This window comes from Vibrio sp. J2-4 (assembly GCF_021728155.1).
Taxonomy (GTDB): Bacteria; Pseudomonadota; Gammaproteobacteria; order Enterobacterales; family Vibrionaceae; genus Vibrio; species Vibrio diabolicus.
In genome coordinates this window covers 922744-979536 of the sequence record NZ_JAKKCN010000002.1, presented here as the reverse complement: position 1 = coordinate 979536, position 56793 = coordinate 922744, and the positions used below count along the sequence as shown (strand labels likewise).

General features: G+C 43.3%; 65 protein-coding genes (2 of these 65 cut by a window edge). 21 read left to right on the top strand and 44 right to left on the bottom strand.

The features are described 5' to 3' along the window. The 6 genes from L3V32_RS09935 to L3V32_RS09910 all read right to left on the bottom strand — a co-directional run. Positions 1 to 1365 carry the 5' portion of a putative pyruvate/2-oxoglutarate dehydrogenase complex, dihydrolipoamide acyltransferase gene (locus tag L3V32_RS09935; RefSeq protein ID WP_021454674.1) on the bottom strand. Its footprint begins 429 nt before the window's first position, so 1365 of the gene's 1794 nt are visible here — the first part of the coding sequence; the start codon lies at positions 1363 to 1365; its stop codon lies off the left edge, out of view. Beyond that, positions 1355 to 2272, bottom strand: a complete 918-nt coding sequence (locus L3V32_RS09930) for a hypothetical protein (RefSeq protein WP_237284200.1) — start codon at positions 2270 to 2272, stop codon at positions 1355 to 1357. The genes L3V32_RS09935 and L3V32_RS09930 overlap by 11 nt, the downstream gene beginning before the upstream one ends. Before the next feature lie 38 nt (positions 2273 to 2310). Beyond that, a complete protein-coding gene (locus L3V32_RS09925; protein WP_237284199.1) occupies positions 2311 to 2745 on the bottom strand; it encodes a hypothetical protein in 435 nt (144 codons plus the stop codon). Positions 2746 to 2975: 230 nt separating this feature from the next. Continuing rightward, the gene (locus tag L3V32_RS09920) at positions 2976 to 3557 is read right to left on the bottom strand and encodes a hypothetical protein (protein WP_237284198.1); all 582 of its coding nucleotides are present in this window, start codon (positions 3555 to 3557) and stop codon (positions 2976 to 2978) included. Between the two features lie 182 nt (positions 3558 to 3739). Continuing rightward, positions 3740 to 4075 carry a type II toxin-antitoxin system RelE/ParE family toxin gene (locus L3V32_RS09915; RefSeq protein WP_020840901.1) on the bottom strand — a complete coding sequence of 112 codons (336 nt, stop codon included), beginning with the start codon at positions 4073 to 4075 and terminating at the stop codon, positions 3740 to 3742. 12 nt (positions 4076 to 4087) lie between these two features. After that, on the bottom strand, positions 4088 to 4330 hold the full coding sequence (locus tag L3V32_RS09910; protein ID WP_020840902.1) for a type II toxin-antitoxin system Phd/YefM family antitoxin: 243 nt from the start codon (positions 4328 to 4330) through the stop codon (positions 4088 to 4090). Positions 4331 to 4810: 480 nt separating this feature from the next. Between L3V32_RS09910 and L3V32_RS09905 the strand changes: the two genes are divergently transcribed. The 6 genes from L3V32_RS09905 to L3V32_RS09880 all read left to right on the top strand — a co-directional run bounded on the left by L3V32_RS09905 (position 4811) and on the right by L3V32_RS09880 (position 10124). Further along, positions 4811 to 5347, top strand: a complete 537-nt coding sequence (locus L3V32_RS09905; RefSeq protein ID WP_237284197.1) for a hypothetical protein — start codon at positions 4811 to 4813, stop codon at positions 5345 to 5347. A 672-nt stretch (positions 5348 to 6019) separates the two neighbouring features. Then, positions 6020 to 6424, top strand: a complete 405-nt coding sequence (locus tag L3V32_RS09900) for a hypothetical protein (RefSeq protein ID WP_237284196.1) — start codon at positions 6020 to 6022, stop codon at positions 6422 to 6424. Positions 6425 to 6580: 156 nt separating this feature from the next. Then, positions 6581 to 7279, top strand: a complete 699-nt coding sequence (locus L3V32_RS09895) for a hypothetical protein (RefSeq protein ID WP_237284195.1) — start codon at positions 6581 to 6583, stop codon at positions 7277 to 7279. Between the two features lie 141 nt (positions 7280 to 7420). Beyond that, positions 7421 to 8098 carry a hypothetical protein gene (locus L3V32_RS09890; protein ID WP_029810779.1) on the top strand — a complete coding sequence of 226 codons (678 nt, stop codon included), beginning with the start codon at positions 7421 to 7423 and terminating at the stop codon, positions 8096 to 8098. 148 nt (positions 8099 to 8246) lie between these two features. Then, positions 8247 to 9485: a hypothetical protein gene (locus L3V32_RS09885; protein WP_237284194.1), complete on the top strand. Its 1239-nt coding sequence runs from the start codon at positions 8247 to 8249 to the stop codon at positions 9483 to 9485. Between the two features lie 105 nt (positions 9486 to 9590). After that, the gene (locus L3V32_RS09880) at positions 9591 to 10124 is read left to right on the top strand and encodes a hypothetical protein (protein WP_206972390.1); all 534 of its coding nucleotides are present in this window, start codon (positions 9591 to 9593) and stop codon (positions 10122 to 10124) included. 311 nt (positions 10125 to 10435) lie between these two features. On the opposite strand, the gene L3V32_RS09875 is transcribed toward L3V32_RS09880, so the two are convergent. The 17 genes from L3V32_RS09875 to L3V32_RS09795 all read right to left on the bottom strand — a co-directional run bounded on the left by L3V32_RS09875 (position 10436) and on the right by L3V32_RS09795 (position 17899). After that, complete coding sequence (locus tag L3V32_RS09875; RefSeq protein ID WP_020840915.1) at positions 10436 to 10645, bottom strand: hypothetical protein; 210 nt, start codon at positions 10643 to 10645, stop codon at positions 10436 to 10438. Between the two features lie 4 nt (positions 10646 to 10649). Continuing rightward, entirely contained in the window at positions 10650 to 10934 is a 285-nt protein-coding gene (locus L3V32_RS09870) for a hypothetical protein (RefSeq protein ID WP_021453067.1), read from the bottom strand. Continuing rightward, positions 10915 to 11421 carry a hypothetical protein gene (locus L3V32_RS09865; protein ID WP_237284193.1) on the bottom strand — a complete coding sequence of 169 codons (507 nt, stop codon included), beginning with the start codon at positions 11419 to 11421 and terminating at the stop codon, positions 10915 to 10917. Before L3V32_RS09865 ends, L3V32_RS09870 begins: the two co-directional genes overlap by 20 nt. A gap of 10 nt (positions 11422 to 11431) precedes the next feature. Further along, a complete protein-coding gene (locus L3V32_RS09860) occupies positions 11432 to 11824 on the bottom strand; it encodes a hypothetical protein (protein WP_020840918.1) in 393 nt (130 codons plus the stop codon). 104 nt (positions 11825 to 11928) lie between these two features. Continuing rightward, positions 11929 to 12561: a hypothetical protein gene (locus L3V32_RS09855; protein WP_237284192.1), complete on the bottom strand. Its 633-nt coding sequence runs from the start codon at positions 12559 to 12561 to the stop codon at positions 11929 to 11931. A 39-nt stretch (positions 12562 to 12600) separates the two neighbouring features. After that, a complete protein-coding gene (locus tag L3V32_RS09850) occupies positions 12601 to 12897 on the bottom strand; it encodes a hypothetical protein (protein WP_237284191.1) in 297 nt (98 codons plus the stop codon). A 69-nt stretch (positions 12898 to 12966) separates the two neighbouring features. Further along, positions 12967 to 13425 (bottom strand): Ref family recombination enhancement nuclease, encoded by a 459-nt coding sequence (locus L3V32_RS09845; RefSeq protein ID WP_020840922.1) that lies wholly within the window; start codon positions 13423 to 13425, stop codon positions 12967 to 12969. A gap of 77 nt (positions 13426 to 13502) precedes the next feature. After that, on the bottom strand, positions 13503 to 13775 hold the full coding sequence (locus L3V32_RS09840; protein WP_237284190.1) for a hypothetical protein: 273 nt from the start codon (positions 13773 to 13775) through the stop codon (positions 13503 to 13505). Between the two features lie 13 nt (positions 13776 to 13788). Further along, the gene (locus L3V32_RS09835; protein WP_020840924.1) at positions 13789 to 14598 is read right to left on the bottom strand and encodes a BRO family protein; all 810 of its coding nucleotides are present in this window, start codon (positions 14596 to 14598) and stop codon (positions 13789 to 13791) included. 43 nt (positions 14599 to 14641) lie between these two features. Continuing rightward, on the bottom strand, positions 14642 to 14833 hold the full coding sequence (locus L3V32_RS09830; RefSeq protein WP_020840925.1) for a hypothetical protein: 192 nt from the start codon (positions 14831 to 14833) through the stop codon (positions 14642 to 14644). Between the two features lie 2 nt (positions 14834 to 14835). Continuing rightward, positions 14836 to 14985, bottom strand: coding sequence for a hypothetical protein (locus tag L3V32_RS09825; RefSeq protein ID WP_021454738.1), 150 nt, complete (start codon positions 14983 to 14985; stop codon positions 14836 to 14838). A 7-nt stretch (positions 14986 to 14992) separates the two neighbouring features. Next, positions 14993 to 15298, bottom strand: a complete 306-nt coding sequence (locus L3V32_RS09820) for a DUF4406 domain-containing protein (protein ID WP_020840927.1) — start codon at positions 15296 to 15298, stop codon at positions 14993 to 14995. After that, entirely contained in the window at positions 15295 to 15696 is a 402-nt protein-coding gene (locus tag L3V32_RS09815; protein ID WP_043854130.1) for a hypothetical protein, read from the bottom strand. Before L3V32_RS09815 ends, L3V32_RS09820 begins: the two co-directional genes overlap by 4 nt. 62 nt (positions 15697 to 15758) lie before the next feature. Further along, positions 15759 to 16124, bottom strand: a complete 366-nt coding sequence (locus L3V32_RS09810) for a hypothetical protein (protein ID WP_021454725.1) — start codon at positions 16122 to 16124, stop codon at positions 15759 to 15761. Beyond that, a complete protein-coding gene (locus L3V32_RS09805) occupies positions 16121 to 16468 on the bottom strand; it encodes a hypothetical protein (RefSeq protein ID WP_021454726.1) in 348 nt (115 codons plus the stop codon). Before L3V32_RS09805 ends, L3V32_RS09810 begins: the two co-directional genes overlap by 4 nt. 82 nt (positions 16469 to 16550) lie before the next feature. Then, on the bottom strand, positions 16551 to 17510 hold the full coding sequence (locus L3V32_RS09800; RefSeq protein WP_031856842.1) for a hypothetical protein: 960 nt from the start codon (positions 17508 to 17510) through the stop codon (positions 16551 to 16553). A 74-nt stretch (positions 17511 to 17584) separates the two neighbouring features. Further along, entirely contained in the window at positions 17585 to 17899 is a 315-nt protein-coding gene (locus L3V32_RS09795; protein WP_020840932.1) for a hypothetical protein, read from the bottom strand. Positions 17900 to 18190: 291 nt separating this feature from the next. Between L3V32_RS09795 and L3V32_RS09790 the strand changes: the two genes are divergently transcribed. From L3V32_RS09790 to L3V32_RS09765, 6 genes are all read left to right on the top strand, one after another. Continuing rightward, complete coding sequence (locus L3V32_RS09790; protein WP_033908283.1) at positions 18191 to 18826, top strand: helix-turn-helix domain-containing protein; 636 nt, start codon at positions 18191 to 18193, stop codon at positions 18824 to 18826. 322 nt (positions 18827 to 19148) lie between these two features. Next, positions 19149 to 19577 (top strand): hypothetical protein, encoded by a 429-nt coding sequence (locus L3V32_RS09785; protein WP_226420879.1) that lies wholly within the window; start codon positions 19149 to 19151, stop codon positions 19575 to 19577. 13 nt (positions 19578 to 19590) lie between these two features. Further along, positions 19591 to 20415, top strand: coding sequence for a DUF2303 family protein (locus tag L3V32_RS09780; protein ID WP_083146436.1), 825 nt, complete (start codon positions 19591 to 19593; stop codon positions 20413 to 20415). Between the two features lie 65 nt (positions 20416 to 20480). After that, on the top strand, positions 20481 to 21605 hold the full coding sequence (locus L3V32_RS09775) for a hypothetical protein (RefSeq protein ID WP_029809449.1): 1125 nt from the start codon (positions 20481 to 20483) through the stop codon (positions 21603 to 21605). Beyond that, the gene (locus L3V32_RS09770; RefSeq protein WP_050550019.1) at positions 21602 to 22228 is read left to right on the top strand and encodes an MT-A70 family methyltransferase; all 627 of its coding nucleotides are present in this window, start codon (positions 21602 to 21604) and stop codon (positions 22226 to 22228) included. Before L3V32_RS09775 ends, L3V32_RS09770 begins: the two co-directional genes overlap by 4 nt. Then, positions 22213 to 22422 carry a hypothetical protein gene (locus L3V32_RS09765; protein ID WP_025630572.1) on the top strand — a complete coding sequence of 70 codons (210 nt, stop codon included), beginning with the start codon at positions 22213 to 22215 and terminating at the stop codon, positions 22420 to 22422. The genes L3V32_RS09770 and L3V32_RS09765 overlap by 16 nt, the downstream gene beginning before the upstream one ends. A gap of 424 nt (positions 22423 to 22846) precedes the next feature. Here L3V32_RS09765 and L3V32_RS09760 read toward each other — a convergent pair whose 3' ends face one another. Next, complete coding sequence (locus L3V32_RS09760; RefSeq protein WP_021822123.1) at positions 22847 to 23059, bottom strand: cold-shock protein; 213 nt, start codon at positions 23057 to 23059, stop codon at positions 22847 to 22849. A gap of 394 nt (positions 23060 to 23453) precedes the next feature. After that, complete coding sequence (locus L3V32_RS09755; RefSeq protein WP_033908285.1) at positions 23454 to 24614, bottom strand: site-specific integrase; 1161 nt, start codon at positions 24612 to 24614, stop codon at positions 23454 to 23456. Between the two features lie 489 nt (positions 24615 to 25103). Here L3V32_RS09755 and L3V32_RS09750 point away from each other — a divergent pair, with 489 nt between their 5' ends. Together L3V32_RS09750 and asnS are read left to right on the top strand one after the other, a co-directional pair. Next, a complete protein-coding gene (locus L3V32_RS09750) occupies positions 25104 to 26729 on the top strand; it encodes a methyl-accepting chemotaxis protein (protein WP_237284189.1) in 1626 nt (541 codons plus the stop codon). A 188-nt stretch (positions 26730 to 26917) separates the two neighbouring features. Then, complete coding sequence (asnS, locus tag L3V32_RS09745) at positions 26918 to 28318, top strand: asparagine--tRNA ligase (RefSeq protein WP_046876186.1); 1401 nt, start codon at positions 26918 to 26920, stop codon at positions 28316 to 28318. 101 nt (positions 28319 to 28419) lie between these two features. On the opposite strand, the gene L3V32_RS09740 is transcribed toward asnS, so the two are convergent. After that, positions 28420 to 28638, bottom strand: coding sequence for a hypothetical protein (locus tag L3V32_RS09740; protein ID WP_012841649.1), 219 nt, complete (start codon positions 28636 to 28638; stop codon positions 28420 to 28422). Positions 28639 to 28744: 106 nt separating this feature from the next. Continuing rightward, the gene (locus L3V32_RS09735; RefSeq protein WP_047009964.1) at positions 28745 to 30166 is read right to left on the bottom strand and encodes a PLP-dependent aminotransferase family protein; all 1422 of its coding nucleotides are present in this window, start codon (positions 30164 to 30166) and stop codon (positions 28745 to 28747) included. Between the two features lie 259 nt (positions 30167 to 30425). Between L3V32_RS09735 and L3V32_RS09730 the strand changes: the two genes are divergently transcribed. The 3 genes from L3V32_RS09730 (at position 30426) to L3V32_RS09720 (ending at position 32723) form a co-directional block, all read left to right on the top strand. Then, on the top strand, positions 30426 to 30656 hold the full coding sequence (locus L3V32_RS09730; RefSeq protein ID WP_005396877.1) for a hypothetical protein: 231 nt from the start codon (positions 30426 to 30428) through the stop codon (positions 30654 to 30656). Positions 30657 to 30901: 245 nt separating this feature from the next. Beyond that, positions 30902 to 31201 (top strand): hypothetical protein, encoded by a 300-nt coding sequence (locus tag L3V32_RS09725; protein WP_005396873.1) that lies wholly within the window; start codon positions 30902 to 30904, stop codon positions 31199 to 31201. 331 nt (positions 31202 to 31532) lie between these two features. Continuing rightward, complete coding sequence (locus tag L3V32_RS09720; RefSeq protein WP_150919038.1) at positions 31533 to 32723, top strand: amino acid aminotransferase; 1191 nt, start codon at positions 31533 to 31535, stop codon at positions 32721 to 32723. An 82-nt stretch (positions 32724 to 32805) separates the two neighbouring features. Here L3V32_RS09720 and L3V32_RS09715 read toward each other — a convergent pair whose 3' ends face one another. Beyond that, a complete protein-coding gene (locus tag L3V32_RS09715; protein WP_046876189.1) occupies positions 32806 to 33447 on the bottom strand; it encodes an outer membrane beta-barrel protein in 642 nt (213 codons plus the stop codon). Positions 33448 to 33765: 318 nt separating this feature from the next. On the opposite strand from L3V32_RS09715, the gene L3V32_RS09710 reads away from it, so the two are divergent. After that, complete coding sequence (locus L3V32_RS09710) at positions 33766 to 35655, top strand: DUF294 nucleotidyltransferase-like domain-containing protein (RefSeq protein ID WP_237284188.1); 1890 nt, start codon at positions 33766 to 33768, stop codon at positions 35653 to 35655. Positions 35656 to 35663: 8 nt separating this feature from the next. Next, a complete protein-coding gene (locus tag L3V32_RS09705; RefSeq protein ID WP_237284187.1) occupies positions 35664 to 36383 on the top strand; it encodes a 3'-5' exonuclease in 720 nt (239 codons plus the stop codon). A gap of 70 nt (positions 36384 to 36453) precedes the next feature. On the opposite strand, the gene L3V32_RS09700 is transcribed toward L3V32_RS09705, so the two are convergent. Both L3V32_RS09700 and L3V32_RS09695 read right to left on the bottom strand, forming a co-directional pair. Beyond that, entirely contained in the window at positions 36454 to 38337 is a 1884-nt protein-coding gene (locus L3V32_RS09700; RefSeq protein ID WP_114323220.1) for a methyl-accepting chemotaxis protein, read from the bottom strand. 230 nt (positions 38338 to 38567) lie between these two features. Further along, positions 38568 to 40139, bottom strand: coding sequence for a BCCT family transporter (locus L3V32_RS09695; RefSeq protein WP_005394723.1), 1572 nt, complete (start codon positions 40137 to 40139; stop codon positions 38568 to 38570). A gap of 387 nt (positions 40140 to 40526) precedes the next feature. Here L3V32_RS09695 and L3V32_RS09690 point away from each other — a divergent pair, with 387 nt between their 5' ends. Then, positions 40527 to 41003 (top strand): MarR family winged helix-turn-helix transcriptional regulator, encoded by a 477-nt coding sequence (locus L3V32_RS09690; RefSeq protein ID WP_031780419.1) that lies wholly within the window; start codon positions 40527 to 40529, stop codon positions 41001 to 41003. Between the two features lie 40 nt (positions 41004 to 41043). Here the strand turns inward: L3V32_RS09690 and L3V32_RS09685 are convergent, their stop codons facing one another. From L3V32_RS09685 to L3V32_RS09660, 6 genes are all read right to left on the bottom strand, one after another. Next, positions 41044 to 41682, bottom strand: coding sequence for a response regulator transcription factor (locus L3V32_RS09685; protein ID WP_005394727.1), 639 nt, complete (start codon positions 41680 to 41682; stop codon positions 41044 to 41046). Further along, the gene (locus L3V32_RS09680) at positions 41675 to 43030 is read right to left on the bottom strand and encodes a cache domain-containing protein (protein ID WP_005394729.1); all 1356 of its coding nucleotides are present in this window, start codon (positions 43028 to 43030) and stop codon (positions 41675 to 41677) included. Before L3V32_RS09680 ends, L3V32_RS09685 begins: the two co-directional genes overlap by 8 nt. A gap of 151 nt (positions 43031 to 43181) precedes the next feature. Continuing rightward, positions 43182 to 44468 carry a TRAP transporter large permease subunit gene (locus L3V32_RS09675; protein ID WP_237284186.1) on the bottom strand — a complete coding sequence of 429 codons (1287 nt, stop codon included), beginning with the start codon at positions 44466 to 44468 and terminating at the stop codon, positions 43182 to 43184. Positions 44469 to 44480: 12 nt separating this feature from the next. Further along, positions 44481 to 45020: a TRAP transporter small permease subunit gene (locus tag L3V32_RS09670; protein ID WP_012841642.1), complete on the bottom strand. Its 540-nt coding sequence runs from the start codon at positions 45018 to 45020 to the stop codon at positions 44481 to 44483. A 115-nt stretch (positions 45021 to 45135) separates the two neighbouring features. After that, positions 45136 to 46227: a TRAP transporter substrate-binding protein gene (locus L3V32_RS09665; RefSeq protein ID WP_005394734.1), complete on the bottom strand. Its 1092-nt coding sequence runs from the start codon at positions 46225 to 46227 to the stop codon at positions 45136 to 45138. A 414-nt stretch (positions 46228 to 46641) separates the two neighbouring features. Next, positions 46642 to 47046 carry a hypothetical protein gene (locus L3V32_RS09660; RefSeq protein ID WP_005394736.1) on the bottom strand — a complete coding sequence of 135 codons (405 nt, stop codon included), beginning with the start codon at positions 47044 to 47046 and terminating at the stop codon, positions 46642 to 46644. Between the two features lie 273 nt (positions 47047 to 47319). On the opposite strand from L3V32_RS09660, the gene L3V32_RS09655 reads away from it, so the two are divergent. After that, a complete protein-coding gene (locus L3V32_RS09655) occupies positions 47320 to 47985 on the top strand; it encodes a DUF2982 domain-containing protein (protein ID WP_048625698.1) in 666 nt (221 codons plus the stop codon). Positions 47986 to 48003: 18 nt separating this feature from the next. Here the strand turns inward: L3V32_RS09655 and L3V32_RS09650 are convergent, their stop codons facing one another. From L3V32_RS09650 to ribA, 8 genes are all read right to left on the bottom strand, one after another. Then, positions 48004 to 48660 (bottom strand): MBL fold metallo-hydrolase, encoded by a 657-nt coding sequence (locus tag L3V32_RS09650; protein ID WP_048625699.1) that lies wholly within the window; start codon positions 48658 to 48660, stop codon positions 48004 to 48006. A gap of 95 nt (positions 48661 to 48755) precedes the next feature. Beyond that, positions 48756 to 49304, bottom strand: a complete 549-nt coding sequence (locus L3V32_RS09645; protein ID WP_074191505.1) for a DUF882 domain-containing protein — start codon at positions 49302 to 49304, stop codon at positions 48756 to 48758. A 166-nt stretch (positions 49305 to 49470) separates the two neighbouring features. Continuing rightward, positions 49471 to 51012: a murein L,D-transpeptidase gene (locus tag L3V32_RS09640; RefSeq protein WP_225462154.1), complete on the bottom strand. Its 1542-nt coding sequence runs from the start codon at positions 51010 to 51012 to the stop codon at positions 49471 to 49473. Between the two features lie 141 nt (positions 51013 to 51153). Further along, positions 51154 to 52236 carry a DUF1513 domain-containing protein gene (locus tag L3V32_RS09635; protein ID WP_225462155.1) on the bottom strand — a complete coding sequence of 361 codons (1083 nt, stop codon included), beginning with the start codon at positions 52234 to 52236 and terminating at the stop codon, positions 51154 to 51156. Beyond that, complete coding sequence (locus tag L3V32_RS09630) at positions 52217 to 53254, bottom strand: imelysin family protein (RefSeq protein ID WP_237284185.1); 1038 nt, start codon at positions 53252 to 53254, stop codon at positions 52217 to 52219. The genes L3V32_RS09635 and L3V32_RS09630 overlap by 20 nt, the downstream gene beginning before the upstream one ends. A gap of 10 nt (positions 53255 to 53264) precedes the next feature. Beyond that, positions 53265 to 54647, bottom strand: coding sequence for a di-heme oxidoredictase family protein (locus L3V32_RS09625; RefSeq protein ID WP_237284184.1), 1383 nt, complete (start codon positions 54645 to 54647; stop codon positions 53265 to 53267). 97 nt (positions 54648 to 54744) lie between these two features. Then, positions 54745 to 56007, bottom strand: a complete 1263-nt coding sequence (locus L3V32_RS09620) for an imelysin family protein (protein WP_047009973.1) — start codon at positions 56005 to 56007, stop codon at positions 54745 to 54747. A gap of 176 nt (positions 56008 to 56183) precedes the next feature. After that, positions 56184 to 56793 carry the 3' portion of a GTP cyclohydrolase II gene (gene ribA, locus L3V32_RS09615; protein ID WP_005394759.1) on the bottom strand. It continues 47 nt past the right edge of the window, so 610 of the gene's 657 nt are visible here — the last part of the coding sequence; its start codon lies beyond the right edge, outside the window — the gene reads right to left on this strand; the stop codon is at positions 56184 to 56186.

Below are 56793 nucleotides of genomic sequence, written 5' to 3'. Positions count from 1 at the left end.
TGCGTACATCTTGCCAATGATTGCGATAATCTTTGCAAACTGATCTGTGTCGATATGACCAAACCAATGAGCAACTTGATTGCCAGTTTCGTCCAGCACATCAATTGAACCTCTGTCCCCATGTTCCAGACCTTCCGCAACGTCAGCGCCAAGGGCGTAATCCTTTTCTGGATCAGGCAATTCCCAAATAAGCAAATAGCCCTGTAGTCCGTTCTGCATGTTCTCGCTTTTACCTTCACGGTTTACGCTATCTCGAACATCAAACATTGCGCCTGTCTCTGGATTAACGTCATAGACAAGCAACGGCTTGGAGCAAGCTGACTCCGCAGCCATACAGGAAGGAGCGCTAAATACACGACGGCCTGACGTTAAGAACGCCTCTTGTGGTGTACTTGGATACTCTTGTTTTGTGTACTCTTCGTAGTGGTTATAGGTTTCGACATACCACTGCTTTTGCTCATCCGTTAACGGTCTACCCAAGTGACGGATCACGAATGGCTCAATCGACTTAAAGTATTCAATAAAGTATTTGGATAGCTTCAATCCGCCTAATGGCAATGGTGAGTAATATCTAGGATGAGTGAACCAAGGAATGAATCTAAAGTGGAAATCTTTAGCACCCAACTTCACTCCGCTATGTGCTCGTTCCTCGGCTTTCTTACACAACTCAAAAAAGAGTCCTGCCGCGCCTTCTGCCGTCGATTCAATAAAGAGTTTGCAACCTTCGTGAACAGTAGGCATCGAACCTGTTTGGATCTCTTTGGCCTTTTGTGGGTAACCTGCACAAATACGGCCCAACTCTGAAATATGTAGAAACTGCAACGTACCGGAACGGAATGACGTTGCAACACGGATTCGTGAACCATTGGAAAAACTGAGTCGGCCACCGTTAGCGCCACCAGCTCGTTGAACTACACGAATGCGAGAACGCAAGTAATTTGGCAAATTGTTATATGGAAAGACAACCTTTGTCTGGAAGATAGCGCCAGCACTTTCCAAATCCTGCGCGATAATACCTGCGGCATAGTTCTTATTGAATAAACACGAGTCCAGCGCGTACAAGTCGATAAAGGTACTAAAGCCCAACTGACGCGCTTTAAGAATCAATTCAAAGGTATGGGCTGTTTCAAAGAGATCTCTCTGAGCGTCACGCATTCGAAACGTGACAACGCGACCTTTATCATTCTCTATCTTGTAAAGGTTGTTTAAGCGCCATTCCTTACAGGTCATATAGTTCCTGAAGTAACGGCGCTTCTCTGGCCGTGAAAGCGCTTTGAATTGCTGATCGGTAAGCGCTGGCATAACTAGGTTTATGCCACGGCCATTAATAGAATCCTTATACGGCTGAATACCATCATTCATCATCGTTCAACACTCCACCTTTATCTTTGAAGCGCTGAATGATTTCATCGTCATCCAAATCTTGAACTTCATCTAGCAACATACCTAGATCATCATCGTCGCCTAGACCTTCACGTTGTTTCTGGTCGAGATCATGACGAGCAAGCGCAGCTTGAGCCTTAGCCTTGTCAGTATTCGCTTCGGCCAACGCAATGCCTTTGCGTTTAAGGTTGGTATCAACTTCGACTTGTGTGGTTTGAGCGATAACCTTGCTTATTGCTCGATTGGTTAATCGACGGTTCGCCATTTGGCCCTCTAAATACTCAAGCTTTCCGGTGTGGTGGCAAACCATGCCAAAACTCGACTCGATTCGTTTCTCAAGTCGGTCAATAAACTCCTGCTCTAGTTCTGTAGGTTTATCGCCACGTTCTTCCAGCTCTTTGAGGAAGTCAGCTAATTCATCTTTGTATTGCGTGTAGCACTCAAGCGCCTGAAGAGCGGCAAGCTTATGCACTTCTAACTTAAATTCGTCATCGACTTGATGAGAGTATTTAACTAGGTTGCCAAATGCTTTAGTCATCAAGCCATGCACGAAAGCGTTGCTATTTCCCTTTGGAGCGCCAGCGCCAGCTCGACGGCCACCGTGTCCATTTTTGGCACTTGATTGATTCGCGGTTTTCTTGCGTTTGATTTTGGTTTTGGGCGGTGTGATCCCTTTGGGTTGTAATTTTTCGCCCTGAACTTCTTCGTTGTTCGCGTTCTGTTCGCTTGGTTTGTTCTCTTTTCTCTGTAACAGTTTGTTATTTAAGTACTTTCTTGCTGTGGAGTAGACTAAACCATTGCGAACACAAAACGTCTTAACGTCAACGCCAGTTTCTTCGTATTCGATAAGGTATTGTTTTTTAATGCGTTCCCAATTAATTCTCGCCACTTCTCTAACTCCGAGTGTTCAATTGCGTCAACATATTATCACTGTTCAGTGTTCACCGTTTTCGATCGATGATCAAAGGCGCGTTCTAACCAGCCTCTAAGCTGGCCTAAGTTGTCCGATGCAATCTCAATAACAATCCAGCCTAAAAGCTGCGCTTCGTTCATCTTCTCTCTGTCGTTTGCAAAGCCAACGCCGCGAGTGTGACGCCCATTTGAATGAGTACCGCCGTGAACCTCCAAGGCAATCTTTAAGTCGGGCCAAGCGTAATCCATTCGCCATTTGCGAGTCGGATGAAATAGAACTTCAGTTTGATATGGTGGCAAGCCGATAAGGTTGCGCTGAACACGCGCATGTAGCTTCTGGTAAGCCTTGCTAATGTCCCTTTGCTGTTTGGTCGGTGTTTTGGCTTGGCTTTCGATAAAAGCCTTTCCTAAGTGTCTGACGGGGATATAAACGGCCATATCTATTCTCACCTGTGAACCTTATGACACGAATGATAACAAAAAAGCCAGCATTAAAGCTGGCTTGTTTATTTTAAATATATGTTCGAGGATTATTTTTCACCCTTAAACACATTTCGTTTACGAAAGATGAACATCCCTATAAAAAGAATGGCAAAGTATTCCACGGCTATTAAGATGCAATTGAACATTTCTTGAGTCATTGCTTCAGCGTTCATGCTAACAACCTCCCGAACAAATAATTACTCTACATCTACATGGTTCATGTGGAACTCAATCAGATATTCCTCATCTTCTTGGTAGAACTGCAAAGAGTAGTCTGAGCGTTCGATACATTTGAATTTGCTGTTCTCTTCCATATCCGGCGCGTAAAAGTCGTATTTCTTGTTTAGGAATGCTTTCACTCTATCTTTGCTAGAGAAGTAATTAGTATGCGTTGATAGCGGTTCACCTCGCTTAGTAGAAACGCGCACCACTTCATAGATAGTAATGCCTTGGCGGTATTCTGGACGCTCACACTCAAACACTTCTAGGCGGTTTTGCTTCCAAGCAAGGGCTTTGATTGCGTTACCCTTAACGGCTTCCAATGCTTCACGCGCTTCGTTCTCTGAATCCCAAGAACCACACCAGCAGTAAGCAATGTCTAAGCAATCTTGTTGGATTGGTGACGCTTCGTTGTAGAAGTTACAAACGGCCTTTGCAGTTGCCTCAACGCCAGATTTAGAAAGATTCATTAGTAGATTGCCTGTTTGCGCCACCAGCTCTTTAAGATCAGCAATAGCAGCAGTAGCCAGTTTGATTTGTTTTTCTTTTAAGTTGGTCATTTTGGTCATCCTCGTGTCGAAAGGTGCAATTTTGTTTACATGTAAAATATAGCTCCGTTGTTTTCGCTTGTAAACAAAAAGACACGAACGAAAACATTTTTTTGAGGATGACCAAAAAAGCCGCTATTGCGACCTTTAGGCATAAAAAAACCGCCTCGAAAGGCGGCTTTTAATCATCAGTTTTATAAGAACCGGATGCAGTAGTCCACTAGAGTTTTCTGCAAATCTTGCTTATCACTAATCAAAACCATGGCGTAAACCGTATCTGTCGCATCGTCGTATTGATAGATAAGTTTGAACCCATCAAAACTAAACTGACGAAAGTGATACACTCCAAGCTGAGTTAGCTCATAACAAGCCGGATATATGGCCGGATTGCTCTCAACGTTCTGCTCGAACGTCTCAATCAAAGTTTCAATTCTCTCTACTACGCTAGTGGAATCATTCCATTGTGAGTAGTAGTCAATACGTTCTTCTGCTGTGTTAGCGAACGTTTCCGTATAAACAACATTGGCCATCTTATGGTCACCTTATGATTTCTTGGCGGCCAACCTCTCCTTAAATGAACTCGATGACATCGTGCGACCTTGAGCTACGTCCTTGCTACTGATAGTAACAAGCTTCATCAAGGCTACTGCTTGATCGCGCTTTAGTCGTTCTTCGTATGATTCCACCACATAAATCGGCTTACCGTTTTGTGTGATCGTCATCGCTTCATCTAGTGGGAGATCGGCTGCATTTTTCTTTAAATAGCTTACCGTCTCAGTTCGCATGGGTTTCTTCCTTCGGTATAAGAATGTAAACCAGCTAAATTTAAAAGTTAGTCTGGGTTCATTTGTTTGCGTTACTAACTATACACCAAAATCTATATTAGTCCAAATTTAAACTAAATTTAGCTCACACCCAACTCGGATTGATCGATTAAGTGCTCTTTATGCTTATTAACCATAAAACGACTACTTGAAGGAGCTTTTGCAATAGGCATTGCAAACTCATTTATGCCCTATTGTTGGTTTTCACTGAAGCGAATTAACTTCATCTGGATGAAAGTCTCCCTTGCCGACGGCTATCCGAGGTAGTCGAAGTAAGCTTTTAAACTATCCGTCAGTTTGCAATCTAATATCCATCACTTCTCATTAACCTATTGATTATCAATTGAACTGTAATTGGAAAGATTACATGATAGAAGTATGGAAGACGGCTAAAATCCGTATGGAAAGCGTTATATTTATCAAAAATGGAGAGTAAACTGAATGAGTGACGGAAAGTTCATATTGAGCACTGGTGGCGAAGAGATACTTTTGTCCATTACCCCAGACTATTACGCTTTGATTGTGACTGGTGCCATCGGTTTAGGAAGTATTTTAACTTCCATTGCAGTAGTTTGGATCACTAGAAGAAATCAAAAAAGTCAAAGCCAAGAGAAAATTGCTGAACTCAGGCAGGCTTGGGTAACCGAGTTGCGGGAAAATATGTCTCAGTTTATATCAATAGCTTACTTGGTTGCTGTAAATGGACGTCAAACCAGCAACTATCAATTAACAGACGATGCAAATAGAAATTATAAATTACTATTTTACTATAGGTCTAAGATATTGCTCATGCTAGATGCTGAAAAGGAATATACTAAAGTTTTGAAATCACTGATGAAAGATGTTACCTCAAGTGTTGGAAAGGAGGACGCAAACAGCCTCAAAAATCTAGGTAGTTATGCAAGGGCACTGGAAGAACAATGCCAGTCTGTGCTTGAAAAAGCATGGAATGACATCAAAACTGATCTAGCAAAATAAATATAACAAAGCGTTCAAGACGGATTCCCAACGCTTGGCATTTTCGGCTTACTTCAGTTTAAGTGTTTATGTCACAATGGTTTAGCTAGGGTGGTTGGCGTTGCTCACCACTTAACGCGGCGTTATGTGCTTAAATGCCTAATTTGGGCTACCTCGCATACTAAGTACTGGTTTTCAGCAACGGCTTCGATTGTAGAGTAGGATTCCCGAAAGCATGTATGGAGTTCATAGCTTATGAGTACTTGGAAAAGCAAAAGATTAAGCCGGTGGAATCAGACCCGACAAAAAGGGCGGTGTAGCTACGTTTTGAAAACTACCTTAATTGCAGGTGGTTCGGTATTGTCCGGCAAAACTGTTGGTTTTAGCCTATTTGACAAAACTAGAACGTGGACTGAGTTCTGGTTTGATTTCGGTTTATCAGCGGTGGTTCTGTTAGTTCTTGGAGTTGCTCTAAGCTTAATAACGTGGAGTGTTTCAGAATCTTGGTATAGGCGAGAAGTGAATAAACAAGAACGCACATAACAAAGCGTTTAAGAGGGATTCTCAACGCTTGGCAGTTTTGGTTCAAAGTTTAGCTTTTGTGTGTATGGCACAATGGTCTAGGTCGGGTGGTATAGCGTTGTTCACCCCTTAACGCGGCGTTAGCAATAAAGCACTCGTAGGAGAATATAGATGGCATTTTTATCAGGGGGAGCGCAACCTCCTACAAAGGAAAAACTTGGTGATGGTGTCGACTCTTTGCATCATACAACTAAGAGGTTACTGACATTCCATAAAAAACGTTTTCACGACCTAGATTCATTTGAAAGAATGTATAACGAATCAATTGCAGAAGATGGTACAAATCAAGATCAGAGAAAAGGTCACCTAATTAAAGCTTATAAAGACCTTTATGACCATCATCACAAATTCGTTGATGAGGAGGTACTTATCTCGCGTATGGAAAGAAATGCTCAATTGAGAAACACTTTTTTTAGAGGAGTAACCACTTTAGTTATTGGTTTCTCGGTCATGTTTGTATATTTCATTGCAGTGAAATTAGAAATCCCAATGCCACTGTTGCGTATCGGTTTGTAAAATATTGCTAACAATAAATTTAAGAGTGATTCACAACGCTCGGCACTTTCACTTCAAGCTAATTTAGTGTTTATGGCACAATGCGTTAGGTAAGGTGTTTGCGTTGTTCACACCTTAATTTGGCGTTAGCCATTTTGCAGTAAATTTGGAGTATCGATGGAAAATACTTGGGCTTCTGGAGCATTAGAATTGCTCCGTCATGCAGATTCTCATATTGAATTAGGTTCAGCATTCGATTCGCGGATAGCTTTCATCAGCATTGATAACTCCGTTGAAACGTCAATACGGACGTTCTTGTCATTACCTGAAAAATTATCTGGTTTTAGGTTCCCTCGTAAGGAAAAAGACGAGGCAGGTAATAGCTTCCCCAAAATGGTCGAGCTTTTGTTCAAATATGCTTCATCTAAGCTTATCGGCTTAGATGAGGGTGATATAGAGCATTACCACCGAATTAGGAATCAACTCTACCATGACGGTACAGGCTTATCCGTTGATAGCCGCTACTTAAAAGCGTATCGACAAATCGCTGCGGTGTTACTGAATAACCTATTTGGTGTTGAAACCGAGAAAGTAAACAAAGCGGTTAGTATTGAAAACCTAATATTGTTGTGGAATCAGCTTGAATCAACTATCCATACTAAGTTCAAACAACACAATATTTCTGCTGGTCACACATTTAAGTGGGAGCAACTTGAGAAAACTGGTGAAATCAGTTGGGAGCAGTTTGAACGGTTTACAAGACTGAGAATGATCCGAAATCATCAGGTGCATTCTACTACCGAAAATTTTGACTATGAACAGTTAGAAATAGGTGTAGGTTTGGCTGAGGCACTACTCGGTGAGTTAAATGGCTAACAAAGCGTTTAAGACGGATTCCCAACGCTCGGCATTTTTGGTTTGCTTCAGTTTAAGTGTTTACGGCACAATACTTTAAGTGTAGTAGTATGCGTTGCTCACCACTTAACGCGGCGTTATGTTAATTAATTGGAGTTATAAGTGACTGATAAATTTGCTAAGTTTGGTTTTAAGCCTATGGTATATGAAAACCATCTAAGTCACCCTGTTACTGCTGGCTCAGTGCAGTATCGAATTTCTGTTTTGAGATCGGTTTTTGAACAAGTCGAAGGTTCACGGAAGCAGCATCGAGACCTGATGATTGAGCTTGATACTGTACAGCAACAGCTCACAAAGCATGATGAGACTGATGAGAACTATGACTATAGTTTTAGCGATCAACTGATAGATCTAGAGTTTAACTTTTATCGAGTTAACAGAATATCATCCATTTTGAGCATGTATGCATATTTAGAAAATACATTAAATCGTATTTGTTATCAAAAGCAGAGAGAATTTAATCTACTAATTTCAGTTTCCGACTTTTCCGGGAATGGGATATTCAGGGCTAGAAATTACTTGGAAAAGTTTAAGCTTGTCGATTTTTCTGATTCTGTTTGCAATGGCGCTTGGTCTAACCTTATTAATTTAAATAAATTGCGCAACTCCTTGATTCATGCTGAAGGTGATATTGAACAGACAAAAAAAATCACTAGTAAAACAATTCAAGGCATTAAAGGGTTAAGTCTATTTGGTTCCACAATAATGATTTCACACGATTATGTTGTTGAAGCATTGAGTGAAATTGAAAAGTTCTTGGTCTACCTCTGTCAAAATTAACATAACAAAGCGTTTAAGGCAGATTCGCAACGCATGGCATTTTCGGTTTGCTTTGAATTTAGTGTTTACGGCACAATGGTTTAGGTTCAGTGGTGGCGTCGCTCACTACTTAACGCGGCGTTATGAATTTTTAGGTAAGGTGTAATTAGTGAACTTTAATGAAAGATTAAAATGTACAACATGTGGAGGGTTAGTTGATTGCCGTTTTGGTATGTCTAACCGAGATGTTCAGCCTTTTAGGTTTGCCTGCCCATCTTGTGGATCTGGAATAGAAGTAACTGTTGAACAGGGTAAACAGCCCAAGATGTACGGCGCAGAAAGCTACCCATTGGATGGGCACTTTACTGGTGAAAACCCATTTATTGACTTGCATATTGATTTTCCAGTGTCATTTGAGCCTTATGTGATGGGGCAGACACCTTTTCTTAGAGCTATTGGTCGTATTGGACGTGAAAATTTTCAAATCCACAACTTTAGACTCGATTCGTTGAACCAGTTGTACAAGAAGCATGAAGTCATTGAGCGCTTGGTCAACTTATACAAGAGAAAAAGAAACAAAGTCCTCTCTGATCTTGCGGAGAAAGAGTTTGATGAACCTGCTAAATCGTTTAAAGACTGTGACATTAATATGATGATGTATTGTGTTATTGCGAAGGTTTTTTATCCATTTTCAACCCCAACATCTAATGCTGAAGATGTCAGTCTGTACCTTACTAAGTTCAATGATATTGTCAAAAAAGACAAAAAAATCATGGACTCATTTGTTAAAGAAATAGTTGAATCTAAATTTATTTTCAATCTTCAAGAGGATTGCTTTGAGATTTATCCGAGAATATTGGAGCTAGAACTAGCCCTCAGACCTGCACTATTCCTAGACTACGATAAAGATTATGTCGATGGAAATGAGCAAGTTCCTTATCGCGTGTCTTCACGTGAATTCAAAAATTATAAGGATCTTTATAAAGACATTTCAGAGATAATATCCAGACAAATTGTGCTCGTAGCCGGTGTTAATAATTTATTAAAACGTAGTGACCACAATAAATTCTCAGATGAGAAGATTAAAAATCTTAACGACTTTGCTAATAAGCCATTTGGTAAGAAACTCGAATTCATTGATGATACTTGGCTACCGATCTCAAAGAGTGTCGCTGATAATCAGTTGAGAAATGCGGTTGCACACTATAAAGCTGAATATGATGAAGTTTCTCAAAAAGTAATGTACTTCCCTAAACAGGAGGGGATGAAGCAGGAAAAGCCAAATGAAATTTACTTTTTAGGTTTTACACGCAAAATACTAGATTCGTATCGTTTAATGCATTCTCTAAATCAGTTAATTAAGTGCTTGTTAAACTATGAGTATTTCATGAGAAATAAAAATTCATAACAAAGCATTTAAGAGTGATTCGCAACGCTTGGCAGTTTCGCTTCGCTCAAGTATAGCCAAGCGCCGCTCACACCTTAATGCGGCGTTATACCTCAGGGAGAAGTAATGACAACAGAGATTACCCATACTCCGTTTAGTTTGAGTGAGTTGATACCTTTGATCTCAACTCTATTAGGTGCAGGCATTGCATTTTGTGCTTCATACTTTAATGCAAAACTAACTAAGGACCGTGAGTCTAAATTAGCTCAAGAGACTCGAGAGCGTGAACGAGTTGAGCGGATCTACCGCCTACTGGTGCAAATTAACAATGAGCTGTTGAATGATATGAGCCAGTGCATAAGTCATATTCATTATCAGCAACAATTTGAACAAAAGGTAGTTTCCGAACTTCCGCCATTAATTGAATTGGAAATGTTGGTTAGTCTTTATTTTCCAGAGTTAGCTGGAAACCATGAAAAATTACTGTCTGCAGTTCATACTTTTACTAAAAAAGTAATGGATTTTAGATTTAAAGATTATTCATCAGCCCCGAAGAATACAAAGCAGCATGATTGTGGAGAGCTAGTAGTTTTGTCTGCTAAAGTGGAAAGTTGCGTAAAGAGCATGCAGCTCAAGTTGAAAGACTTAGTAAAGGTATAACAAACTGTTTAAGAGGGATTCGCAACGCGTGGCATTTTCACTATGCGTTGCTCACACGTTAACACGGCGTGATATTATTGGAAGGCCGTGGTGGAGCATCAATTTAAATTTCACATCGAAAATCGCTTCACTTGATGTCCAGTATTGATGGTTTAACGCAGTGAGACCATCGCCTTACTAAGTCTACAGGGATAGAACAGCGTACACACCAATATACACAGTATGTACGCTTTACATGCCCACATTATCATTCGCTCACACGCCAAAAGACATGGTTTTTACTGAATACTCAATCTCGATGGCCGATATAACTATCGTTCCAACATGGAAAGTTTGTTTTCGATATCTTTGGCAATCACTTGCAGCTTGCTAGAAAGCCGTGATCGAATGATGCACATAAGAATCTGCTTATCTTTTTTGTACCAAGTGTAAAGCGTATTACGGCCTCGCCCCGACTCGTCCTCAAGGTCGGCAACTGTTAAACCAAACTGCTTTAAATACTCCGCTAGATCGTATCCCATAGGCTCACACCGTCTTTAGATGCTCATTACACTCTTTAATAACGTCCACCAGCTTCTCTATCGTTAAAGAGCTGGCCGAACGCCCCTCAAATTCAGCAAATAACTCATGCAATACCATGCACTTTGTTTGCTGCTTTAGAAACTTTGCTTCGTCTAGCATTCGGGTAAGGCGCTTGATTGCCTCTGCCTTGCGAATAACTAACTGAACCGCGCTTAACTTAGGCGCACTCAAATAACCGATCACGGCACCTAAATCGCGCTCTAATTGCTTAATCTCGCTCACGCTCATCGGTTTTTGCCTCTTCTTCGATATATTCAGAAACAGTCTCGTTAAAGAACACAGTAAAATCCGCACGAAAATCACTAGGAACGTCGCAACCAAGCTCCATAACGTATTCGCAAGCTTCCGAGAACTTAGGGCAATCTGGATACATCAGAATGATTTTAGCCAGTTCAAAACACGTAATTTCTGCGTTCTTTTGACTGACGGCATGATTAACAAGCGATTGCCAAGCAATGTGATTCATCACTGAGTAATCGCAAAACTGCGGCTTAGTTTGAATGGCCGCTTTAACTAGAGTCGGCAACGTTCCGGTGCGCTCTGCAATTACGTTCGCCAGAATGGTTTTCATTGAGTCGCAATTTAAGTCAAACCATAGGGCGTCAAGCTCCGCTTGGTCGCTGTAGGCTAGTTGGACGTAAGCGCTTGCAAATTCTGGATTATCAAAACCAAGTACGTCTTGAAAAACAATGGTCGCTGCGTCAATGGTATTCACTACTTTCTCCTTAGCTGTCTTGCTTACTAACTTCGCCTAGTTCGGCCTCTTCCGGTGTAACTGCGTCGATAACAGTTATCTGGCCGGACTCTTCAAGCAACTTACTGAGTCGGGCCACTTCTTCTTGTAGTTCTTTGATTTGGCTTTCTTGTTGCTTGGTTCGGAGTAAGTAGTAATTCGAGTTAGCGATACCAAAAGAAATGTTTTCCATAACGATGTTCGATACATCCTCATGGTCATGTAGAAGAGCCAAGGCTTTAGCCGCTGCTAAGGAACAAAGCTCACTAACGCTAACAGGTTGCAGCGTGTTGGCTTCCATCTGTTTAAGTAGTGATCTTGATTTCGAAAGAATCCCCTCTGCTAGTAGCTGTTCTTGCGTTGACAGTACAATCTCGCGTGTCATAGCTGGATATTTCCTCGTTGTTCTCGTAGATAGTGACAGACTTGTACGAACCGACTAGCTTGGCTAGCCGGATCATAAACTCATCAAGGTTTAAGCGTTTCGCATCAGTGAATACGATTTGACGGGCTTGAAGTAATTCGGATCTTTTCTGCTCCGTCGTCTTTTGATTCGTCGCTTTCATTGTGGTGTTCAGAATCCTTGCATTGGCAATCTTCACAATCGCACTCTGTAAGTTTCACGCTGCTCAAATCCACACCTGCCATCTTTGCAAGAGCAATAGCTGTTACCTTTGGAAGAAGTTGAGGCATAAGCTCTTTGATCACCTCGTTCAAAGCACAACCGATGTGATCAGCGAGATTATTGTTAACCGTAGGAAACTGTTCGTGTTTAATGCCTAGACCTACTCTTTCATCATCCTGAATCTCTGGATTAATGGTTAAGGCGATTTTAAAACCGTCCCTTTGCACAAACTCTTCAAGAAAGTTCATTAGTTCTGGTCGTGTTTTGCTGTTTAGCACTTTTTGGTCGGTCATTTGTTCATACCTATTTGTTGAATTAGCCACAAAGGGCTTAGAAGAAAGCCGCTCGTCATAAGCAGCGTTCCAATCAAAAAAAATTATGGTCGATGTCTTACTTGTTAACTTTCGATTCATAGAATCATAGAACGACAACACCGAAATCATAAAAAGAGCGTGACCAACAGAGAAGATCACGAATCCAAACAAAACAACAATCAAGCCTATTTTCCCCTGTGTTTTGTCTGGTAATACCTTGCGTCACTTTGTGTTGCGCCATTGTGCCATAGCAATAATTTCTTTTGTTGGCGCTAGCTGGTGGCGGCCAAATGGGATTTTGTTTTGTCGCATTATCTCGATGACTTTAGGAACTAAGTGGATACTTAGCCCTACTACTCGGTAATGCTCAATCTGTGGAATTGCTCGGCCTAGCTCGAACGCTAGGTACTCAACTGCATCTTGCTCTGAGCAATGTCTATGGATAGAAAGGAGACGAATAGCTGCGTTAAATCCTATTGCCGCGATTTCATCTCTCGGTGAAATTTTGGTTTTGGTCATGTCAGTCATACCTTGCAATATTCATTGAACAAAAATAATTGTATCCGTTCGATGATTATGCAAACAAACCTAAATATTGGAATTTATGTTTTCAAAAATGTTGCGTTGCTTCGCGTCCTCTCGCACCAACTCTTCAAAGCTCCATATTCCGGTAAGCTCTCCAATCTGATCGAGCGCTTCTAGTGGCAATTTAGACCACGCATATTCCACCAGCTCTAAATCTGTACCAACCTTGTTGAAGAATAATTGCTTGCGACTACCTAGCGGATCGTGTCGTACTGGTTCGCCTTCTGGTATTGGGTTGCCGCCAGTTGCGCCTCGATGGTGAACGGGACAAAGGCCATAACCAAAAAAGTGAGCTAGTGGCTTAACCGCACCTTTCTCACTCGAATGATGAAACTCAACATATTCCAACGGTTCAGGCCAATCATTCGGGTGACCAAGCTTATCGCAAGCTATACAGCCACAACGTTGAATCACGGCCTGTCCATAGATCTGTTCTGCCTTTGTCGGTTTGCGACCTTTCATTGCTCTTCTCCTGTTTTCTAGGCACAAAAAAAGCGCTGCATTCACTGAATGCAACGCTCTAACTCAAAAGCGATACTCTAAAGCGTCACTGTTAACGCCTCGGCTTGTTCTTTTAGATCTTCAATCATGGCTCTTGGATAGGAACCAAGCTCCTGAATGTTGATAGGCAGTAACGCATCTGCGTCAACTCCTAAGTGATCGGCTATAGCGGCCATTATTTTCTTAGTTGAGTAAGGCTTCATTCTCTGGCTCAAAGCAACTTGCTGATAGCCAGCTTGCGCAAACACGCCTTTTTTGTAGTAGTGATAAGTGATCAGGTAGTAGGTTAATACTTGGTTCGGATTACTCATCTAATGCGTTCCCCTAAATAACTGCTAATGTCTCTTGGTATTTTTTGAATAGTTCTAACACTCGCCCTTTGGCCGCAAATCGCCCTAACTGTCCACCAGCAAACCATAATCCGGTATCTGATAGTGAGAGAAGTTGAATTTCTTTCTTGAGCGCGGCTTTAAAGTCCTCAATGAGCACCATCTTAGTGAGAACGGGGAACGTCCCACTATTCACTGTGATTGGTCTAGTTGGAACGTCATAAGCTTCCACTAGCTCTTTAGCCTTTTGATTGGATAGCCCGTAGTGAATACCCAAACCGGAAACAATCGCATATCCAGCCGGAATAAAATTGCGCTCTAACTCGTCAATTCGTCGATGAGCGTCGTTGGCCGTTTCAATGGCCTGTTTGGTCTGCTTCTCCTGTTCAACTAGAGCCTTTGCTTGCTCAAGTAACCATTCCGCGCTTGTTCGCGGCTGTTCGGTCAATGAATAGGAGCCATGCTTTCGAATATTTGGTAACACTTCGTGAGTGATCCAACGCTGAAACGGCTTACCCTTTGGCGCTTGGCTGGAAAGAATCAAGTCATACATACCAGCCTCGTTTATTACCGTAAGCCGTTGATTTAACTCTAACGTCGAGCAGCTCGACGTTGGAAATTCGGCCATTAATTGCTTTAGCGGCTTCTTATCTTGTTCTGAAACATACCGATTAACCGCATCACGAGCGTTCACAAGGCCAAGCATTGCGCCGACCTCGTTCCCGATAAACCAAGGATCGTTATCCATATCAATGATGACGGTCAGATCCCCAAAAATAGGTTTGTTGAATTTGGTTATGTTCATCAACGTAATTCCTTAAAACATGGTTCTTTTGGTCATACCCTGCTTACACACGAACACGCACTATTGGCTTAACTTCAGTCATGCAATGAATATCAATAGAGTCGCCTTGCGGCGGCTCATAACACACGACTTTGAAATCATTCGGATCTACTGGCTTTTTAGGTCTAATGAATTGGCTATATCTCTTCCCGTTAAGCTTGAAATCGTACTGATAAGGCAAGTCTCGTAATTTCATGCCTACCTCACCAATTTGAGTGATTTCAATCTCGCAACGATTACGCCAGCTAGAAAGTAAATCATCACCGTAAATTCGATGCCGAACTTAGCCAGCATGTAGATCGCTAGTGCGCCGTGTATCGCTACTAGAACGGTTTCACTAAAACGCATAACTCACCTAGAAACGAAAACGATGCTTGATTTGTTGAATGTTGTGGAACACTGGCAAGTGAAGCTTCTTTGCGTAAGCAACTTCAGCGAATGCGCCAACGCTAGTTTTCCAGTTCGGCAAGCAATAAATCGCGTCAACTTCACGAATCATTGCCATTGCTATGTCCATGTACCCTTGTTCGCTTAATCCTTCTGGCAACATCAGTGTGTGAACGGGAACGTGACCGATGCACTGAATCTTTAGGGCTGCGCGTTTAAATTGCGCTTCGCTATCAGGCACATCAGTAACGCCACCAGCGATATAAATCTTCATCCCTTAATGCTCTCCATTTCGCGTCTAAGGGCGTTGATTTTTAGCTCAATACGCTCAATTTCTTCGGTACTGGATTCTTTAGTGATTTGATGTTGCAGCTCCGAAATCTCGCGTGGGATCTCTCCTACCCGCCATAGATAAAAATCAAGCTTTTCGATTTTCTTATGTCGGATAGCTTCTAGCTGGTCTTTGTCTACGAGCTGGTAGATCTGCGCTAGCATGATTTCAACGTCAGCAATTTCTTCCATCACTTCAGTGATCGAGCCTTTGCCTTGTCGAAAGTGGTGGTACAGGGCAACGGCCAATTCATTTAGCTCTGAAATGGCTTGTTCAACTTGGCGTCTGCGCCCCATTGTTAACAATACTTGGCAAGCTTTTTGGCCTGGTAATTTGGTCATTGATTGTTACCTTGTGTTTTGTTTCGAAAACAAATATATGATCTAAATTTACGCTTGTAAATTTAACAGGCCGAAAATTTAGATTCTTCTTTTGCGCGGTGAAGAGCCTCTAAAGCAACATCAAACGCTTCAATTTCCATTCGCCCGTATGAGTTACACGTATTGCCGATCATGCTAGCCATGCCAGCTAGTGTTTTTAAGTCCTGTTCTAAGTTCTCACTCAATACTTTGAAGTCTCTTTGCTTCGCTAGCTTGTGAAGGCGAGATACGCTCAAGAATGCGTTGCTGGTGGCTTCTAGGTAATTCACTAGCGCTTTAGCAAACTCCTGATCCATTGCTGGCACATCGTTGTTGATTGCGATTTCTTCAAAGCCGTACTCGTGCATTTTGGCGATCAAAATCTTCATTTGCTGCTTGATATCGTTCATCGTTTCATGGCCCTTAGTTGGTCAATTCGATCAGAAAACTCGTGTCGTTCTCCTGAACGTCGATACTCTTCTCGAACCTTGTCACTTACCGAAACTCGACTGTGTACTGGTAGCGCTTTTAGCTCATCCTCTGCAAGCCTCAAGCGGCCAGCTCGTTCTTTAGCGTCTGCATCCCGTAGATACTTGATGAAAAGTTCTAACTCTCCACCAGCTCTAGCTCGTTTCAAATCCCAATCACAATTTTGTGCTACCCATTTCTCGGCTCTCCCCATTGGCGCACGATTCAAAAATCGGTCATAGGCTTCGCGGTATTCCGCTTCGGTTCGCTGGTTAATCTGAGTCATCAACTCACCAAGCGATGGAGGGAAGCGGTTACCGTTGGATAGTCGGTCAAAGCAGATCGCTAGTATCCGGTTAAGTTGCAAATCATTCAGGGTCGAAAGGAAGTTTCCCCATGCCGTAGTAATCACTGCGCCATTCATCGTGACCCATGTCTTGCCGTACATTTCCGTTAGCGTGTCCCATAGGGCTGTTAGCTTGGGATTCAATCCATTGGCGCTGTTGTTGTACTCGTGCAAATTTGATGGCTGGCGATTGGTTTGGGTAAATCCGCAACCATTCAGGGAAGATTGACTGATCGGCATTCTCGCCATAACCGATTCCATTGATTTCAAATTTCTGTCCATTGTCGATACCTCTTAGATTCGTGTCGTTAAGCAATTCATCTGTCCAGCGTTCGTACTTGATGTAACGTTCTGGATGTAAGCGATCAAAACCTTGTTGCTGCGCTGCATTGCGTCGCTTTACGTCTTCAGCGAGCATTCGTGCAAACTCGTAAGGCTCGGCCTTTAGGCGCTTGATAGCTCGCTTAAACTCATTGAATGCTTGAATCTTCCCAACCTTTCTCATTCCGGCAGTCCAGAAAATTGCAAACGCATCAGAAAGCAATTGGTCTGAATCGTCAGATTCGGACGAAGTATTTAGATCAGTATTTAGTTTAAGATCAGTATTTAGTAGTGTCGTATTAGCCGGATCTGGCTTTTCCGTAATACGGCTTTCACGGATTAGGCTTTTTGGATAGTCACTCACTTCATACCAGGTTGAACCGTCAGCCTCTTTGTGGCGAAGGCAAAAGCCACGCTCAATAAGCTCTTTTAGTATTACGTAAACACCATCACGCCCCGTTTTCTTCATGGTTCCGGTGGTTACTTTCTCTAAGTGGGACACTTTAACTTCCCAATCATCAGGTTTTGACAACAAGTAACTAAGCAATCCCATAGCTTGAAAACTCAAACAATGGTCTGCATAAACCTCGTTGCAAATCATGGTGAAGTTGCGACTTGCACGTTTACGCTTGATCGTTGCGTTCTTATTTGGTTGTGCCATATAATTACCTCGTCACAGCACTAACATTTGGTGCAAACTTAAAGACCGCCGCCTCACACGGCGGTTTTTTTTACTTAAAATTCACTATTTGTTCGAATGTCTTTGTAGATAGAACTTGCGCGTTCAGCCTGTTCTTCTTCGTTGTATTCGTCTTTAGGTTCAGTCAAACCACACTTTTCAACTAACGCTTGTCTGAGTGATTCAAGTTTCTCGACTGGCACTCCCAATGCGTTGCTGAGTTCATCGACATCTTTCCACCAGTTGAAACTTGTCGCGCTCAAAACGCAGTAAGCTCCTAACTCTTCAAGCGTCAAACCACGCTTAAAAATCATCGTTGGAACGACAGCCATGTTGTTTAGAACGAAAAAGCGATTTTCAGGAATGTTCATGGTTACCTCTCAATGTGCTTTGGTTGAGCGTGGCGACACTGAGCTATTAGCGCCACAAGTGGGTGGCTGATAGGAAATAGCTCCCACGCTCACCAAAACACACTTTTAGGTTATCTACCGTTGAGTGTCGTCAACATTCGATGACCGCAATCATTGATCGTAAACAACAGGATTGTCAAATAAAAAAATTTCGACCAATAATCGACCAAAAAAAAGAATTGGTTTATACTTGGTGTGTGAATTTCACATACATATACAAGCGTAATATTTAAACATCAAACAGGGGGCATTATGTCTATGTCTGTGCTTGCTCGGAACATCGAGCAGAGGAAACGGGATTTAAACATAACCAAAAGCATCGACTTGGCAAAGAGATCTGGTGTAAGTCGAGCGGTGTTAACCAACATCAAATTGAATCCAGAAAAAAGTATCATGCTTGATTCGGCTATCAGGCTAGCAGATGCCCTTGATTGCCGTCTTGAGTGGTTAGCTACTGGTGAAGGTTCGCCAACGGCTGACGAATACAAAGAACTTTCTCGCATTGAACTAGGTGCACCCCTAGTATCGTTAAACTCGTTCGTTGACGTTGACCCAGATGAGTTTTTAAAAACAGGCATTGCAGAACACACTCAAAGATTCCCTTGCCCTAGTGGAAACTCAAAGAGTCAATTCGTTGTAAAAGTAAATGACCAAATCAAAAACTATCCTGCTGGTGGCTATTTGTACTTTGACATTGATAAATCACCAGTGTCTGGTCAATTGGTTGTAGCAAACACTGGTAACAACGTGGAGATCATGGAATACCAATCCGCACACGGTAGGCAGTTTTTGAAATCCATGAATGAAGAGTTACCTCTTGAATTGCGTCTTGTAGAAATCACTGGTCAGAAATTAATTGGCACTTTCGCTGCGTATGCGATATTCTAATTTGTGATGATAGATATCACTCACAATCAGCTTTTAAAAGGACTTCCCTCGCTATGCGAGGGTTTTTTTTGTCTAAAATTCCAAATCAATCAAAAACGAAAACAATAATTTCATTCTTCATTGTTCTCGATCACTTCCAATCTTTTCATCGTTAAGTTAATCTTTGCATCGTTCGGAAACAAAAAGCAAAAATAAAACCGCCCATTTCTGAGCGGCTTTATTCACAAGGTATGACCAGACCATTTAATGGTATGACCGTGTTGAAGCGGCGACCAAACCGCTACAACGCAGTCATAGTATCACAAAAGATAAGTGAGTAAACATGACTATTGACGAAGCAAAAATGACTGGCGAAGGAACTGCCAAAAAAGACCCTCAAATGGAACGTGTGACTAACTTCCCTGAGTTTATTGAGCGTGTAGAAGCTGGCTCGATTGCTAACGTTCTTGGTTTAGCCACATCCAACGTGGCGCTAGCCGTCTCTAACTCCGGTAAAGCTGGCGAGATCATCTTAAAGCTAAAACTTTCACCAGCATCTAAAACCGACCCGTCGATTATGAATGTAACCACGGCGATCACAGTTAAAGAACCGAAAGTAAATTACGGCTCGAAAGTCGAAGATTTCAAATATGAAACCGTGGCGTTTGCTGGCTTCGGTGGAAAGTTGAGTTATGACCGCCCTGCCGTTGGCGTCCACAACCAGCTAGAACTTCCGGCTGGTATTAACAAACTAAGCGTTGGCAAATACTAAGGAGTAAAGAGAAATGTCATTTACTAAGGAATCAATTCAAGAACTTGTAAATAAGGGTAGCGTTCCTGAGTTTATTAAAGCTATTGAAGCTAAAAACACGCTTTCCCAACTGATTCTAGTGCCTGACAACTGTTCCCTAAAAGATTTGGAACAGTACCAAGAACACCGCAATAACTTGCGTGGCGAGTTTAATACAATCTCGATCACTGAGTTTGCGAAGTATGCAAAAGACCACCAGCTAGAAGGCTCAAAGACTTTTATTGATGCTGATTCAATGAAAGCTAAAACAATCTTTGACGTTGGTACTAACGACAAAGCTGGTCATCAACTTCACAAGGCTTCAGTATCACTAAAACGCACTGCACCATTTAAAGCGCTGCTAAACATCGACGGCGAACGCATGGAACAACGCGATATGGCTGAGTTCTTGGAAGATTGGAAAGACTGCATTTCTGCGTTTGATTCAAACGGCGAACAAATTGAAATGTTCAAGGCGATTGCGGCTGTTCGTGAACTTGATTTTGAACACACTCGCGGCTCAAACCGACAAGTTAGTGATTTCTCTCAATCACAAAGCGAATACGAACGTATTGCGACTAAAACTCGTGAAGATCTTGTGCTACCTGCGGCATTTGTATTCACTTGCGAACCATACTCTGGTTTAGGTGATTTCCGCTTTGATTTGCGCCTATCAATAATTCGAAATGAACTTTTAATCCTACGCATTAAACGCATGGAAGAGATTCAAGAGAAAATGGCTGAGAAGTTCCTTGAAGTCGTTAAAGAAGAGTTCGCAAACCAATCGGTAGCAATGCCGACTTACATCGGTACTTACTAATGAGTAATGGTTCCCTCGTGAGTGAGGGAACCAAATCAGATAAGTTGTATTCACAAGGTAGACCAATGACCAACCAAACCCAACCTGTAGACGTTGCTGTTAATCACCTTCTGAACATGGTTCAAAACCAACTTGGTAACGTCCTTTCTCTTGTTGAAACCCAAGCACAATTAGTTTCTGAATCTCTAAACTACGAAACCGATCAGTACAACGAACTAATTGATCGAATTGAAAAGGCCGAGTCTGAACGCGACACGCTTGAACTGAAAGTTATTGAGCTGACCAAAGAGAACGAAGCAATTGAACTAGACCACCTAGACAAGCTCAACAAACTACGCAGCGAATTTAACTTACTAAAAGCAAGAACGGCTGATCTTCCTGCACTAAGAGAAGAAGTTAAGCGTTACCGTGAAATGAATCCAGACGCCTTAAAGCAACGCCTAGCTAAATCACGCGCAACTGCTGACGAGCGCTTAAACACAATCAACCGTTTAAAGAAAGAATCAAGCGACTACCGCAAAGAAAATATTCGTTTGAGAAAGGAAGTAACCCAACTAAGTGAAGCGGCTTTAGAAGCAACGCACCTATGCGAAGAGTACAAAGCTCGATTGCATTTCATTGATGGTGACGTAGAAAAACCATACGTTGGCAAAGACGGTTTAGAGCTATTTATATATCGCTATGGCTACCCTCTGGCATTTAAGCCATTAGTTAAAAACATTAATGTCATTCGCGACTTAAATTTTCATATTGAATTGCGTTCAAATTGGGCGGTTTGTTGTATCGTGAGCGTGTCTGATTGGCTGATCCCCCTTATCCCTACAGTACACGAGTTTGAAGGCCGTATTCCTTCAGAGCTGTATGTGGATCTTCAAGAGATATATACAAACGCTGCTGAAGTTAACCACCAGCATCTAATTGATCGAGTGGAACACTTCAAAGAAGTCACACTTGAATCTGTTTACGACGGTGTAATCACCGAACGAGAATTAAAGCTTCTGAACGATGCAAATTACTTCTCCGTTTACAGCGTAATGCACCCAACTGATGAGCAACTAGCAAAATCAGTTAAGGGCGTTAGCGAAACAAGTGCGTCAAAAATCCGAGCAGCAATTGACGAAAAGATCGTTCAACCTTGGGAACGCGAGAACTGGACGAAAGAACAAGTAAACGAGGTTCGTCGCAAGTGAAATACGATGTGATTTATGCCGATCCGCCTTGGCAATTCAGCTCAAAAAGAACTGGCGGTTCAATGAAAAGCGGCGCTTCACAAAAGTATCCAACAATGACGATAGACGACTTAAAGAAAATGCCAGTTGGTGAACTGGCATCTGATAACTGTTATCTGATCATGTGGTACGTGAACGCCATGCCTAAAGAGGCCTGTGATCTTGCTGAAGCGTGGGGATTTACCGTTAAAAACATAAATGGATTGGTTTGGGGAAAAGAGACTGTTAACGGCTTACCTTTCTTTGGTCTTGGTTACCACACAAGAGCTGGAACAGAATCGGCACTAATCGCGGTTAAAGGTAAACCAAAACCAGCAAGTCGCTCCGTTCGCTCGTTCTTTACGGCACCCGTTGGCGAACATAGTGCCAAGCCACAAGAAGGCCGCGACAAAGTAGAAAAAATCGCAGGACGGTTCGCTAGAAAGCTTGAGCTTTTCCATCGAGGCGAACCAAGAAATGGTTGGGATGTATTCGGCAACCAATCGGCACCAAGTTTAATTATAGATGAGGTTGGATTCAGAAAACCATACTTAGCGGAAATTCAGCTTCAATATGAGGAATTAGAAAAGTGGAAGAAAAACTAATTAGTATTGAACAATTGCTTGTTAGATATCGCCCTTTTGCAATGCGCGATGGTGAAAACTTCACAAAACGTGGCCTATACAACTGGCGTAAAACAAAGGGATTTCCTGAACCTGTAATCTCTTCACCGAGACTCATTTGGAAAACGGAAGATGTCTTAAGGTGGGAGAAAAATCAAGGTTACGACTTTTTATAACATCTTCTAACTTGCTGTTATATAAGGAGAGCGACAAAGCTATAGCGAATGATATTGTATTGTACTTAATTTGGATTAAGCTTTTACAGCATTCACCCAGATTCCGCCCTCTTTGTGGGCTAACAATGTACCAATAAGGTCTCGAAGCTCAATTCTATTTGTACAAAATGGAGCGCAGGAGGATGCTGATATTTTTGCACCTTTTAATCCACGCATGAAAACAGTTTCCATGCGTAAAGTACTATTACTTTCGTTTATATATTTTATATTGAATGTAGGCATATTTTTCTTAGTCTTAGTTATAATTTATTTTAATACTTTAATTTAAATGGAGATATTTTATGTTCTTTGAGTAATAAATAAATTGTATGGGTTTAGAGGATATGAGAGTAGTAGAGGTGTGAATACACCTCTACAAATAATTTTATGCAACAACTACATTTGCAGCTTGCAAACCTTTCTGGCCTTGCTCTACTTTAAAGTTAACCTTTTGGCCCTCGGCTAGAGTTTTAAAGCCTTCTGAAACAATAGAGTTAAAGTGAACGAATACATCAGCACTACCATCATCTGGTGTCAAAAATCCGAAACCTTTACTATCGTTAAACCATTTTACAGAACCAGTTTTATTATTAGACATATGTTGTCCCTTATTTTAAATATAATTTACGCGTAACTTGCGAGAGAAGCACTGAAATCTTGAATTATTTAATGTTTATAATGAAGCTAGAGAGGGAAACTCTGAGGATAACAATGAAGGAATTCTGAGGGCTTAACTTAAAAACTTTATTTTTCATTTAATAACTCTGAACTACAACAGAGCAAATTCAGTATCACTAGTTCCGTGGTAAATGTAAAGCTTTATTTTTCACCATAGAGAAAAATAAACATAAAATTACAAAAAACCATTAAGCATCAATCACTTTATGCAACTAGCACTCGCAATCTTACATTCATAGGTTCTAGGTTCAGTGCTAACACCCGTATTTTTACGTGTAGAATCTGTAGACTAATACGCTCAAAAGAGCTCTAAATTAATTACTCTCTTTATAGTTAACTACAGCGTCGTGATAGACTCTCATAGCGTCTAACTGTTGACTTAAATACTGACCTTTGTTGTAGGTTTTCATTTCACCAGCCATTTCATGTCCTAGCATCTTCTCAGCGATATAAGGCTCAATTTTCAAATCACCAAAGTGTGTGGCTAAGGTGTGTCTAAATACGTGTGGCGACCAGCTTGGCAACGCTAACGCCGCTTGCAGCGGTCTAAAACGACTTTGAAAGCCTTGCACTCCTAACTCCCTACCCCTGTTCGAGATAATCAAGTTCTCAGAGCTTGGATGAAGGTTGTATAAAAACTCAAAGTAACCAATTAAGAAATCTGGAATTGGACGAACGATTAAACGCCCGTTCTTGCTGTTTTCTGGTGGCACTTTCCAAGTTCTACCTTTCAGGTCGATGTTAACTTTCTTGGCCGTTCTCAGTTCTCCGCTACGCGCTCCGGTAAACATGAGAATCAAACAAGCTGCCGCAAACTCAAGAGGATATTCACCAGAACGGCAATAGTCGTAAATTTGCTTGAGTTCTTTGAATGATAAAACCCTATCCCTTGGCTTTGACGGCGTACCAACAAAGCGGCTTTGAATGTTGATCAGTTTGTTCTCTTCAATAATGTCTACAGCCATTAGGTATTTGGCACACTGCTTTAATTCTGTCAGCAAGCGAACTGGAACAGTTTTACCTTCAATAGTCTTAATCACGTTGATCCAATCAACGGTTTTCATCTGCTCCCATTCATTAGAGCCAATCTTGCTAATTATGTGTGTATATAGCGCGTTGATAATTAGCTTTGGATATTTGCGTCTTGGGATCAATTCTTCATTAATCCAAAACTCAATACACTCTTGAACGGTTGAGATTTTCTTTTTGGCTTTGTTGTTTCGCGGATCTAAACCTTGCTCAAGCATCTTTTTAGCTTCTCGGTGAATATCCCTAGCTTCTTTTAAAGAAACTTGAGGATAAGTGCCGATTGTTAAGATTGCTTGTTTCCCCTGCCAGCGGAAGCGATAGAAAAAGCTAATTTTTCCGCTCTTATAGAAGCGCGCAAGTAGGCCGCCGCCGTCGGCTAAATCTTGGTGTGGTTTGTCTGTTGGAAAGTTATTTTTGGACTTTAAAGCCCGTTCGGTGATGGTCATAGTCTACCCTGTCATATACACAATATATACACACATTACGTTTCTTCAGGCATTTTTCCCATGTCACACGAGGAAACACCATGAAGCTCGCAAGCCCCGTATTTATTGGCTTTACATGATAAACGATGTAGATTTTGGAAGCTATTAGAAAGCCGATGAAACTAAAACATATTCCCTTTGTACAATTCTGTTTTCATCTTGATTCTCAGGCTTTAAAAAGACACGCAATACTAAGGAATTCACTGCCAACAGACAAGTGCTACTCAATACAAGCGTAGCAAAAGGCCGTTTGTTCTCAGCGAAAATAATTAAACCTTTGTCCTGATCGTCGTATTTCTGTCATGCGCCAAACATTTGATTACACAGCACTCACATCACAATTACATATCCCCAACATGAGTGGGGTCACAATCATTCATTTCGTTGTTCGCAGTGCGCATTTGTGCACATTAAGATTGTGCAGTTCGTTCCAATTACACTTATAAATTTATGCGCTCAACTATCACTTTTAAGCTCTTGCTCGCGTTAATTGCCGTCTTCAGCTGTGTTCTGGCTGCCTCTACGGCTTATCAATACCATCAACAAAAAACCTTAATCAATGATGTTCTCAGTGAACAGCTTCATGATAAGGCCAGTAATTACTTCGATAGCCTAAACATGATGATGCTAACAGGCACCATGTCGCAAAAAGAAACTTTGCGAAAAAAAGCACTCGCTCAAGAAGGGATTGAAGAAGTTCGCGTGTTGCGGGCCGATACCGTAACCAAGCTTTACGGACCAGGACAAGCAAACCAACAACCGGTCGATGATATTGACCAACGAGCTTTAAATGGCGAACTGGTCATTGAGCCAATTTCAGCCAATTGGGGGAACGGACTGGTTGTCGCGCTACCAATGAAATCAAGCGAAAATTATCGTGGCACCAACTGCGTTTCTTGCCATGTAGCACCAGAAGGCGAAGTATTGGGCGCGATTCGTTTGGAATACAACATGAACCACGTCAATTCAATGATCAATAAACAGGCAATGTTTGCGATGGGAATAATGGCCGTTATCGCGTTTGTTGGTTTTATTATAACGATGAGTTTGATTCGTAAGATCATTGTTCGCCCAATACAAAAAACGTCGCAATTCATGGCGAATGTGAGCCATAGTAAAGATCTATCTCAACGACTTGTTCATCACCAAAAAGATGAGGTAGGCCAACTTTCTACCGCGATTAATTCGTTTATGGATACGGTATCCGAGAGTTTAGAGCGTGTACAAGACACCTCCCACTCTCTTGCCAATTCAGCCACTCAGTTAACGGATGTTGCACAATCAACAGACAAAGCGGCCAATAATCAACAATTGGAAACCAGTGACGTACAAAGCAACATCACCGACATGTTGCAACAACAAACCGCCGTTGAAGACTCGACCAATAACGCCACAGCTCTAGTCAACCATACCGTTGATGTTGCCACTCACAGCGCAAGCCAAGCACACAGCGTGAGCGAAGACATCAAACACTTGGTGAGCAATATTGACGGCGTACGGGAAAAAATCAGTTCGTTAAACCAAAGAACCGAAGAAGTATCATCCATTCTTGGGGTCATTAAAGGCATTGCAGAACAAACCAACCTGCTCGCGTTGAATGCTGCAATTGAAGCCGCCCGAGCCGGAGAGCAAGGACGCGGTTTTGCCGTCGTCGCGGAGGAAGTGCGTAACCTAGCTTCTCGGACCGCCGAAGCCACAGGCAACATTGAGCATATCATTTCTCAATTCCAGCAAGGGAGTGAAGAGTCCTTAGCCTCTGTGGATACTGTCTGCCAGTTTGCTCACCAACGTTCAGTCGATGTCGAGACACTTTCAGTCACGATGCATAACGTTGTCGATGAAATGCATCAAGTTCTGAAACATGCGGAAAACATTCAAAGCCAGACGCAAACCACATCCGACGTCAGTCAGCGTATTCAATCCAAAATTGATGTGATCACACTGCATGCTGACGACACATCGCAATCAGCATCGCACACGCGTGATATTAGTGTTGATTTAGAGCATCTATCCGAACGTTTAGAGCAATTACTTAACCAATTCACACTTTCAAAGCATCAAAGAGTGAATAAATAGAGAGATTCTCCCCATCAAAATGAATATAAAGGTTGATGCGAGCGAATTGACAGGTAATATGTCTCGTTGAATCTGTAAAATGCTACCCAACTCAGCACTTAGCTTGTTTTTTGAACAAAAATGTTATTAGACAAGTACTTTAATAAGTGTTGGGTTGAATTTTTACCTCAATGGAGAATATTGAAAACATGACTTACGCGCCTGTATCAGACGTATTGAAAGGTCAGCTAGCAGTAGACAGCGAAGTGACTGTTCGTGGCTGGATCCGTTCACGTCGTGATTCCAAAGCTGGAATCTCTTTCCTTGCCATATATGACGGCTCTTGTTTCGACCCGATTCAGGCCGTGGTCCCAAATAATCTTAATAATTACGAAGACGAAGTACTAAAGCTAACGACTGGCTGCTCTGTTGAAGTAACTGGTAAGATTGTTGAATCTCCTGCAAAGGGCCAAGACTTCGAACTTGCTGCCACTGGCGTTAAAGTGGTTGGTTGGGTTGAAGACGCAGAAACTTACCCGATGGCAAAAACTCGTCACTCTATTGAGTACCTACGTGAAGTAGCGCACCTACGTCCGCGCACAAACGTAATCGGTGCGGTAGCACGTGTACGTAACTGCCTATCTCAAGCAATCCACCGCTTCTACCACGAGCAAGGTTACTTCTGGGTATCTGCGCCACTAATTACGGCTTCAGATGCAGAAGGTGCAGGTGAAATGTTCCGCGTTTCTACGCTAGACATGGAAAACCTTCCTCGTACAGATGCTGGTAAAGTAGACTACAACGAAGACTTCTTCGGAAAAGAAACTTTCCTTACAGTATCTGGTCAGCTAAACGCGGAAGCTTACGCTTGTGCACTAAGTAAGGTTTACACTTTCGGCCCTACTTTCCGTGCTGAAAACTCAAACACAAGCCGCCACCTAGCAGAGTTCTGGATGGTTGAGCCTGAAGTTGCGTTTGCAGAACTGGACGACGTTGCGAAACTGGCTGAAGACATGCTTAAGTACGTATTCAAAGCAGTACTTGAAGAGCGTCGCGATGACCTTGAGTTCTTTGCTCAGCGCATCGACAAAGAAGCCGTTAGCCGTCTAGAGAACTTTGTTTCTTCTGACTTCGCACAAGTTGACTACACTGACGCGATCCAAATCCTGCTAGATTCTGGCCGTGAGTTCGAATTCCCAGTTGAGTGGGGTATCGATATGTCATCTGAGCACGAGCGTTTCCTAGCGGAAGAGCACTTCAAAGCGCCGGTAATCGTTAAGAACTACCCGAAAGACATCAAAGCATTCTACATGCGTATGAACGATGATGGTAAGACGGTAGCGGCAATGGACGTTCTAGCACCTGGCATCGGTGAAATCATCGGTGGTTCTCAGCGTGAAGAGCGTCTAGACGTACTGGATGCACGTATGCGCGAAATGGGTATCGACCCTGAGCACATGAGCTGGTATCGCGACTTGCGTCGTTACGGCACAGTGCCACACGCAGGCTTTGGTCTAGGCTTTGAGCGTCTAGTATCTTACGTAACAGGCATGGGCAACGTTCGTGACGTGATCCCATTCCCACGTACGCCTCGCTCTGCGAACTTCTAATCACTTTTTAGTGAGACAGAATTAGAAAAGACCTCCCTAGTGGAGGTCTTTTATTTTGTGCTCAACCGTCAATACCATCTGCTAAGTAACTCAAGCTTGAGTTAGTCTTCTTCCTTATCTCTGTCCGCTTTTTCAGCGTACTTTACGCCCACAATACATAAGCCAAACATTACGAAAGGGATCACGGCCGCGGTGTACTCTGTCCATGCCATATGAGAGAAAGACTTCGCCAAAATGAGATGCGCAAATACCAGTAAAAACGCACTAAAAATAGCAACGGCGATTAACCTTAACTCATGTTTAACCAACTGCTTTTTCATCTTAAATCCTGCTTAATCGTCCAAGGTCTGTCAACCTGAATAATGATTGAAGCATAATTTTCAAAAATGGCGCTGATACAGTTGGAGCAAAAAAACACTAAGCAGTTTAATGAGTTTCAATTCTGAGTAATTCGCGAAGCAAATCACCTAACCTTTTGATAGCACGTTCCAAACTCGTTTCTAAAGGAAGCGATGTATTCAGTCTTAAATAGTTTTCGTATTGATCACTTATCGAAAAGAGTTTGCCATAAGCGACGGTAACCTGCTCAGACAATAGTGCCTGATATACCGCTTTACTTGATATTCCATCTGGCAATTTCAGCCAAAGAAAGTAACCACCATCAGGACGTAGATAGGTAACCTCTTTAGGTAGGTGCTTTACAAGTAAATCCACGAAGTCAGCTTGACGTTGTTGCAGTGTCTTACGCAGCTTTCTCAGGTGGTTGTCGTAACTGTCGTTTTGTAAGTAATGTGCAACCCCCTGCTGAATAGGGGCACTCCCAGATAATGTCGATATTAACTGGAGCTTTTGAATAGTCTCGTTAAAACGCTTATTCACCACCCAACCCAAGCGGTATCCAGGGCATAAACTCTTAGAAAAAGAACCACAATGAAGGACACGCTCTTGCTCATCAAAGCTCTTTAATGAGTTCGGCCTTTTGTCAGAAAAATACAGCTCAGAGTACACATCGTCTTCGATGAGATACACATCATATCGATTGGCTAACTCAACAATGTATCGTTTGTGTTCATCAGACAAAGAAGCCCCGGTTGGATTATGAAAGTTCGTCATTAACCAACAAGCCCGAACATCTTCATTGGCAAAAGCTGCTTCGATTTGTTCAAGCGAATGCCCACTCTCATCATCGACACTGATTTCAATAGCCTTGAGACCTAACCGTTCTACCGCTTGAAGTGCGCCATAAAACGTTGGGGATTCGACAACGACGGTATCACCTGGTCGGGTGACCGCTTGCAAACTCAAGTTTAATGCTTCTAGCGCACCGGAAGTAATAACCACATCATCATGGGTTAGTGATATCCCATGATGAATATACCTCTGAGCGACGAGTCGCCTTAACGACTCAGCACCAGGAGGTAGGTTGTCTAGCAACTTATCCGGCCCCATTTTTCGTCCCGAGCTGGCCAAATTACGGTTAAGCGACTCTAAAGGAAACAAACACGGATCCGGAAACGCCGAGCCTAAATGAACAACATCCGATGTTGCTTGGTGCTTCAAAAACGAATACAACTCATCATTCAACTTGGTACATGGTGTATTGTTGCTTTTAATTCCATTCGTATTAGTGAGACGTTCAAGATCGGCAGTCACATAGTAACCAGATTGAGGCTTTGCTATCACCCAGCCTTGCGCCTCTAGCAATTGATAGGCTTGTAATACCGTACCTGCACTTACGGAATGATTGCGGCTGGTGACGCGTATTGAAGGCAGCTTCTCCCCTGCTCTCCAAGTATCTTGCTGAATTTGTGCCTTAAACAATTCGGCCAATTGACGGTATCGATTCATGTATCCCTCATTTCACTTGCAGCTGCACCATAGCATACTTCGCGCCAGCATTCTGATATGGCAGTCGTCAATTTAGCAACGTAATTTATCAAGCTTGTTAATAGCAATTTCGACGACGAAGTGAGAATTTATGTTCCATACTTTTACTGATACGTCCGAGTGGTCTTAAATCTTTGCCTTGTCCGAAAAGCAAGGCATTCCACGGAGCTGAGAGTGTTAAATCCACTTAGACATCTATCTTTTAAGCCGGGAGGAAGCGATGAAAGTATTTACAATGGACGATCTCTCTTATCGCGGGAAACATAAAGGTGTACATAGCTGGGACCATCCTGGCGGCACAACCCCTTATTACTGGCATCCTGATTGGTTGCATATCGCTGAAGATGCTTTGGGTGAACACAAAAAGGCTGACCTTGAAGTCCCTGACGGAGAAGCAGCGACAGAAGAGCATGCAAAAGCGGCGATTCTCAAACACTTGAATGACGAGTAGTTTAGGCTCTATCACCGTTCAAGAATAGCGTTAGGCAGGCGAATCCATCGTCGTATGCTTTAAACGCAGATAAAGCCAAAACCTGCCAAATAGTAAATTCTTCTGAATGAGAAGTACGCATCGTCTGTAGCTATCGAATGACAAAATAAGTCGATAGTTATCACATTAATTTTCATTACATCTGTTACATTTAGATAGTAATGGTGATGCACACCTCAACTCATGGATTATGAGAGAAAACAATAATGGCGAAATACAACGAAGAAGACATTAAATACAAAGGTGAATCCAACGGCGTACATTCTTGGAGTTCTCCTTCCGGCCAACCTTATTACTGGCACCCAGATTGGCTACACGTAGCGGAAGATGCGACGGGCACACACCCGAAACAAAAGCTTGAAGTCGAAAAAGCGGAAGTCCCAACAGAGAAGCACGCATTAAAAGCAATCTTAAAGCATATGAACGACTGGGCGACTGAGAAGCTTTCTTCTAACCCAGACATCGAAACCAATGCGGTTGAGTCTGAAATCGACCTGAAGAAATAACATCAGCCGACATCTATACTTCTTACAAGCAAACGCTCCACCTTTAGTGGGGCGTTTTTGTCTCAACTAGTAACCGCCACTCAACGTAAATCACTAACGCAAAGCACTGAAGTCAAACGATTGGTACGTGAACAAAACTTCATCAACCATTGTATAAATCCCCTTCAAACTCTGTGCCTACCAAACGTTTTCATGGCAAAAACTTTAGTTATGTTAGAATTCTGTTTCAAATCGCAACTTTTTTAGGTTTTCTTTTCAGTAACGGTTGTAACCAATATTGCTGAAAGGTATAAATGTTAGCACACCCCTTCGATTAACATGGATGAAGATTATGTTTGAAAAAGTAGTTGCCGCTCCGGCTGACCCTATTCTTGGCCTTACTGAAGAGTTTAAAAAAGATGCTCGCGCAGACAAAATTAACCTTGGCGTAGGTATTTACAAAAACGAGCAAGGCGAAACTCCCGTTCTTGCAACAGTAAAGAAAGCTGAAGCAGCGCTTGTTGAAACTGAAAAAACCAAATCTTACCTAACTATCGAAGGCACAGCTGAGTACGGCATTGCCGTACAAAAACTGCTTTTCGGCTCTGATGCAGAAATTGTAAACGAAAAACGCGCTAAAACAGCTCAAGCTCCAGGTGGTACTGGTGCATTACGTGTTGCTGGTGAGTTCATTAAACGCCAACTTGGCGATGTAAAAATCTGGATCAGCAATCCTACTTGGGCAAACCACAACGGCGTATTTACTGCCGCTGGTATCGAAACGGCACAATACAGCTACTACAACGCTGAAACAAAAGACAAAGACTTCGATGCAATGCTAAACGATCTGCAATCTGCGTCTGAAGGTGACATCGTGCTTCTACACGGCTGCTGCCACAACCCTACAGGTATCGACCCAACTGCTGAAGAATGGGAAACATTGGCGAAACTAGTCGCAGAGAAGAAATTGCTTCCTCTATTTGACTTCGCATACCAAGGCTTTGCTAAAGGCGTGGAAGAGGATGCGGCGGGTCTTCGTACTTTTGCTAAGTACAACAAAGAAATCCTAGTCGCGAGCTCGTTCTCGAAAAACTTTGGCCTTTACAACGAACGCGTTGGTGCCTTCACGTTAGTAGCGGAATCAGAAGAAGTCGCAACAACCGCATTTTCGCAAGTTAAAGCCATTATTCGCTCTATCTACTCTAACCCACCTGCGCACGGCAGCGCTGTCGTGACTCACATTCTTGGCAACGCCGAAATGCGTGCGGAATGGGAAGCTGAAGTAGCGGAAATGCGTGACCGTATCCAAGAGATGCGTGAACTATTTGTAGCGACACTAAAATCAGAAGGTGTGGACGCAGACTTTAGCTTCATCGAACGTCAAAATGGTATGTTCTCTTTCTCTGGCCTATCTAAAGAGCAAGTAAACCGTCTGAAAGAAGAGTTCGGTATTTACATCGTCGGTTCAGGCCGAATCAGTGTTGCTGGTATGACGAAGTCAAATATGGGTCCTCTATGTAAAGGCATTGCAGCGGTTTTATAATCGATAGTCGCATACTTTATTAAAAGGAAAGGTCAGCATAAGCTGACCTTTTTTATTTATTGCCAGTAAATGAACCTGTCCGCTAATAGACAAACTTCAAACTCAGCCCCACTTCATTGACATAATCAGAGCTCTCACCGCTGTAATCGGTATCTCTAAACTGATAAAAAAGACCAGTACCAATAACATCATGCCATTGGTAGTTAAAACCTATCTTAAAATTGTTCTCATCGACGATATCACTGCGGTTAACTTCCACCTCGGCCGTCGCAATAAGTTTTTCACTGAATAAGTAATTCACCCCAACGGTGACGGCTTGAAGCAATTCGCTATCTGAAGATAACGTATTATCCGTTTTGTCGTCCGTCGCTTTCGCTTTGATTGCACCTATTCCATATTTACCGTAGATATCGAATTGATCCGTAATCCCATAACGATAACCACCACCAAACAACAAACGGTCAATGCGAAGAGTAAAGTCGTCCGGATGGAAAAACTGCGCCGAGTAATCGACATTAAACAACCAGTTCTCAGTAAATAAGTAATTACCACCGAGTCCAATTGTGGTCGCGTTCGAATTATCTAACCACTCTTCATTTGTGGTTCCGGCACCCACATCCAAGTGAATGTGTTCATACCCAAATTTTTCTGCTTGGTCCATGACCGCCGCGCTAGTTACTGCTGGCAAAGCAGCTAAAGACGCAAGCAATAAACTTCTCACCATTCGACTTCCTTTCATGAGAATTATTTAAACACTGCCCCCAAATCACCTTGAGTGGCTTAGTTCAACAAAAATAACTTAGTTTACAGACGCGGTAACGATTTGAAATCTGCTATGCCTCTAAATCAAGCATTGGCCCAAAATATATCGACCACGTCCGCTCACCTTTTAAGTGACTATATAGTAGTAGAAATGCCGATTCCTTATCGTGCGATATGTCAGAATCTTATGACTGAGTACGAAAATCACGGTTCAGATAAGACTCTGTTTTAAAACTAAGTTAAGATTACTTTATTATTTGCGAACTAAAAGGCACCTTCGATGGATGCAGAACTTCTCGAGATTTATAACTTTCTCGCCAAGTACCCCCCGTTCAATGAACTCCCTGAAGAAACACTAAACAAGGTGACAGAGAGTGTCGAGATCTCGTACTACCGAGAAGATACCCCAATCATCCATTTTGGAGACTATATCCAAGATCTCTACGTGGTGCGAAGCGGGGTCGTAGAAGTTTATCGACGCAAAGGTGAGCTGTATAACCGCCTTGACGAAGGTGACCTATTTGGCCAGATGGGAATGCTAACCAACAACAAAGTACGCTTTCCGGTAAAAGCCATTGAAGATACTCTGCTCTACTGTATTCCTGGTGACGTTTTCCAAGAAATATACGACAACTTTGATTCCTTTGCAGACTTTGTCGAAGTGGAAAATAGTGCTCGTTTACGCCAAGCCATTTCAGAAAACAAAGATGCCAATGACCTGACGACATCGAAAGTGAAAACCTTGCTGACTGGCGATGCTCATACGATTGATCGAGGACAGACAATCCAGCAAGCCGCGCAGCAGATGGCGAATGACAACGTATCTGCTCTACTTATCGTCGATCCAGATTTCGTTCGTGACGAAGATGACCCACAATCTCCGGTACTTGGTATTATTACTGACCGTGACTTGTGTACCCGTGTGTTGGCCGAAGGCTTGTCTCCACAGGACGATGTATCAAGTGTGATGACCACTGAAGTCATGTCTCTTGATCACAATGCCTACATCTATGAAGCAATGTTAACCATGCTGCGTTACAACGTGCACCATCTGCCTGTGGTTAAAAACCAATTGCCTATTGGTATTATCGAAACAACCGACATTGTTCGTTATGAATCACAAAACTCGCTCTTATTGGTGAGCAGCATTTTCCAACAACAGACCATCGAAGATTTGGCAGTTGTTGCTGAAGAAGTAAAAAGCAGCTTTGTACGCCTAGTCAACGAAGATGCCAACTCACACATGGTGGGCAGTGCGATGTCCGTGATTGGTCGAAGCTTCAAACAGCGTCTGTTAGAAATGGCCGAAGAAGAACTTGGCCCACCACCAATTCCTTATTGTTTCCTTGCACTTGGCTCAATGGGACGTGATGAGCAACTGTTGGTGACTGACCAAGATAACGCCATCATTCTAGATGAGAACTACCAAGAAGAGAAACATGGCAAGTACTTCGAAGCTTTAGCGAAATACGTCAGTGATGGATTAGATGCCTGTGGCTACAAGTATTGTACGGGCGATATTATGGCAACCAACCCATTATGGCGCATGACTCGTTCAGAGTGGGAAGAGTGCTTCGCTGACTGGATTGATAACCCGAACCCGAAAGCGCTACTCAACGCGTCCATCTTTTTCGATTTGGATGGCGTTTACGGTCGCTTAAAATGGGCAGAACAATTAACCAGCTTTATTGTTCGTCGTGCGCGTAAAAACAATCGCTTCTTAGCCTGTCTGGCTCGCAACGCACTTAACCGAACGCCGCCACTTGGCTTCTTTAAAGACTTTGTGATGGAGAAAGATGGCAGACACAACAACTCCATCAACCTCAAACGTCGTGGTACGGCTCCTCTGGTCGACTTAATTCGCGTTCACTCTCTGGCGGTTGGCTCACGCGCACAGAACTCGTTTGAGCGTCTCGACGACATCATTGATGCTGGCATTTTGCCAAAAGGTCGTGCACAAGACTTAAAAGACGCACTAGAGTTTATTTCCATGGTGCGTATTCGTCACCAAGCGACGGACGTGGAATTAGGCATTGACCCAGATAACAATATCGAACCAGAAAATCTCTCTGAATTTGAACGTCGCAACCTAAAAGATGCTTTCCAAATCCTAAGCAATGGTCAGAACTTCCTTAAGTTCCGCTACCAAGCGAATAAGAGCTTTAAGTGAGGTTGAACATGATCAAAAAGCTCTTTCAGAAGCCAACCATTCAGTGGCCAACGAAATTTGAACAAAAGTTGGAGATGGCTAAAGATGAGAATTTAATTGCGTTTTATAGCAATAAACCACCGGCACCAGAGACCCCCCTGTCTGAGGTGGAGTTCGTCGCGCTAGATTTCGAAACGACGGGGGTGAACCCCGAAAAACATGACATCATTACCATTGGTTTAGTGCCGTTTAACTTGAAACGTATTTTCTTGCGCAATTCGCGTCATTGGAAAGTTCGCCCGCAGCGAGCACTCGATGAAGACTCGGTAATCATACATGGTATTACTCACAGTGAATTGATCGATGCACCTGACTTGGGCGACATCTTAAGCGAGCTACTACCATGCTTAAGCGGAAAAATCATTGTTGTGCATTATCGTCGTATCGAGAGAGAATTTCTGGATAAAGCACTCAAAAGCCGTTTAGGGGAAGGAATTGAGTTTCCAGTGATAGATACGCTGCATCTTGAAGAAACCATTCAACAGAAACGCTCTGGCTCACTCTGGGAGCGTTTAAAAGGGAAAAAGCCAGAATCGGTTCGGCTAGCGCAATCTCGACGCCGTTATGGTCTGCCAGACTATACCCCTCACCATGCATTAACCGATGCAATTGCTACGGCAGAACTGCTACAAGCGCAAATCGCCCATCATTATAGCGAAGAGCAACCGATCAGTGAGTTCTGGCTATAACGTCTTGCTAGCTTAATAAGCGATCAAAAAAGGAGCCAAATGGCTCCTTTTTATTTAGGTCGGTATCCGATTACAGCTTAAAGCGTTGAATCTCTTGCTCTAATTCGTGTGAAAGCTCAGATAGGTGGGCAGCTTGTTCTGCTGCTTGATGAGCTTCTACCGACAGCTCGTTAGAAACGTCACGAATGCCTTCAGTATTACGCGTGATCTCGGTTGTTACCGATGCTTGCTCTTCTGCCGCCGATGCAATCTGCGTTGCCATGTCACTGATGCGCTCAACAGCAGTATGGATTTGCGTCAAGCTCGCTGCAGCCGCGTTTGCATCATCAACACTGGTGTCAGCCAGACGACGGCTATCACCCATGATGCCAACCGCTTTCGCTGTTGTGCCCTGTAACATCTCGATAGTTTCTTGAATCTCTTGCGTTGAAGCATGAGTGCGTTGGCTCAATACGCGAACTTCATCCGCAACCACAGCAAAGCCACGGCCTTGTTCACCTGCACGTGCCGCTTCAATTGCCGCGTTAAGTGCAAGTAGGTTAGTTTGCTCAGCAATACCTTGAATCGTTGATAGAATCGTATTGATGCTATTTCCGTGTGCTTCTAGCTCTTGAATCACATCAGTGGCAACTTGAACTTCTTGCGCCAAGTTCTGGATAGAACCTTGCGTCTGAGTCACTTGGCTAGAACCGTGTGAACAAGCTTGAACCGCTTCCTCTGAGTTACTTGCCGTGCTATCTGCATTACCTGCAATTTCTTGTGTCGCTGCTGCCATTTCGTTCACAGCCGTCGCAACCATGTTGATCTCATCTTGCTGGTAAGAGATACGCTGACTGCGCTCTTCAGCTTGCTGTGCCGTCGTGCGTGCTTGCTCTGAAAGCGCAGATGATACGTGGCTAAGCTTGGTCACCATCGTGTGCATGTTGCCAACAAAGCGGTTGAAGTTTTCAGCCAGTTTACCTACTTCATCATCACTGCGTGGTTCTAGTCGTTGCGTTAAGTCACCTTCACCAGATGCAATTTCCTCAAGTGCATTTGATACGCGGCTCAAGTCACGGAACAAGAAACCAACCAACCAAGATACCGCAAGAATAACCACAATGGTGATCATCACAGCAGTGATCAATAGGTCACGTAGCAATACCGCATGCCCTGCTTCTTCCGTTGCGCGATCCATTTCAATCGCGAACATCCAATGCGTGCCAGGTACTTTATTAAAGTAGTAAAGCTTCTCTTTGCCTTTGATTACCGTATCTTCGATACGACCTTCATCTGCAGCGCGCTCGATTGCATCTTCTGAAAAGTCTTTTAGAACACTGGTGATAGGCTTAAGCGTTAAGCTTTTATCTGGATGCGCTAGGAACGTACCTTCGTTCATATCGATTAACATCGCATGCGCATTTTCACCTGCATCTAGGTTAATCACGTCGCTGATAAGCTGATCGATCAGTACATCTGCACCAACAACACCAACAAACTGACCATTTTTCATTACTGGCTCAGCAATGGTTACAAGCAGCGCGTTAGTGATTGCATCTTGATATGCAGCTGTGATGATCTGCTTACCTGCGGCGTTAGCATCTTTGTACCAAGGACGAGTACGAGGGTCGTAATCAGCACGGTTACGCTCAGGGTGAGAGCGATACATATCACCGTTTGGTGTACCAAGGAAGATGTCATCAAAGCCACCAGCCTTGCGAGCTTGTTGTAGGAAAGGGACAACGTCTTGCTCTGTCGAGTAGTCGTTGAATGCGGTAGCAATATCTTTACGGATATTGACCCAATCAGAAATTCCTTCTGACGCAGTAGTACTTAGACTTTGCGCACGTGAATAGACACCTGAACGAGTCTGATCAAATAATTGACCAGCCGACAACCAAGTAAGTGCTGTTGCCATCACAACAACAGCAGAAAGGCTTGCGCCAATAAGCTTTTGTTTTAATGATAATTTCATATTTATAGTTTTTGAGTTGGGAGAACAGTTAAGGTGTGTGAATATTACACACTTTTTCACGACTATTCACTAATTTTTAAAAAACAAAATAGCACATTAACTCTTTGTAAAATATGAACTTTCATGTGTCATTTTTTTGTCTCACCGTCATAAAAACCGCACAAAAAAAGCCAGCAAAATGCTGGCCTTTTGATTACTTGTTACTCAGACAGATTTATAAAATGCCTGAGTTATTGACGTTCTGTTCTCATACCCATCAATAAGCTCACACACATTGCAAGCAGAATGAAGGTAAACGGTAGTGCTGTAGAAATTGCACCTGCCTGAAGCGCTTGAACTGCTTCTGAGCCACCAATCCACAGTAGAGCAACCGCAATTGCACCTTCCATAAATGCCCAGAAAACACGTTGAAGTACAGGAGCGTCGACTTTACCGCCCGCTGTGATGCTGTCGATAACAAGTGAACCAGAGTCAGAAGACGTGATGAAGAACACAAGTACCAACACAACAGCAATGATTGAAAGCATGCTACCAAATGGAAGAACATCGAACATTTGGAACATAGCAAGTGAAACGTCAGTCAAACCATTCGTGCCCAACTCACCTACTTTATCAACAACTTGCTCGATCGCTAGACCACCAAATACTGACATCCAAACAACAGTAACAGCGGTTGGAACCAATAGAACGGCTGTAATGAATTCGCGAACGGTACGACCGCGAGAAACACGCGCAATGAACATACCTACGAATGGTGACCATGAAATCCACCAAGCCCAGTAGAATACTGTCCAGCCTTGGAACCATGCCTCATCTGTACGACCAAACGGGTTACTTAGCGGAATAATATTCTCTACGTATGCCATAAGTGTGGTTGGAATCGAGCCTAAACTCGCAGCCCAACCGATAAGACCAACAAGAATCAGTAGCAAGAACGCCACAACCATGTTGATGTTACTAATGACTTTAACGCCACCATCAATACCACGTACGACTGAAACAACAGCAAGCAAAGTTACAACGGTAATGACGACGATTTGTAGGCCCAGTCCTGGCTCAACACCAAATACGTGATGAATACCACTTGCCGCTTGTTGTGCACCTAAGCCCAGTGACGTTGCAAGACCAAACAGGGTCGCAAGAACGGCCAAGATATCCACGATATGACCAGCCCAGCCCCACGCGCGATCACCCAGAAGCGGGTAGAAGATCGAGCGCATAGAAAGCGGTAAACCTTTGTTGTAGGCAAAGAATGCTAAAGAAAGTGCTACAACACCGTAAATTGCCCATGGGTGAAGACCCCAGTGGAACATCGTCGCACCCAGTGCCAATCTCGCTGCTTCTGGTGTGTTTGCTTCAACACCGAGTGGCGTTTCATACCAACCAGTGAAGTAAGCGACAGGTTCTGCGACACTCCAGAACATTAAACCGATACCCATACCAGCCGCAAATAGCATTGCAAGCCATGACATGAACGAGTAATCGGCAACAGCGTCTTTACCACCTAGGCGGATTTTACCCATTGGCGAAACGATAAGTGCCAAACAGAAAATAACGAAAATATTACCTGCAATAATGAACAACCAATCGAATGAACCAATGATCTTCCATTTCAGCCCATCAAGTGCCGTCTTTGCGGTATGTGCATCTAGAACTAATGCAGCGACAAGAAACAGCGCAATTAAACCTGCACTAATACCAAAAACTGGGTTATGAACATCAAAACCCCATTTTTGAACGTTGTCTTGACCTACCGTATAGTCGGTACTATCGATACTGTACTTATCTATACCCTTTGTCATCGTTCCTCTCTATTTTTGTACTGTTTTTACGTACCAAACAAAAAAATCTTTCGAACACGATACGTTTTACATTCCGTGAAGGCGCAAGATCCTATCATTTGACACGTTTTTGTCTATCTTTTTGCTATGAAAAAATCCAATAACTTACTTTTCACTCAGCAATTTCCGCCTTTAAAAGGATAAACCACTAGCGCAATAGTTAGACCACAAACATTTATTGCTATAATAATTTTAGGTCTTCTTATTTTGTCTACACGACGCGACAAAATGAAATTGGAGACACTACTTAAAATTGTAGTGGTAATTTTTGATTCCACCCCTTTAAATAAGGGCGCATTTAAGTTAGTGTCGCCTCGATAAATGTTCCCTACAGACTGGATGAATAAATTGGAAAAGTACGAAGAAGTATTGGTCTCGATTCGTCAGATCATCCGCGCTATTGATTTACATTCTAAAAAGCTGAGCAAAGAGTCTGGATTGACCGCTCCACAGTTGATTTTGATGCGTGCTATCAATGAGTTAGATAACGTAACGATTAAACAGTTGTCTAGCCACACTAACATGAGCCAAGCGACCGCAACGACCATTCTAGATAGACTAGAACGAGGCCAGTTTGTTGAGCGTCAACGCAGTGTTCAAGACAAACGTAAAGTGCATGCTGTACTTACCAGCAAAGGCCAAGAAGCCCTAAAGCAAGCACCAACGCCATTGCAGGAACACTTCATTAATCGATTCCAAAAATTGGAAGAATGGGAGCAGTCTCTGCTGCTATCTTCCGTTCAACGCATCTCAACAATGATGAATGCAGAGGATATCGATGTCGCTCCAATGCTAGAGCTTGGCAGCATTACAAAAGTCGATTAATTTCGCTCTAACGTGCTCGCTTTTTGCGGGCACTACTCTCCTACTCCGTTAACCCTGTTTCAAACGCATATTTCGCTAGCTCCGCCGTCGAATGTAAATCCAACTTGTGCTTAATGTTGTGGCGATGCGTCTCTACCGTTCGGTAGCTAATGTTAAGTAGTGTGGCGATTTTCTTACTGCTGTTTCCTTGAGCGACTAATTTAAGCACCGCTTCTTCCCTGCGGCTAAGTGGATTCGTTTTTTGAGTGGCTGGCACCACCTCTTGGGTAAAAAGCGTTTGTGTGACAGACTCGCAGAAATACGTTGAACCTTGATTCACCGTTTTTATTGCTTGCACCATTTTCTCGGCCGAGATTTCCTTGAGCATGTACCCTACTGCGCCAGCTTGCATGACCTTCATGATGTATTCACGGTTATCGTGCATGGTCAGCATAAGTATTTTGCTTTCTGGTCGCTCTTCTTTAATTACCCCTGTCGCTTCAATACCGTTCATTATCGGCATGCTAATGTCCATCAAGATGACATCAGGCTGAAGGTGCTTTGCGACTTCAATCGCTTCCAGCCCATTGCTTGCTGTACCGACCACTTCAATATCAGGCTCTAACTCCAAGCGAGCCATGAAGCCATCTAAGACCACTTGATGATCATCAACAATCACCACACTAATCGGTTTATCCATAAACTAATTCATCCAAATTAAGCAGCACGGTAATCTCTGTTCCTAAACCAAGCTCACTCATCAGTTCAAACTCACCACCAATGAACTCTACACGCTCTTGCATGTTCCTTAACCCAATCCCTTGTTGGTGCACTGCTTGGTTAACCACAAAGCCAACACCGTCGTCACGTATGAGTAATTGCAGCATATTGCCCATTTTTTGCAAAGTAACCGTCACTTTTTTCGCTCTTGCGTGTTTTTCGATGTTGTTCAAAGACTCTTGAGCAACACGATACAAGGTCGTCGCGACTTCCGACGTCAGTTTGTACTGCTGAGTATCAAAATTACTTTCTATATCAATCCCAGAGTGAGAGTGAAAGTCTTGCAGTAAAGTGGTCAGTGCCGCCTCTAAGCCGATATCATCAAGGGCGCTAGGGCGAAGTTGATGAGAAATATGCCTTACTTCATTTATCGCGGTGACCAATGAGCGTTGCGATTTGTCTAAGTGGGATTTGAGTTTTTCGTCTTCCAGTCTATGACTCATTAAATCCAAATGACATTTACTAGAAACTAACAACTGGTTGATTCCATCATGCAACTCTCTCGCTAGATGCTTTTTCTCATCCTCTTGAAACATGACGGTTTTATGTGCCAACTCTTTAAGGTTTTTATCGGCAAGACGGTGTTCATGCAAATTGATCGCTAAAGTGAGAACGATAATTACAGCAACGGTCACCGCTAAGATCACGACTACCGAGAAAAAAGTCGTTTCGATATTTTTGTTCACCGCAGCACGCATATTGGCAACTTCTTGACTGACGTCCTCAATATAGAGCCCTGTCCCTATCATCCATTCCCACTTATCGAGCCATGCGGCGTAGCTAAGCTTTGGGACGACTTCACCCGTAGATGGCTTTTGCCACAGGTACTGATGAAATCCACCACCTGATTGAGCTTGATACAACAAAGCTTCGATTAGACGATCGCCATTCTCGTCTTCAAGATAGAGTAAGTTCTCCCCGACTAGCTCTGGGAGAACAGGATGTACAAGGTTGGTACCATATTTATCGTAAGCGAAAAAGTAGCCGTCTGCTCCGTAGCTTAAACGGTTTAAAATCGCTTTCACGCGTGTTTTAGCAACGCTCTCTTCTAAGGTTGGATCGTTGTAGATATAAGAAATGGAGTCAAAGGCGACGTCGACCGTATCTTTCAACGCCGCCTCTTTTGATTGGATCAGGTTTTGATGAAAGATCTCTACCTCTCTTTTGCCAAGAGTCTTGGTTTGATAGATAGAAATCCAACTGATACTCGCTGACACCAATACCACGGGTATCAATGTCAGCAGAATTAACTTTGCTTTGAGAGGCATCCCTTTCCTCCATGAAACGCTGCTTTACAGCTCACTATCTTAGCAGCACAAATAACTCGACTTCGTCCGCCTAGACATAAATAGCAGCTTAACAACTTGCCTCAAAAGGTAAAAACTCTCAGTTCACAAAATCTCTTTTATTATCGAGTGTTCAACTCATGCCATAAAAGCCAGGGAAGAACAGCAAAGAAGCCAACACGACAATTTGAATCGCGATAAACGGCATCACACCTTTGTAAATATCTCGCGTAGTGACACCTGCAGGTGCGACGCCTTTTAGATAGAACAAACTAAAACCAAATGGCGGTGTTAGGAATGATGTCTGTAAGTTCATTGCGATAAGAATCGCAAACCACGTCATGTTGATACCCATCAACTCAGCGACCGGCGCAATAATTGGCACGATGATAAAGCAGATTTCAACGAAATCGATAAAGAAGCCTAAAATCAGAATCACCACCATGGTAATGATGAGGAAGCCCCACTTTTCTCCAGGCAGTTCTAGCATCCACTCTTCGACTAGATAATCACCGCCAGTGTAGGTAAATGCCATTGAGAAGGCGGTTGCCCCTAGCAAAATAGCAAAGACCATTGCGGTTACTTTAACGGTTTCTTTCGATGCATCATAAATCATCGACCAACTAAACTGCTTATACAGTAACGACAGAACTATCGCACCAGCGCCGCCCAGAGCCGCTGACTCTGTTGGCGTTGCAATCCCAGCAAAGATGGAGCCCAATACCACAATGATCAGTGCTAGTGGCGGTAAAACGGCTTTCAGCGCGGTGAACACTTCTTGCTTTCGACTAATCGACTCATCGCGCTCTATCGCCAGTGCGGCTTGAGGATTCAACTTCGCGTAAATAAGAATGTAGATAACATAGGCGCCGACGAGCGTGATACCGGGCCAGATTGCAGCTTGGAATAAGTCTCCGACCGGAACGCCGAGTACATCCCCTAACAAGATCAATACGATAGAAGGCGGGATAATTTGTCCCAAGGTACCAGACGCACAAATAGTCCCACACGCCAAGCCTTTGTCGTAATTGTATTTAAGCATCACAGGGAGTGAGATCAGCCCCATCGCAACAACCGATGCGCCGACTACGCCCGTTGACGCGGCAAGTAGTGCGCCAACTAATACTGTCGAAATAGCAATACCACCACGGACGCCGCCAAACAGACGTCCCATCGACTCAAGCAGTTGCTCTGCAAGCTTCGTCTTCTGAAGTACTAGTCCCATGAAGACAAACAATGGTACGGCCATTAGCACCGTATTTTCCATAATGGATTGAATACGATATGGCATGAAAGCAAACATCTCGATGCCTTCAGCCCAAACACCAAAAATCAGTGCAATACCGCCAAAAGTAAAGGCAACGGGGAATCCCAATAAAAGCGCAAAGAGCGCGACAAAAAACATCACTATACCGATCATAATGACTTCCTTTTACGACTTACCGTTATTACCGGCATAGATAAGATGAGGGTTAACAATCTTGTTGATCGAATGCAGCAGCAGTCCAATGCCACTAACTGCCATAAAGAAAAATGACAGCGGAATCATCGCTTTGATGATCCAACGATATGGCAATCCGCCTGGATCACCAGACGTCTCGCCTAGCGCGTAACTTTCTTTGGCGAAATCGATACCAAACCAAGCCACCAGTAGGCAAAAAGGGAATAAGAAAAATAGCGTGCCTATGATGTCGATGATGGATTGTGCTTTGTAAGATAAGCGTTCATAAAAAATGTCAACGCGAACATGGCCACCAGACTTAATCGCGTAAGGCACACCAAGCAGAAATACGGCGGAGAATAGATGCCATTCCATTTCTTGGAATGCAATGGATACATCGTTGAATACATATCGCATCACAACGTCGTAAACCACATTCACCAACAATAAAATAAACAGGATGCTGGACAACCATCCGAGGAAATCGCTAAAGCGGTTAAATAATCGCTCAATATAAATAAGACTTCTCATTCCGAACTCCGTGGAACGTTTGGATACGCTCCGCTATGGTGCGGAGCATTCATTATGAAGTTTTCTTGGGCTTCGTTCGCAGGCTAAACCTCTCGGCGTCGCCTGCGTCATAACGTTATTGTTGAGCTTGACTGTTTAAGTAAGCTCGGTGTGAAATGTCTGACCAAGGTCGAACTTGATTCATGTAGTTCGCTTGCGACTCTTGAATCTCTTTCGCCAAAGCATCTTTTTCTGCGTGCTCTTTCAACAAACGATCGTTTGCTTCTCGCAACGCAGCTACTACTTCAGGCGGGAAGTCTTTGACTTCAACATTTGGGTATTCAGATTTGATAGATGCCCAGTTTTTGCCACTTTCGTGTTTCGATTGCGTGTACATATCGTAAGCGGCGGTTTTCATTGCTACTTGTAAAATCGCTTTTAGATCATCAGGTAGACGGTTCCAAGTACGCTTATTAACAAGGAACTGAAGCTCAGTTGCTGGCTCATGCCAACCTGTGTAGTAGTATGGCGCGATTTTGTGGAAGCCCATGCGCAAGTCCAATGATGGACCAACCCACTCCAAGGCATCAATTGTGCGACGCTCTAGAGAGGTATATAGCTCACCAGGGGCGATATTCGTTGGTTTTGCACCTAACTCTGCCAAAATCTCACCAGCAAAACCTGGGATACGCATTTTCAAACCCTGCAAATCCTCGACGGACTTGATCTCTTTCTGGAACCACCCGCCCATCTGAGTATCGGTATTACCGCCAGGGAAAGACATCAAATTATGTGGAGAGTACACCTTCTCCATCAGCTCCATACCACCGCCGTAGTAAAACCACGCATACTGCTCAGTTGGTAACATACCGAAAGGCATAGAAGTGAAGTAAAGTGTGTTTGGAACCTTGCCCTTCCAGTAGTAAGACGCCGAGTGGCCCATGTCGTATTGACCAGACTTAACCATATCAAACACCCCAAAAGGCGCTTTGTGCTTGTTTGCGGAATCAATACGGATTTGCAGACGCCCGTTGGACATCTCCTCTGCCATTTTTGCCATGTTTTTTGTCGCATCACCAAAAATAGGGAAGTTAGGTCCCCAAGTTTCAGCAAGCTTTAAACGATAGACTTTTTCAGCAGCATTTGCAGAAGTCACAACGAATGTCATCGCGGCAACGACAGCGGTTGTTTTGAGCACTCGTTTTAAAGATTTTTGGATTAGACTCATCGTTCACGTCCTTTATCACCAAGGTTATTGTTGTCATCCATTTCATTAGGATTGGCTGTATTCGGTATAAAAGATGTAACAATGTTGTCGAATGCGAAATGGGCATGAACACGGAAGCGAGTAATTCATCAATAAGACATTAGCCTTAGGTATTACGTATAACTACGTAGGACAGCTGTTATGCGACAAGTTTAACTATCATAAAATTAATGAGTTACTTTTCCTGTAACGAGGCAAAAAGAAAAATGATACGTACGTACTTCTCTGCCAAAAAATTTACATAGTATTTAAGAAAATGTGACAAAGCACTTATTGGCAGCGTTAAAATCAATTCCTAATAGATTATTTTCAATACGAAGATAAAAAAATACCCCGGCATTGGCCGAGGTATTCAAGCTAGAACGGTAGCGGTAATTAAACTGCTTTGTAGATAACTTTGTTACCTGCTAACTGCTCTTTTTGAACTAGGTTTTCTTCAAGAAGCTTCTTCAGTGCGCCAGTAGCCCATGATGCCGCTTTAGTATCTTCTTGACCTGCAGCTAGACCAATGCCTTTAGGATTGATACCTTCAGCATTTGCTACAACGATGTCTAATACTTGTTGTTGCTTAGGAGTAAGGGCAACATCAACTGTTTTCACTGCAGCTACTTTTTTCTCAGCTACTACTTTCTCCGCAACAGCTTTTTCAGCAACAGAAGGTGCTACTGCTTTTTCGGCAACAGGCTTCACTGCTTTAGGTGCTGCAGCTAAGTTTGCTACTGTCGCTTTAATGCGTTTTTGCAGTTTCATCTGCACTTTACGCTTATGAGCAAGTCTCATTGAATATTTCTCCAGTTCACTGCATCTCAGCAGGGATGAAAATTTGAAGCGCGTTTTATACCAAAATTCACAAGCAATTTGTAGGTTTTAGCGGCGAAACGCGATGAAAAATGCGCTCAAAGCATAGAACGTCTACTATTTAATCAGATATTTTATGAACGGATTTATTGAATACTGGGTATAAAAACAGAGGTTTCTTTTATTTCAAATGCAAGTCAATGCATATTTAGTCATCCACGCATTTTTGATCAAGTATTCGATGAGGTTATAAGCATGGAAACGCTGCACCTAACAAATTCACATTTCAAACCCGACTCCCCTATCAACAGAATACTTTTGTTGCTCGTTGCACTGATAACCCTGTTTTTGGTTGTCATTTCTCCGGGATGGAAGCAAGCCATGTTGTCGGTCATTTTGATGTCTGCAATTGTTGGTTTCGCCATCTTGATGATCAAAAAAAGCCAAGTCACTTTTACGCTGACAGCTTCTCACTTCCAACAACATCTTTTTAAAGGCGGATGGGTCGTCCGATGGCGAAATATTGAGTCAATAGGGATTTGTAGCTACCAGCAGGAAGGGTGGCATCAGCCGCTACCTTGGATTGGTATTCGTCTAAAACACTACTCACCTTATTTGGATTCGATCTGCCCTCGTATAGCGACAGAAATTCTCCTTAGCCAACGCGCACTACTTTATTTAGGTGCGAAGCAGAATCAGTGTGAAGAAAAGTTTGAAGATATGGTGCTTGATCCTAAGCCATACATAAACAGCAACGGGGTTGAGTATAAAGGCTTACTGGCGATGCTCGCCAACCGTATGAAATATCAAAGAGGATTTTACGGCTACGATCTGTTTATATCAGCCAGTGACCTAGATCGTGAAGCAGAGGATTTTGTGGGACTGACTCGGCGATACTTAGCTGCCGCCGAGCCAGAATAATGCTTACTACACGCGCTTTTAGTAAAGCGGCATCTCGTCAGCAACGAACGGGTTAGTTTTACGTTCGTGACCGAAAGTCGATTGAGGGCCGTGACCAGGGACAAACGTGACATCATTGCCTAAAGGCCACAATTTCTCTTTGATAGAGCTAATCAAGGTATTGAAATCACCTTGTGGGAAGTCAGTTCGGCCAATGCTACCGTTAAACAATACGTCGCCCACAAACGCCAATCGCGCTTCTTCACTATAAAGAACAACGTGACCAGGGGTATGACCTGGTGTGTGGAATACCTTTAATACTTGATTACCAAATGTGACAGTGTCACCCTCATTTAACCATTGATGCGGTTCAAAGGCTTCAGTCAATGGGAAACCAAACATTTGGCTTTGCCCTTCTAGACCTTGTAGCCAAAAATTATCCGCTTTATGAGGGCCAATGATCTCAGTACCACCAAGCATTGCAGCCAGCGGCTCTGTTCCGCCAACATGATCTAGGTGACCATGGGTTAGCACCAAGTTGACGATCTCGATGCCAAGCTCTTTAATGAGCATAGCAAGTTGCTTTTCGTCACCGCCTGGGTCAATAACGATGCCTTTCATCGTTTCATCACACCACACGATAGAACAGTTTTGAGAAAAAGATGTCACTGGGACAACTTGGTATTTCAGAGCCATAGAAAACCTATTACCAAACAAATTTGCGTTAAAACTGGCGCAACTATGACACTAACCCCATGCGACTTCAAGACCTGCTGAGGCTTGCTATTGACTTACCAAGAACGCACAGCACCTGTGTCGATATGGACAAAGTTACTACTTGGATAATACCCAACACCACCAGCTTTCAAGCTAATTGCTGCATCGCGTACAGTAGACAATTTCACTCCATCAAGACGGAAGTCTATGGCCTTACCTTCCATATGAAGACTTTTCTTTGCCACTCCGCTAGCCCCTTTGCGCAGGGACGCATTGGTCAAAGGCGAACGGTAACCAGAAATTACAATGACTTCTGCATCTGTACCGATCAGCTTTTGAATCTGGCTGATTTGATCGAACAAGCGTCGATCCATCGGATGAACTTCGTTTCTACGGTGATCACGACAAAACTCATTCAGCTTTTCTAGTTCATCATCAAGATAGCGTTTACCATCGAAATAGCATGTTTCGAGGAGCTCTCCAGTATTAAGGTTGTTCATCGCCAACTCACGTGGCTCGTCAGGGAATGAAGCCCATGAAATCGATGGCAAGGCAGATGCCAATACCACGCCACCAGCGGTCATTTTAAGGAAATCTCGGCGGGAAAAATTACGACTTACCATTTCAAAAAACAATGCTCAACAACTAAACAAGTCGCGGACATTACCCAAACACCTTTGTCACGTCAAATGCATAAATCGCTCCACCCTAATTTTAAGATGTGGTGATTGACGCTTAATTATTGAGCAAACAGAAGATTCTTAGTTTTGTAAATTTTACTTAAAGATTTCAACTACGGTGATCGTATTTATAGATATCATCTCGGTAGTAAAGTGTTCCCTCTTCTAGCCATGCGGTTTGATAAATAATGTGCACTTGGATGCGTTCTCCTAAAGGAACCGACGTGTTAGAGCGACGCGTACTTTCCCGTTTTTTCGCTAAGCGCTCTTCTAGTCCCTGAGTTTTGAATAAGAGCTCCGCCAGCTGGTCAGCATGCTCAACGCGGACACACCCGGAACTGAATGCACGTCTATCTCGTTCGAACAAGTTTTTACTTGGCGTATCATGCAAATAGATAGCTTGGGGGTTTGGCATATTAAACTTATACAATCCCAATGCATTGTGTAATCCCGATGCCTGTCGCATACGATAAGGAAATGTTCTCGGATTCACCGTCGCCCAATTGATGGTTGTAGGGTCAATAATTTCGTTTGACGTCCAAGACCGGATGATTTGAATGTTATGGTTAATCAAATACATCGGATTACGTTTCACTTTAGGAATGATGTCTTTCACCATTATGGTCCATGGCACATTCCATGTGGGGTTGAGAATGACGGAGTCAAGAGTTCCCGACATGATTGGTGTTTTTCTTGAGGCTCTGCCAACCACAACTTTAGACTCGAACAGCGGTTGACCATCGTGCCAATACGTTACTTCGTATCCAGGTACATTTACAAAGACAACATTATCTCTGTCTTTGGACCAAATCCTTGAACGTTCTGAGTTCAGCGCCAATAGATGCAATCGTTCTTGAGGAGAAAAGTTGATCCACCGAATGGTATTCGGGCCAATCACCCCATCCTCTTTCAAGCCATGAATACGCTGAAACTCTTTCACCGCTAACTCTAATTCTTCATCATACTGTTGGGTCGTGATATCTAAATACGATACATCCACACCAACCACTTCCATACGCTCAATCAGAAGCGGTTTATTTTCTAATTGGTCACCGACACGGGCAAGTCCCGCTTGTTCATAGATTGGATATTGATACTGAGCGTGCTCGGATAAAGAGGAGTAAGCGGAATAAAAAGCTTCGTCCGTTTGTAAAGGAGAGCGAAGGCTTGCTAAGAATTGACTAAGTTTGCCAACCGTAATTTCGTTACTCAGTACGGACAAAGTATCGATGCTAGGAGCAGGTAAAATCACGTGGGCTTTGTTAGCAAATAACCAGTTGATACCTTCTTCAGGGAGCTGCTCGAGATAGCTGAGATACATCAACAGTGAATCTGTCATCACCAAATCAAAGTCGAGGTTATCTCCCTGCCATCGAACTTGGTTTATACGATGGAGTTGATTCTCGAATTCGTCCGTGACGCCAGCAAGAGCAACCAAGTTTACTTGAAAAAGAAACTGCTCAATATCGCTTTCATTTTCCCAGTTCAAACGGTAATTGGTACTTTGATAAAGCTGGTCAATCACCTCTGGATAATGGATCATTTTTTCGACAGACAGCTTTTGTACCGCTCCCTCTTGCTCTGTTTGTGCAGAAGCTTCGAGAGAAACGACGGTAGAAAAGCTGAAAAACGGCACCATAAGTGCCGTCATGATTAAAACCCTAGCAAACACTGAAACGATCCTTGCGCTACTTGCCATAATGAAAAGTATGGCAAATATCTCACAGCTTGCAGGTTTAAAATTAAGAATCTGATGTCGAAATTAACATCAAGTTTCTTTATCTACTTGGGTTCAAACAATCTTTGACCAATGGTTATCCCATTGAACACCACTAAAAGAAGCGCTTTTATGTGTCGTTGGCCTTTGCTCAATCACTTTGCCAGCACCAGAGCTGACCCTGAATTCCTTTCCATATGTCACCACTCCCGATGCATCTGGCAAAGCACTTAACTCAACCAACTTCCCTGTAGCTTTGGACCATATCCCATAACAACTGCCCGGAGGAGAAGTCGCAAGGATCCATTCATCCGTCGCCGCGATACTCGCGACATAGTGATTAAATCTCGCCCACTCTTCGGGTTCCGCATGCAAAGATTGCATCACACCTCCACGAATGTGCATCGCAAGCAACGCTGGGTATTCATCCGGCTCTCCACGATATTGCTGACCACACAGTACCGTCTCTGCACCATCATGCGCTAAATGACGGATGCTCAACTTATGATCTGGTAAAGAGACTTGATCCAACAGCTCACCTTCTTGTGAAAGGTAACTCAGACTTGGTCTCATGCTATCAAGATTGAGCGGTTCACGGCCGTTGGTGTGTACGCCACCGACGCCAATCGCTAATGCGCCATCAGGCATCATGATCACTTCATGAGGGCCAAGGCCAAAACCCGTTAACTCATCGATCTTTTGATATTGCTTTTGCACATCATAAACACCGATGATCCCACGGCTTGTGCCCCTTTCTCCTTCTGTCGCAAATAGCAACGTGCCGTCACGGGAGTAAACACCATGACCATAGAAATGGCGATCCGGTTTTGCTAGCTGCAGCTTGATCATCTGCTCAGAGCGATAATCAAACACCATGAAGAAAGTTCCTGGTCGACGACCAAAGACCACAGCGTGACCTTGTGGGTTGGTCGCCACACCATGACCACGCTCAGGAATCGGCAACGAAGATAGCGGCATACCATGCTCATCGGCCACTACCGCTGCGTATTTATCTCGGCCGATGATTGAGCAGCCAATCAACGCTGGTTGACGTGAACGTGTTGAAGCACAACCAAATGGCATCATAGGTGCGGCCGCACCAAAGAGTGCGGCTTTCAGTAAGGTTCGGCGGGTTTGATCAGTCACCATCGGTTGCATTAAATCCTATAACCACGCCAAGCTCGATCGCCACCTCTTCATGGATCAAGTACTTCAATTGCTCTAGCTTATTGTATTGAGCGATTACCATGCGGTAGCCTTCTTTACTTTGTAAAGCCGTGAACAAACTCTTATCTTCCGGCCATGTTTCCAACGCCATTTCAAACTGGTGAACAACACGGTCTGCGAGACCTGCATGGCCTTGCTCTCTTAGTAGAGTATCTAGACCATTACCGTTGGCAAGATACAGCGCTTCCATTGCTTCAAGGTTTGCTTTTAAGTTTGAAAGCGACGTCTCTGAACGCCAAGATTCAGAAAAGTAAGGACGAGGCTGACCAATTTTAGCTAACGGTCTGCTCAGCTTTTTCATGCTGTAGTCAAGCTGATTAGAGAGCAGCGAAATGTATTCGGATTTCCATTCCGTCATCTCTAACGACTTCCAAGGATTTTGTGCCCAAGAATCTGCGATGATCTGCGCTTTGTTCTCTAGGTTTTCAGCAATTGCAACACCTGTCGCACAGGTATTGCTGTTGCTAGATAAGGTCGACGCTTTATCGTAAAGCAGCCATTCTAGTGCACCTAGGCCTTGTACAGTAACACTTTGCGTGGAGATCTTTTCCGCACTCCAAACTTGGTCAGATTTCGTCAGCACAGACATTTTTCGGCCAGTGGTGTTCTTTTTATCTGGCCAAAACTGGACATTCCAACTTTGCTCCAACGCCGTAGCAGGGCCACGCTCTTGACCTTGTAATGCCATCCACGTCAGCATAGTTTGGTGCCATTGCTGTTTTACTTGCGCATCATCTTTCGTCTCTGATGAGCAGTAATCCGCGAAGCTTTGTTCAAGTTCTGTGGTTTGCGCTAAAAACGTCTGCGCAGATTGAAACTCAACTTCGTAGACCGCTTGAGAAATATGACTTGTACTCTCAGGCTTAGCAGAGCTTGAACCGACTGTCGATTGGCAACCAACCAAACTTAACGTTGCGGCAATCGCACTCATTAACAGTGTTTTTTTCATGGTTGCTTCCTTATAGAGAATTCAGAAACGCAATCAATGCATCACGTTCTTTTTTGTTCAGTGCTAGCACGTTTTGTTTGGCCGTTTCAGCTTCGCCGCCGTGCCACAACACCGCTTCCATCAGGTTACGGGCGCGGCCATCATGTAAGAAGTAAGTATGCCCGTTTACTTCTTCGGTATAACCAATGCCCCATAGGGGTGCCGTTCGCCATTCACGGCCGTTTGCTAAGTACTCAGGACGGTTATCGGCTAAACCTTCACCCATGTCATGCAGAAGCATGTCTGTATATGGATGGATAAGCTGCTCAGAAAGCGCTGGTAACTCTGGTCGCTTCGCCGTTTTGACACTGGTCTTATGGCAGCTTTCACAGCCAGATGCAGCAAAGATTTTCTGACCGAGTTTCACGCTAGGATCGTTCATATTTCGGCGAATAGGTACGGCTAAGTGCTGGCTGTAAAACTCAACGAAGTCGAGAATATTTTCACTCACTTCTGGTTTACCGCCATTTGGCATGTCGTCACAAATACTTTGTTTCGAGGTACAGTTTTCATTGGGGAATAAATGGCTCGTCAGACCCACATCACCATTGAATGCTGCTGCATTTTGCTGCATTAACGTCGGTTGTCCGGCTTTCCAGCCAAAACGACCAATCGAGAAGTCGTCCTTCTCAATATCCCAAACCTTGTTTACTTTACCTGAGATACCGTCTTTATTTGCATCTTGTGCATCAGCCCATGCAAGTAGCGTTTCGTCAGGAATACTCTCTAACAAACCAAGGCCGATCATTGGCGGTGCAACACGCGCTGAAAATTCTGTATCAGGGTGCATATCGCCGTAACCTAGATCGGTAATATTCAAACGAGGTTTTCTTAGTGTCACCGTCGTGCCGTCTTTAAACTTCACTGGCACATCGGTGTACGTGATTTCGATTTTTCCTTCTGGCGTTTGATCTTGCAGGGCAAAGTCTTGGAGCTGGCCGCCATAAGTCGGCTCAGGTATAACGCCGTCTCTGATGTACGCTGTTTTTTGTTCTGACGTCATCGCAGGGATGCTCAAACGCACTAACATGGACACCGCATGCAAATCATTTTGCTCTGGAGGATGACCACGACCATCTTTGATGTGGCAGTTTTGACAACCATTTGTATTGAAAAGAGGTCCCAAACCATCTCTGGCATCGGTAGACGCTGGCGCTTGTACCCAAGGGTTGCGGAAAAAACTATTGCCCACGCTAAAATCAAGACGTTTACTCATAGGAAGGTTCGCGGCAGGAAGAGAATACGCGTTGGCACCTTCCTTTTTGACGCTCGTTTGTCCACCAGATTTCACATCATACGCGATAGCAGTAGAAGAAAAGATCACGGCCAAGGCCGAAATTAAGTAAGGCTTCATATCATTGCTCTAAAACACAACAAGAGGGGTGGGATAACAGCGAGTTAAAACGGTAAAGGGCTCGTTTGAGCCCTTTCAATTATTTTTTGTACTTTGATTAAAACTCGTGGTCAGCAGTATCAGGGCTTAGGCTATCAATGCCAATGATACCCGCAGCACGTTCAATTGAACCGGTTTGAGCAACCAATGACATGATGGTGTCATTCACTAACGTGTTGCCTTGTGCATTACCCGCTGCAATTAACTGGTCGAAGTGTTGGTTGTTCTTCTCCGCAGACGTAACCAATTTACCAACTTGATTACGCGTAACATCAAACTGCTTCTGGATCTCTTTAGCTGCTTGTTTGTCTTTTTGAGCCACTAGGTCAGCAATACTCGGACCAGAAAGCAATGTGCCGTCTTCACGCTTGTAAAGACCTGTGTAAACGTTATAGATGCCCTGCTCGTTGTAGTAATGAGAGTTGTGCGTATTGTCTGAGAAACAATCGTGCTCGTCTTCAGTTGAGTTCGCTTCTAGTGCCACCTTCATACGCTCACCCGCTAGCTCACCTAAAGACAATGAACCCATACCGAACAACATTTTACGTAGGCCATTATCCGCAGAATCATTAAGAAGCGTTTCACGGTAGTTGCCTTTCACTTCCGCAGACCACTGTTTTTCCATCCATTCAAGGTCTTGAACCAGTAGATCGGCTGCCGCTTTTAGGTACTCACCACGACGGTCACAGTGACCATTCGTACACTCAGAACCGACAACGAAGTCTGTGTAAGCGCGCTGACCTGCGCCTGCGTTTGTGCCGTTTAGGTCTTGACCCCAAAGTAAGAATTCAATCGCGTGATAACCTGACGCAACGTTTGCCTCAGAACCACCTACTTCGTTGAGATCCGCTAGCAATTCTGGAGTAATTTTTGAAACGTCTAGTTTAGAAGCACCAATCTGTAAACTGGTGTTTGCGATGATGTTTGCAGCAGCGCCTTCGTTACCGAGTTCATATTGGTAATCTGTCGCTACGTAGTCAATTAGGCCTTCATCAAGTGGCCATGCATTTAACTGCCCTTCCCAGTCATCAACAATCGCGTTACCAAAACGGAATACTTCAGATTGTTGGTACGGAACGCGAGAGTCTAGCCACGCTTGTTTTACTTCTTCAAGCTTATCCGCTGATGGCGATTTTAGGAATTCGTCGATTTTTACGTCGAGCGTTTTCGCCGTTGTCACTGAGTCAGCAAAGACTGCATGTGCAACGTCTGCATAATGTTCAACGACTTGTTGTTTCGTTACTTGGGCAGCAACGGTAGAACCACTGGCAATGAGGAGTGATGCAGCAATAGATTGGACTAAAACTGTTTTTGCATTCATCTGAAGCATCCTTGTTGAGCAATTTATTTGTTTTATTCGTAGTGCTAATTATTCTTATTTGCACTATTAGTCACGAGATAATACAAATTTACAATTTATTTTCAACTCTAGATACAAAAAAAGCCTCATCATTGTGAGGCTTTTAACATGCAAAACTGATGATTTAATAAATAAAATCAGAATTTTAGATTGTGCTTACCATGAGAAACTTTTGCTTTTAGGTAGCTTTCATTACCATCTTTAATATGTGCAGAGGTATTGACAACCTCAACAATCTCGATGCCGTATTCTGCTAATTCACGGATTTTCTTAGGGTTGTTGGTCACAAGGCGAATTTTACTCACACCTAATGCTTCGAGCATTTGCGCTGCTTCAGTGAAATCACGAAGGTCATCGTCAAAACCCAAATGGTTGTTTGCTTCATAGGTGTTCATACCTTGGCTTTGCAAACGGTACGCATCAATCTTATTGTATAGACCAATACCACGACCTTCCTGACGTAGGTATAAAATAATACCGCCAGATTCGCCCATGCGTTGAATGGTTTCTTCTAATTGCTCGCCGCAATCACAGCGGGATGAGTGAAAAACATCACCAGTAAGACATTCTGAATGCATACGCACCAAAGGCGTTTCTTGCGTTTGATCCGCTTGCCTAAAGATAACTGCCACATGCTCTTTATCTGTCTTCAGGCCACGAAAAGACAGGATTTCAGCATCGATATTACTTTTAGCCCCGACTTTAAAATCTACTCTGGCACGTACTTCCGCCATATCTATACTCACT

Coding starts and splice junctions, on each gene's coding strand:
- L3V32_RS09905 (WP_237284197.1), top strand. CDS start 4,811: ATGAGTGACGGAAAGTTCATATTGAGCACTGGTGGCGAAGAGATACTT.
- L3V32_RS09790 (WP_033908283.1), top strand. CDS start 18,191: ATGTCTATGTCTGTGCTTGCTCGGAACATCGAGCAGAGGAAACGGGAT.
- L3V32_RS09670 (WP_012841642.1), bottom strand. CDS start 45,020: ATGAGAAGTCTTATTTATATTGAGCGATTATTTAACCGCTTTAGCGAT.
- L3V32_RS09725 (WP_005396873.1), top strand. CDS start 30,902: ATGGCGAAATACAACGAAGAAGACATTAAATACAAAGGTGAATCCAAC.
- L3V32_RS09915 (WP_020840901.1), bottom strand. CDS start 4,075: ATGGCCAATGTTGTTTATACGGAAACGTTCGCTAACACAGCAGAAGAA.
- L3V32_RS09735 (WP_047009964.1), bottom strand. CDS start 30,166: ATGAATCGATACCGTCAATTGGCCGAATTGTTTAAGGCACAAATTCAG.
- L3V32_RS09800 (WP_031856842.1), bottom strand. CDS start 17,510: ATGGCACAACCAAATAAGAACGCAACGATCAAGCGTAAACGTGCAAGT.
- L3V32_RS09880 (WP_206972390.1), top strand. CDS start 9,591: ATGACAACAGAGATTACCCATACTCCGTTTAGTTTGAGTGAGTTGATA.
- L3V32_RS09910 (WP_020840902.1), bottom strand. CDS start 4,330: ATGCGAACTGAGACGGTAAGCTATTTAAAGAAAAATGCAGCCGATCTC.
- L3V32_RS09815 (WP_043854130.1), bottom strand. CDS start 15,696: ATGACCAAATTACCAGGCCAAAAAGCTTGCCAAGTATTGTTAACAATG.
- L3V32_RS09860 (WP_020840918.1), bottom strand. CDS start 11,824: ATGACACGCGAGATTGTACTGTCAACGCAAGAACAGCTACTAGCAGAG.
- L3V32_RS09740 (WP_012841649.1), bottom strand. CDS start 28,638: ATGAAAAAGCAGTTGGTTAAACATGAGTTAAGGTTAATCGCCGTTGCT.
- L3V32_RS09820 (WP_020840927.1), bottom strand. CDS start 15,298: ATGAAGATTTATATCGCTGGTGGCGTTACTGATGTGCCTGATAGCGAA.
- L3V32_RS09895 (WP_237284195.1), top strand. CDS start 6,581: ATGGAAAATACTTGGGCTTCTGGAGCATTAGAATTGCTCCGTCATGCA.
- L3V32_RS09715 (WP_046876189.1), bottom strand. CDS start 33,447: ATGGTGAGAAGTTTATTGCTTGCGTCTTTAGCTGCTTTGCCAGCAGTA.
- L3V32_RS09660 (WP_005394736.1), bottom strand. CDS start 47,046: ATGAGACTTGCTCATAAGCGTAAAGTGCAGATGAAACTGCAAAAACGC.
- L3V32_RS09620 (WP_047009973.1), bottom strand. CDS start 56,007: ATGAATGCAAAAACAGTTTTAGTCCAATCTATTGCTGCATCACTCCTC.
- L3V32_RS09780 (WP_083146436.1), top strand. CDS start 19,591: ATGTCATTTACTAAGGAATCAATTCAAGAACTTGTAAATAAGGGTAGC.
- L3V32_RS09655 (WP_048625698.1), top strand. CDS start 47,320: ATGGAAACGCTGCACCTAACAAATTCACATTTCAAACCCGACTCCCCT.
- L3V32_RS09840 (WP_237284190.1), bottom strand. CDS start 13,775: ATGAGTAATCCGAACCAAGTATTAACCTACTACCTGATCACTTATCAC.
- L3V32_RS09720 (WP_150919038.1), top strand. CDS start 31,533: ATGTTTGAAAAAGTAGTTGCCGCTCCGGCTGACCCTATTCTTGGCCTT.
- L3V32_RS09750 (WP_237284189.1), top strand. CDS start 25,104: ATGCGCTCAACTATCACTTTTAAGCTCTTGCTCGCGTTAATTGCCGTC.
- L3V32_RS09825 (WP_021454738.1), bottom strand. CDS start 14,985: ATGCGTTTTAGTGAAACCGTTCTAGTAGCGATACACGGCGCACTAGCG.
- L3V32_RS09705 (WP_237284187.1), top strand. CDS start 35,664: ATGATCAAAAAGCTCTTTCAGAAGCCAACCATTCAGTGGCCAACGAAA.
- L3V32_RS09850 (WP_237284191.1), bottom strand. CDS start 12,897: ATGACCAAAACCAAAATTTCACCGAGAGATGAAATCGCGGCAATAGGA.
- L3V32_RS09900 (WP_237284196.1), top strand. CDS start 6,020: ATGGCATTTTTATCAGGGGGAGCGCAACCTCCTACAAAGGAAAAACTT.
- L3V32_RS09775 (WP_029809449.1), top strand. CDS start 20,481: ATGACCAACCAAACCCAACCTGTAGACGTTGCTGTTAATCACCTTCTG.
- L3V32_RS09710 (WP_237284188.1), top strand. CDS start 33,766: ATGGATGCAGAACTTCTCGAGATTTATAACTTTCTCGCCAAGTACCCC.
- L3V32_RS09675 (WP_237284186.1), bottom strand. CDS start 44,468: ATGATCGGTATAGTGATGTTTTTTGTCGCGCTCTTTGCGCTTTTATTG.
- L3V32_RS09785 (WP_226420879.1), top strand. CDS start 19,149: ATGACTATTGACGAAGCAAAAATGACTGGCGAAGGAACTGCCAAAAAA.
- L3V32_RS09870 (WP_021453067.1), bottom strand. CDS start 10,934: ATGAGCGTGAGCGAGATTAAGCAATTAGAGCGCGATTTAGGTGCCGTG.
- L3V32_RS09835 (WP_020840924.1), bottom strand. CDS start 14,598: ATGAACATAACCAAATTCAACAAACCTATTTTTGGGGATCTGACCGTC.
- L3V32_RS09805 (WP_021454726.1), bottom strand. CDS start 16,468: ATGACTCAGATTAACCAGCGAACCGAAGCGGAATACCGCGAAGCCTAT.
- L3V32_RS09760 (WP_021822123.1), bottom strand. CDS start 23,059: ATGTCTAATAATAAAACTGGTTCTGTAAAATGGTTTAACGATAGTAAA.
- L3V32_RS09625 (WP_237284184.1), bottom strand. CDS start 54,647: ATGAAGCCTTACTTAATTTCGGCCTTGGCCGTGATCTTTTCTTCTACT.
- L3V32_RS09680 (WP_005394729.1), bottom strand. CDS start 43,030: ATGCCTCTCAAAGCAAAGTTAATTCTGCTGACATTGATACCCGTGGTA.
- L3V32_RS09795 (WP_020840932.1), bottom strand. CDS start 17,899: ATGAACATTCCTGAAAATCGCTTTTTCGTTCTAAACAACATGGCTGTC.
- L3V32_RS09700 (WP_114323220.1), bottom strand. CDS start 38,337: ATGAAATTATCATTAAAACAAAAGCTTATTGGCGCAAGCCTTTCTGCT.
- L3V32_RS09645 (WP_074191505.1), bottom strand. CDS start 49,304: ATGGTAAGTCGTAATTTTTCCCGCCGAGATTTCCTTAAAATGACCGCT.
- L3V32_RS09650 (WP_048625699.1), bottom strand. CDS start 48,660: ATGGCTCTGAAATACCAAGTTGTCCCAGTGACATCTTTTTCTCAAAAC.
- L3V32_RS09845 (WP_020840922.1), bottom strand. CDS start 13,425: ATGAAAGGTCGCAAACCGACAAAGGCAGAACAGATCTATGGACAGGCC.
- asnS (WP_046876186.1), top strand. CDS start 26,918: ATGACTTACGCGCCTGTATCAGACGTATTGAAAGGTCAGCTAGCAGTA.
- L3V32_RS09665 (WP_005394734.1), bottom strand. CDS start 46,227: ATGAGTCTAATCCAAAAATCTTTAAAACGAGTGCTCAAAACAACCGCT.
- L3V32_RS09875 (WP_020840915.1), bottom strand. CDS start 10,645: ATGGGATACGATCTAGCGGAGTATTTAAAGCAGTTTGGTTTAACAGTT.
- L3V32_RS09830 (WP_020840925.1), bottom strand. CDS start 14,833: ATGAAATTACGAGACTTGCCTTATCAGTACGATTTCAAGCTTAACGGG.
- L3V32_RS09630 (WP_237284185.1), bottom strand. CDS start 53,254: ATGAAAAAAACACTGTTAATGAGTGCGATTGCCGCAACGTTAAGTTTG.
- L3V32_RS09810 (WP_021454725.1), bottom strand. CDS start 16,124: ATGAACGATATCAAGCAGCAAATGAAGATTTTGATCGCCAAAATGCAC.
- L3V32_RS09695 (WP_005394723.1), bottom strand. CDS start 40,139: ATGACAAAGGGTATAGATAAGTACAGTATCGATAGTACCGACTATACG.
- L3V32_RS09640 (WP_225462154.1), bottom strand. CDS start 51,012: ATGACGGCACTTATGGTGCCGTTTTTCAGCTTTTCTACCGTCGTTTCT.
- L3V32_RS09685 (WP_005394727.1), bottom strand. CDS start 41,682: ATGGATAAACCGATTAGTGTGGTGATTGTTGATGATCATCAAGTGGTC.
- L3V32_RS09635 (WP_225462155.1), bottom strand. CDS start 52,236: ATGCAACCGATGGTGACTGATCAAACCCGCCGAACCTTACTGAAAGCC.
- L3V32_RS09730 (WP_005396877.1), top strand. CDS start 30,426: ATGAAAGTATTTACAATGGACGATCTCTCTTATCGCGGGAAACATAAA.
- L3V32_RS09920 (WP_237284198.1), bottom strand. CDS start 3,557: ATGACCAACTTAAAAGAAAAACAAATCAAACTGGCTACTGCTGCTATT.
- L3V32_RS09755 (WP_033908285.1), bottom strand. CDS start 24,614: ATGACCATCACCGAACGGGCTTTAAAGTCCAAAAATAACTTTCCAACA.